Annotated in this window: 48 protein-coding genes and 2 pseudogenes (1 of these 50 running past the window's edge); 34 read left to right on the forward strand and 16 right to left on the reverse strand. The window is 66.0% G+C overall.

The features are described from left to right. Positions 1-354 (reverse strand): annotated as a pseudogene (locus ABU113_RS13400) (hypothetical protein); the annotation flags it as partial. On the opposite strand from ABU113_RS13400, the gene ABU113_RS13405 reads away from it, so the two are divergent. The 3 genes from ABU113_RS13405 (at position 286) to ABU113_RS13415 (ending at position 5,032) form a co-directional block, all read left to right on the forward strand. Then, positions 286-537 carry a hypothetical protein gene (locus tag ABU113_RS13405; protein WP_454560053.1) on the forward strand — a complete coding sequence of 84 codons (252 nt, stop codon included), beginning with the start codon at positions 286-288 and terminating at the stop codon, positions 535-537. The pseudogene ABU113_RS13400 and the gene ABU113_RS13405 sit on opposite strands and share 69 nt — an antisense overlap. Positions 538-801: 264 nt before the next feature. Continuing rightward, complete coding sequence (locus tag ABU113_RS13410) at positions 802-3,159, forward strand: TonB-dependent receptor (RefSeq protein ID WP_454560005.1); 2,358 nt, start codon at positions 802-804, stop codon at positions 3,157-3,159. Between the two features lie 73 nt (positions 3,160-3,232). Beyond that, positions 3,233-5,032: an alkaline phosphatase D family protein gene (locus ABU113_RS13415; protein WP_454560006.1), complete on the forward strand. Its 1,800-nt coding sequence runs from the start codon at positions 3,233-3,235 to the stop codon at positions 5,030-5,032. Between the two features lie 56 nt (positions 5,033-5,088). Here ABU113_RS13415 and ABU113_RS13420 read toward each other — a convergent pair whose 3' ends face one another. Then, on the reverse strand, positions 5,089-5,694 hold the full coding sequence (locus ABU113_RS13420; RefSeq protein WP_454560007.1) for a TetR/AcrR family transcriptional regulator: 606 nt from the start codon (positions 5,692-5,694) through the stop codon (positions 5,089-5,091). A 422-nt stretch (positions 5,695-6,116) separates the two neighbouring features. On the opposite strand from ABU113_RS13420, the gene phnX reads away from it, so the two are divergent. Genes phnX through ABU113_RS13435 form a run of 3 tightly spaced genes read left to right on the forward strand, consistent with a single transcriptional unit; the run spans position 6,117 to position 9,324 of the window. After that, a complete protein-coding gene (gene phnX, locus ABU113_RS13425) occupies positions 6,117-6,902 on the forward strand; it encodes a phosphonoacetaldehyde hydrolase (protein WP_454560008.1) in 786 nt (261 codons plus the stop codon). After that, positions 6,899-8,023 (forward strand): iron-containing alcohol dehydrogenase PsrA, encoded by a 1,125-nt coding sequence (gene psrA, locus ABU113_RS13430; protein ID WP_454560009.1) that lies wholly within the window; start codon positions 6,899-6,901, stop codon positions 8,021-8,023. Before phnX ends, psrA begins: the two co-directional genes overlap by 4 nt. A gap of 59 nt (positions 8,024-8,082) precedes the next feature. After that, positions 8,083-9,324 carry an MFS transporter gene (locus tag ABU113_RS13435; protein WP_454560010.1) on the forward strand — a complete coding sequence of 414 codons (1,242 nt, stop codon included), beginning with the start codon at positions 8,083-8,085 and terminating at the stop codon, positions 9,322-9,324. 24 nt (positions 9,325-9,348) lie between these two features. Here the strand turns inward: ABU113_RS13435 and ABU113_RS13440 are convergent, their stop codons facing one another. Further along, complete coding sequence (locus tag ABU113_RS13440; RefSeq protein ID WP_454560011.1) at positions 9,349-10,266, reverse strand: LysR substrate-binding domain-containing protein; 918 nt, start codon at positions 10,264-10,266, stop codon at positions 9,349-9,351. A gap of 208 nt (positions 10,267-10,474) precedes the next feature. Between ABU113_RS13440 and ABU113_RS13445 the strand changes: the two genes are divergently transcribed. From ABU113_RS13445 to ABU113_RS13460, 4 genes are all read left to right on the forward strand, one after another. Then, entirely contained in the window at positions 10,475-13,702 is a 3,228-nt protein-coding gene (locus ABU113_RS13445) for a TonB-dependent receptor domain-containing protein (RefSeq protein ID WP_454560012.1), read from the forward strand. Positions 13,703-13,765: 63 nt separating this feature from the next. After that, positions 13,766-15,091 (forward strand): alkaline phosphatase family protein, encoded by a 1,326-nt coding sequence (locus tag ABU113_RS13450; protein WP_454560013.1) that lies wholly within the window; start codon positions 13,766-13,768, stop codon positions 15,089-15,091. A gap of 477 nt (positions 15,092-15,568) precedes the next feature. Then, positions 15,569-16,405, forward strand: coding sequence for a universal stress protein (locus ABU113_RS13455; protein WP_454560014.1), 837 nt, complete (start codon positions 15,569-15,571; stop codon positions 16,403-16,405). A gap of 89 nt (positions 16,406-16,494) precedes the next feature. Continuing rightward, complete coding sequence (locus ABU113_RS13460) at positions 16,495-17,472, forward strand: TerC family protein (protein ID WP_454560015.1); 978 nt, start codon at positions 16,495-16,497, stop codon at positions 17,470-17,472. A 70-nt stretch (positions 17,473-17,542) separates the two neighbouring features. Here ABU113_RS13460 and ABU113_RS13465 read toward each other — a convergent pair whose 3' ends face one another. Continuing rightward, positions 17,543-18,502 (reverse strand): MipA/OmpV family protein, encoded by a 960-nt coding sequence (locus ABU113_RS13465; RefSeq protein ID WP_454560016.1) that lies wholly within the window; start codon positions 18,500-18,502, stop codon positions 17,543-17,545. Positions 18,503-18,893: 391 nt separating this feature from the next. Here ABU113_RS13465 and ABU113_RS13470 point away from each other — a divergent pair, with 391 nt between their 5' ends. From ABU113_RS13470 to ABU113_RS13485, 4 genes are all read left to right on the forward strand, one after another. After that, positions 18,894-19,847 carry an enoyl-CoA hydratase gene (locus ABU113_RS13470; protein WP_454560017.1) on the forward strand — a complete coding sequence of 318 codons (954 nt, stop codon included), beginning with the start codon at positions 18,894-18,896 and terminating at the stop codon, positions 19,845-19,847. Positions 19,848-19,957: 110 nt separating this feature from the next. Next, the gene (locus ABU113_RS13475; RefSeq protein WP_454560018.1) at positions 19,958-20,503 is read left to right on the forward strand and encodes an Lrp/AsnC family transcriptional regulator; all 546 of its coding nucleotides are present in this window, start codon (positions 19,958-19,960) and stop codon (positions 20,501-20,503) included. Continuing rightward, the gene (locus ABU113_RS13480; RefSeq protein ID WP_454560019.1) at positions 20,500-21,003 is read left to right on the forward strand and encodes an Lrp/AsnC family transcriptional regulator; all 504 of its coding nucleotides are present in this window, start codon (positions 20,500-20,502) and stop codon (positions 21,001-21,003) included. The genes ABU113_RS13475 and ABU113_RS13480 overlap by 4 nt, the downstream gene beginning before the upstream one ends. Before the next feature lie 215 nt (positions 21,004-21,218). Next, positions 21,219-22,757, forward strand: a complete 1,539-nt coding sequence (locus tag ABU113_RS13485) for a FadD3 family acyl-CoA ligase (RefSeq protein ID WP_454560020.1) — start codon at positions 21,219-21,221, stop codon at positions 22,755-22,757. A 93-nt stretch (positions 22,758-22,850) separates the two neighbouring features. Here ABU113_RS13485 and ABU113_RS13490 read toward each other — a convergent pair whose 3' ends face one another. From ABU113_RS13490 to ABU113_RS13500, 3 genes are all read right to left on the reverse strand, one after another. Continuing rightward, complete coding sequence (locus ABU113_RS13490; RefSeq protein WP_454560021.1) at positions 22,851-24,038, reverse strand: flavin-dependent monooxygenase; 1,188 nt, start codon at positions 24,036-24,038, stop codon at positions 22,851-22,853. A 48-nt stretch (positions 24,039-24,086) separates the two neighbouring features. After that, on the reverse strand, positions 24,087-24,968 hold the full coding sequence (locus ABU113_RS13495) for a VOC family protein (RefSeq protein ID WP_454560022.1): 882 nt from the start codon (positions 24,966-24,968) through the stop codon (positions 24,087-24,089). A 174-nt stretch (positions 24,969-25,142) separates the two neighbouring features. After that, entirely contained in the window at positions 25,143-26,321 is a 1,179-nt protein-coding gene (locus ABU113_RS13500) for an aromatic ring-hydroxylating oxygenase subunit alpha (RefSeq protein WP_454560023.1), read from the reverse strand. 160 nt (positions 26,322-26,481) lie between these two features. On the opposite strand from ABU113_RS13500, the gene ABU113_RS13505 reads away from it, so the two are divergent. Both ABU113_RS13505 and ABU113_RS13510 read left to right on the forward strand, forming a co-directional pair. Then, complete coding sequence (locus ABU113_RS13505) at positions 26,482-27,141, forward strand: TetR/AcrR family transcriptional regulator (RefSeq protein WP_454560024.1); 660 nt, start codon at positions 26,482-26,484, stop codon at positions 27,139-27,141. Positions 27,142-27,286: 145 nt separating this feature from the next. Beyond that, the gene (locus ABU113_RS13510) at positions 27,287-28,750 is read left to right on the forward strand and encodes an FAD-binding protein (protein ID WP_454560025.1); all 1,464 of its coding nucleotides are present in this window, start codon (positions 27,287-27,289) and stop codon (positions 28,748-28,750) included. A gap of 24 nt (positions 28,751-28,774) precedes the next feature. On the opposite strand, the gene ABU113_RS13515 is transcribed toward ABU113_RS13510, so the two are convergent. Beyond that, positions 28,775-29,578: an SDR family NAD(P)-dependent oxidoreductase gene (locus tag ABU113_RS13515; protein ID WP_454560026.1), complete on the reverse strand. Its 804-nt coding sequence runs from the start codon at positions 29,576-29,578 to the stop codon at positions 28,775-28,777. A 242-nt stretch (positions 29,579-29,820) separates the two neighbouring features. Here ABU113_RS13515 and ABU113_RS13520 point away from each other — a divergent pair, with 242 nt between their 5' ends. Both ABU113_RS13520 and ABU113_RS13525 read left to right on the forward strand, forming a co-directional pair. Next, a complete protein-coding gene (locus tag ABU113_RS13520) occupies positions 29,821-30,378 on the forward strand; it encodes a gluconate 2-dehydrogenase subunit 3 family protein (protein WP_454560027.1) in 558 nt (185 codons plus the stop codon). Next, entirely contained in the window at positions 30,375-31,958 is a 1,584-nt protein-coding gene (locus tag ABU113_RS13525; RefSeq protein WP_454560028.1) for a GMC oxidoreductase, read from the forward strand. The genes ABU113_RS13520 and ABU113_RS13525 overlap by 4 nt, the downstream gene beginning before the upstream one ends. 18 nt (positions 31,959-31,976) lie before the next feature. On the opposite strand, the gene ABU113_RS13530 is transcribed toward ABU113_RS13525, so the two are convergent. Then, positions 31,977-32,549 carry a winged helix DNA-binding protein gene (locus tag ABU113_RS13530; RefSeq protein ID WP_454560029.1) on the reverse strand — a complete coding sequence of 191 codons (573 nt, stop codon included), beginning with the start codon at positions 32,547-32,549 and terminating at the stop codon, positions 31,977-31,979. Positions 32,550-32,670: 121 nt separating this feature from the next. Between ABU113_RS13530 and ABU113_RS13535 the strand changes: the two genes are divergently transcribed. Further along, the gene (locus tag ABU113_RS13535) at positions 32,671-33,777 is read left to right on the forward strand and encodes an LLM class flavin-dependent oxidoreductase (RefSeq protein WP_454560030.1); all 1,107 of its coding nucleotides are present in this window, start codon (positions 32,671-32,673) and stop codon (positions 33,775-33,777) included. A 98-nt stretch (positions 33,778-33,875) separates the two neighbouring features. On the opposite strand, the gene ABU113_RS13540 is transcribed toward ABU113_RS13535, so the two are convergent. Beyond that, positions 33,876-34,397, reverse strand: a complete 522-nt coding sequence (locus tag ABU113_RS13540; protein ID WP_454560031.1) for a flavin reductase family protein — start codon at positions 34,395-34,397, stop codon at positions 33,876-33,878. A gap of 299 nt (positions 34,398-34,696) precedes the next feature. On the opposite strand from ABU113_RS13540, the gene ABU113_RS13545 reads away from it, so the two are divergent. The 5 genes from ABU113_RS13545 to ABU113_RS13565 all read left to right on the forward strand — a co-directional run bounded on the left by ABU113_RS13545 (position 34,697) and on the right by ABU113_RS13565 (position 42,083). Continuing rightward, positions 34,697-35,746, forward strand: a complete 1,050-nt coding sequence (locus ABU113_RS13545; RefSeq protein ID WP_454560032.1) for an AraC family transcriptional regulator — start codon at positions 34,697-34,699, stop codon at positions 35,744-35,746. Between the two features lie 144 nt (positions 35,747-35,890). Next, a complete protein-coding gene (locus tag ABU113_RS13550) occupies positions 35,891-37,123 on the forward strand; it encodes a styrene monooxygenase/indole monooxygenase family protein (protein WP_454560033.1) in 1,233 nt (410 codons plus the stop codon). A gap of 76 nt (positions 37,124-37,199) precedes the next feature. Continuing rightward, complete coding sequence (locus ABU113_RS13555) at positions 37,200-39,530, forward strand: TonB-dependent receptor (protein WP_454560034.1); 2,331 nt, start codon at positions 37,200-37,202, stop codon at positions 39,528-39,530. A 236-nt stretch (positions 39,531-39,766) separates the two neighbouring features. Then, positions 39,767-40,552, forward strand: a complete 786-nt coding sequence (locus ABU113_RS13560; RefSeq protein ID WP_454560035.1) for a 2-keto-4-pentenoate hydratase — start codon at positions 39,767-39,769, stop codon at positions 40,550-40,552. A gap of 10 nt (positions 40,553-40,562) precedes the next feature. Further along, positions 40,563-42,083, forward strand: coding sequence for an AMP-binding protein (locus tag ABU113_RS13565; protein WP_454560036.1), 1,521 nt, complete (start codon positions 40,563-40,565; stop codon positions 42,081-42,083). Between the two features lie 41 nt (positions 42,084-42,124). On the opposite strand, the gene ABU113_RS13570 is transcribed toward ABU113_RS13565, so the two are convergent. Both ABU113_RS13570 and ABU113_RS13575 read right to left on the reverse strand, forming a co-directional pair. Next, entirely contained in the window at positions 42,125-42,901 is a 777-nt protein-coding gene (locus ABU113_RS13570) for an aspartate/glutamate racemase family protein (protein WP_454560037.1), read from the reverse strand. Further along, the gene (locus ABU113_RS13575; RefSeq protein ID WP_454560038.1) at positions 42,831-43,700 is read right to left on the reverse strand and encodes an IclR family transcriptional regulator; all 870 of its coding nucleotides are present in this window, start codon (positions 43,698-43,700) and stop codon (positions 42,831-42,833) included. Before ABU113_RS13575 ends, ABU113_RS13570 begins: the two co-directional genes overlap by 71 nt. A gap of 85 nt (positions 43,701-43,785) precedes the next feature. Here ABU113_RS13575 and ABU113_RS13580 point away from each other — a divergent pair. From ABU113_RS13580 to ABU113_RS13605, 6 genes and pseudogenes are all read left to right on the forward strand, one after another. Beyond that, a pseudogene (locus ABU113_RS13580) lies at positions 43,786-44,688 on the forward strand (amidase family protein); the annotation flags it as partial. Positions 44,689-44,724: 36 nt separating this feature from the next. Beyond that, the gene (locus ABU113_RS13585) at positions 44,725-46,050 is read left to right on the forward strand and encodes an acetylornithine deacetylase (protein ID WP_454560039.1); all 1,326 of its coding nucleotides are present in this window, start codon (positions 44,725-44,727) and stop codon (positions 46,048-46,050) included. Positions 46,051-46,079: 29 nt separating this feature from the next. Next, positions 46,080-46,838: a maleate cis-trans isomerase family protein gene (locus ABU113_RS13590; RefSeq protein ID WP_454560040.1), complete on the forward strand. Its 759-nt coding sequence runs from the start codon at positions 46,080-46,082 to the stop codon at positions 46,836-46,838. 113 nt (positions 46,839-46,951) lie between these two features. Next, on the forward strand, positions 46,952-47,494 hold the full coding sequence (locus ABU113_RS13595; protein WP_454560041.1) for a winged helix DNA-binding protein: 543 nt from the start codon (positions 46,952-46,954) through the stop codon (positions 47,492-47,494). 29 nt (positions 47,495-47,523) lie between these two features. Then, positions 47,524-48,357: an alpha/beta fold hydrolase gene (locus ABU113_RS13600; RefSeq protein WP_454560042.1), complete on the forward strand. Its 834-nt coding sequence runs from the start codon at positions 47,524-47,526 to the stop codon at positions 48,355-48,357. Positions 48,358-48,361: 4 nt separating this feature from the next. Then, entirely contained in the window at positions 48,362-49,366 is a 1,005-nt protein-coding gene (locus ABU113_RS13605; protein ID WP_454560043.1) for a zinc-dependent alcohol dehydrogenase family protein, read from the forward strand. A 118-nt stretch (positions 49,367-49,484) separates the two neighbouring features. Here ABU113_RS13605 and gatB read toward each other — a convergent pair whose 3' ends face one another. From gatB to gatC, 3 genes are read right to left on the reverse strand one after another with little or no spacing between them, the layout of a single operon-like run. Next, complete coding sequence (gene gatB / locus ABU113_RS13610; protein WP_454560044.1) at positions 49,485-50,978, reverse strand: Asp-tRNA(Asn)/Glu-tRNA(Gln) amidotransferase subunit GatB; 1,494 nt, start codon at positions 50,976-50,978, stop codon at positions 49,485-49,487. After that, positions 50,975-52,456 carry an Asp-tRNA(Asn)/Glu-tRNA(Gln) amidotransferase subunit GatA gene (gatA, locus tag ABU113_RS13615; protein ID WP_454560045.1) on the reverse strand — a complete coding sequence of 494 codons (1,482 nt, stop codon included), beginning with the start codon at positions 52,454-52,456 and terminating at the stop codon, positions 50,975-50,977. Before gatA ends, gatB begins: the two co-directional genes overlap by 4 nt. Continuing rightward, a complete protein-coding gene (gene gatC / locus ABU113_RS13620; protein WP_454560046.1) occupies positions 52,456-52,743 on the reverse strand; it encodes an Asp-tRNA(Asn)/Glu-tRNA(Gln) amidotransferase subunit GatC in 288 nt (95 codons plus the stop codon). Before gatC ends, gatA begins: the two co-directional genes overlap by 1 nt. 142 nt (positions 52,744-52,885) lie before the next feature. Here gatC and ABU113_RS13625 point away from each other — a divergent pair, with 142 nt between their 5' ends. Together ABU113_RS13625 and ruvX are read left to right on the forward strand one after the other, a co-directional pair. Beyond that, positions 52,886-54,064 carry a DUF3089 domain-containing protein gene (locus ABU113_RS13625; RefSeq protein WP_454560047.1) on the forward strand — a complete coding sequence of 393 codons (1,179 nt, stop codon included), beginning with the start codon at positions 52,886-52,888 and terminating at the stop codon, positions 54,062-54,064. Further along, the gene (ruvX, locus tag ABU113_RS13630; RefSeq protein WP_454560048.1) at positions 54,061-54,531 is read left to right on the forward strand and encodes a Holliday junction resolvase RuvX; all 471 of its coding nucleotides are present in this window, start codon (positions 54,061-54,063) and stop codon (positions 54,529-54,531) included. The genes ABU113_RS13625 and ruvX overlap by 4 nt, the downstream gene beginning before the upstream one ends. A 32-nt stretch (positions 54,532-54,563) precedes the next feature. Here the strand turns inward: ruvX and ABU113_RS13635 are convergent, their stop codons facing one another. Further along, positions 54,564-55,751 carry an acyl-CoA dehydrogenase family protein gene (locus tag ABU113_RS13635; RefSeq protein WP_454560049.1) on the reverse strand — a complete coding sequence of 396 codons (1,188 nt, stop codon included), beginning with the start codon at positions 55,749-55,751 and terminating at the stop codon, positions 54,564-54,566. A 265-nt stretch (positions 55,752-56,016) separates the two neighbouring features. On the opposite strand from ABU113_RS13635, the gene ABU113_RS13640 reads away from it, so the two are divergent. Both ABU113_RS13640 and ABU113_RS13645 read left to right on the forward strand, forming a co-directional pair. Then, positions 56,017-56,934 carry a glycosyltransferase family 2 protein gene (locus ABU113_RS13640; protein ID WP_454560050.1) on the forward strand — a complete coding sequence of 306 codons (918 nt, stop codon included), beginning with the start codon at positions 56,017-56,019 and terminating at the stop codon, positions 56,932-56,934. 68 nt (positions 56,935-57,002) lie between these two features. Continuing rightward, positions 57,003-57,671: the 5' portion of a polysaccharide deacetylase family protein gene (locus ABU113_RS13645; protein WP_454560051.1), read on the forward strand. The gene runs 348 nt beyond the window's last position; only the first 669 of its 1,017 coding nucleotides appear in the window; the start codon lies at positions 57,003-57,005; its stop codon lies off the right edge, out of view.

The raw sequence follows: 57,671 nt of genomic DNA on the forward strand, positions 1-57,671 counted from the left end.
GCAAAACCTCAACCTGCCGAAGCTTCGTGACGATCTCGTCGGGCTTGTGTCGCTTGTTTGCCATTGTGGTCCTCCTTCATGGTCAAAACCATACTTCAAGGTGGACCCGTTCAATGGGGGTGGATCATACATGCCTTCCAGCTTCAGCCAGGCGTCATCGCCCCACTGCCGGTAGGCCGCCAGCAGCGTCTCGGTGTCGCTGTGGGTCGTGAAGCGATGCCCGGCCGCCTCCAGCGCCGGCCGCAGCGCCCGATGATTATAGATTTCTCCATTGAAAACAATGACATGACGACCATCCGGGCTCTGCATCGGCTGGTGACCACCGGCCAGGTCGACAATGCTGAGGCGACGCATCCCGATGCCCAGCCGGTCCTCGGCGAGGAACAGGCCGCCATCATCCGGCCCACGGTGAAAGATCGCGTCGCACTGATCGGCAACGGCGGCGCGCAGCCCCTCGCGACTCCGCCGTGGATACCAGCCCGCAATGCCACACATCCGCTCTGCCCCGATTATTTTCCGTCACCGGCGCCGCGCTGATCTGGTCAGGACACCGGCTGCGAGACGGGCTGTATCAGACAAATGGCCACCTCGCTAGGATAGGCGGTCACGCCCGATCTGCCGAGCGGCCAGCCCACCGTCGCCCTGTCACCACCGCCACCGGCGAACGCCTGCCCCATGCCCAGGCTCTGGCAACGTCTCCGCACGTGGTCACACGGACGCCATTGCGTCACCGCGCTGTCAGAAAAGTGTCACGCAATAACGGTACAGACTCGTTCCGTAATAGACACGGGACCAGAGATCATGACCAAAGCTGCATATGTTGCGTCTTCCCTGCTGTGCACGGTGGCGCTGCCAGTGCTTGCCCAGACGCAGGCCACCCCCACCGCCGCTCCTAATGCCGGCGCCCCTGCCGCCGCCGAGGCATCCGCCGAGACGTTCGAGTATGCCGGCGAGATCATCGTCACCGCCCAGAAGCGCGCCCAGCGCATCTCCGAGGTGCCGATGGCGATCAGCGCCTACGACGGCGCCTTCCTCGACCAGATCGGCGCCACCGAACTGGTGCGCATCGCGCAGATCACCCCCGGCGTGACGCTGCAGCTGCAGGACCGGCTGCTGCCGGGCATCTCGATGCGCGGCATCACCTCCGACGACACCTCGCCGGCCGCCGAGCCGCGCGCGGCGCTGTTCCAGGACGGCGTGCCGATCACCCAGATCGCCTCGGCCTACACCGAAATGTTCGACATCGACCGCGTGGAAGTGGAAAAAGGCCCGCAGTCGACGCTGCACGGCCGCTCGGCGCTCAACGGCGGCATTTCGGTGTTCCAGAAAATGCCCACCGACACGCTGGGCGCCGAGTTCAAGGGCGGCATCGGCGACCATGAGTACAAGCTGCTGCAGGGCGTGGTGAACCTGCCGCTGTCGGAGAGTTTCGGCGTCCGCGTCGGCGCGCTGATGCACAAGCAGGACGGCTTCCTGAAAGACAGCGAAAGCGACGCCACCTACAACAACGTCGACAGCAAGGCGCTGCGGCTGACCGCTCGCTACGCGCCGACCGAGGTGTTCTCGTTCCGCTTCGCCGGCAGCTACGACTATGACGACACCGACAGCGGCGGCGCCTTCAAGTCCGGCCTGTTCGTGCCGCTCGACCAGACCACCGGCGCGGTGGCCGGCGACACCCGCTTCTGGACGCCGACCCACATCGGCACCTTTGGCGAGATGCCGGACGCCTACAGCCGGCGCAAGGTGCTGGGCCTGAGCGGCACCACCGACATCCGCCTTGGCGACCACCTCGCCGTCACCGCCATCACCGGCTATCGCTGGTACACCGCCTGCCAGGCCGGCGACATCGACGGCACGCCGACCAACATCATCGCCTACGAGCAATGCAACGGCGGTCGCCAGGTATCGCAGGAAGTGCGGCTGAACATCACCGATCTCGGCCCGTTCGAGGGCTTTGTCGGCGCCAGCTACTTCCATGCCCGCAACACCTTGGCGGTCGACCTCGGCTCCGACGAGCGCGCGGTGGCGCTGCTGCTCAACGGCACGCTGCGGGCCCGCGCGCCGACCGGGCTGACCAACAGCCAGATCAACACCCTGCTGGGCGCGCGCGCCAGCGCGCTCAAGGCCTTCCACGTCGACCACAAGGAACAGACCGCCAGCATTGACACCTACGACCTGTTCGCCGATGGCACCGTGCACCTCACCGACCAGCTGGAGGCCTTCGCCGGCGGCCGCGTGACATGGGACAAGAAGGACGTGTCACTGCTGGCCAACACGCCGCTGGGCGTCTCCCGCCTCACCGGCCGGGGCCTGCTGATCACCTCGACCCCGGGTGGCGAGGCGATCAGCGGCGCGCACAGCTCGACCCTGCTCACCGGTCGCGCCGGTCTGCGCTTCGTGCTCGATCCGACGATCAATTTCTATGCCGTCTATGGCATCGGCAAGCGGCCGGAGGTGCTGGAACTGACCTCGGCCGGCACCAGCTCGGTGACGCCGGAGGAAACGCTGAAGTCGGCCGAGGCCGGCGTGAAGGTGCGGCTGTTCGACGGCCGGCTGATCGGCGACGCCTCGGTCTACCACTACAAATATTCCAACTTCCAGACCATGCAGCGCCTGAACGGCGTGCTGGTGTCGTTCAACGCCGGCGCCGCCAGCGCCACCGGCATCGAGGCGCAGGCCAACTGGCGGGCGACCGAGTGGCTGTCGCTGTTCGGCACCTTTGCCTACAACCACGCCCGCTTCGGCGCCGGCGCCTATGAGGGCAACCGCTTCCGCAACAGCCCGGACACCAAGTTCGCCCTCGGCTTTTCCGCCGAGGCGCCGCTGTCGGCCGGCACGCTGAGCCTGTCGCCGATGTACAGCTGGCAGTCGAAGATCTTCTTCTCCGACGACAACGACCGCGCCGACCTGCAGGTGCGTTCGCCGGCCGCCTTCTCCGATACCACGGTGGACGAATATCAGAAGAGCTACGGCCTGCTGAGCGCCAAGCTCGGCTTCGAACCCCGCGAGGGCAACTGGTCGGTGGCGGTGATCGGCGACAATCTGCTCGACACCAAGTACATCGTCGATGCCGGCAACACCGGCGACGTGTTCGGCATGCCGACGTTCGTCAGCGGCACGCGGCGCGCCGTGCGCTTCGAGCTGTCCATCAAGCTGTAACCGACAGGGTTCAGGGGAGACGGTGGCCGCCGTCTCCCGCCCCGCCGGTGGCGGGACACCAGGAGACAAGACAATGACCGTGACCGTCGATCGTCGCAAGGCGCTGGGAGGATTGGCCGGCATCGCCGCCTGCCTGACACTGAGCGGCACCGCCCGCGCCGCCAGCCGTGACGAGGGGCGGTTCCTGCACGGTGTCGCCTCGGGCGATCCGCTGCAGGACCGGGTGATCCTGTGGACCCGGGTGACGCCGGACCGGCCGGACGCCGCCCGCCTGACGGTCGAGTGGGAAATCGCCACCGACGCCGCGTTCCGCCACATCGTCGGCCGGGGCCAGGCGGAGACTGGCGCTGAACGCGACTTCACGGTCAAGGTCGATGCCGCCGGGCTGCGGCCGATGACGCGCTACCATTACCGTTTCCGCAGCGGCGAGCGCCTGTCGCCGGTCGGCCAGACCCAGACGCTGCCCGCCGGCCGGGTTGACCAGATGGTCATCGCCGTGGCCTCCTGCGCGCTGTATTCCTGCGGCTTCTTCAACGGCTACCGCGAAATCGCCAACCTCCCCCGGCTCGACCTGGTGCTGCATCTGGGCGACTACATCTACGAATATGGCGGCGCGCCGGACCAGCTCGGCATGACCATCGGCGAAAAAATCGGCCGGGTGCCGCTGCCACTCAACGAGGCGGTGACGCTGGCCGACTATCGCCAGCGCCACGCCTGCTATCGCGCCGACCCCGACCTGCAGGCCGCGCACGCGCGCGCGCCGTGGATCTGCGTGTGGGACGATCATGAAGCCGCCAACGACAGCTGGCCCGGCGGCGCGCAGAATCACGATGCCGGCGAAGGCGACTGGACCACGCGGCGGGACGCCTCGGTACAGGCCTATCTCGAATGGATTCCCCTCCGCGAGCCGGCGCCCGGTCAGCCGCGCACGGCGATCAACCGCACCTTCGAGCTGGGCGATCTCGCGACACTGGTGATGCTGGAAAATCGCTACATGGGGCGCAGCCGGCAGGTCGACCTGCGCAATCCGAAAGATGTCGCCTGGCAGGCGGTCGATCTCACCGATCCGGCCCGGCCGGCCGTGGTCACCGACCGGGCGCTGGCGGCACGCCTGCTGGGTGCCGCCGCCAAGGGCGAGCCGCTGCCGGCGCCCTATGACCTGCGCGTCGACGTCGAGTCACTGCGCCGGGCCATCGCCGACCCCAGCCGCTCGGTGCTGGGCGACGTGCAGGAAAACTGGCTGCGCGACCAGCTGCGCGCCTCCGCCAGCGCCGGCAAGCCGTGGCAGCTGATCGGCAACGAGGTGGTGATGGCGCGCACCACCGGCGCCGACATCATCGGCGCGTTCGGCCCGGAACGCTGGAGCCGGGCGATCCAGGCGGCGGCGCCCAAACTGCGCCCGTGGCTGAAGCAGATCGCCACCCTGCCCGCCGACATTCCCTTCGAATTCGACGGCTGGAACGCCTATCCCGGCGCGCGGGCACGGATGAACGCCATCCTGTCGGAAGCCGGCGTACGCCCCATCGTGCTGTCCGGCGACAGCCATGCCTTCTGGATCAACGAACTGTCGGATGCAGCGCATCCGCGCCTCGCCGCCGAAATCGGCACCACCGCCATCACCAGCAGCAGCCTCGGCAACATGCTGGGCAATGTCGAGCTTGGCCCGGCCTTCACCGAGGGCTGCCCGGAAGTGCTGTACTGCAACCAGCTGACCAAGGGCTTCGCCCTGCTGACGCTGCGTGCCGACGAGGCGCGGGTCGACCTCATCGGTCTGTCCACCGTGCTCAGCCGCTCCTACCAGGCCTTTACGCTGAAAAGCGCGCGCATACGCCCCGGCGCCACCGGCGGCATCGCCGCGATCGACTGGCTGTGAACCGGATTTCAGGGACGGGATGATCTGGTCGGCGGCAGGCCCGCCCGCCTGTGGCCTCACGCCGCCGGCGGGCGCGTCACCAGCGCGATCGCCTGATCGACCAGGCTGTCGATCTGCGCCTGCGTCAGCGACACGCGGCGGAACGTCAGATGATACATGAAGCTGCCAATCAGGGTGTGCATCACGAAATTGAGATGCGCTTCCGGCGCGTCGGGGGCGAGGCGGCGCAGTTGCGTGAAATAATAGGGCGTGATGCCGGCCAGATGGGCATCGAGCGCCTGGGCGATTTCCGGTGAGGTATGCGCCACCGAGGCAACGTTGAGCAGCGCGCTGCCGCGTTCGCCCGACAGATAGGTGACGCCGATTTTCACCAGATCGCGCAGGGCCTCGCGCGGCGTTATTTTCTGCTCGTCCGGCGGTGCCAGCGACAGCAGCGTATTGCGCAGCACCGAGGCGACCAGGTGAACCTTCGAGGTGTAACGGCGATAAATGGTCGGCCGGTTGCAGCCGACTTTCGCGGCAATCGCCTCGAACGTCAGGGCATGATAGCCCTCGTTCGCCAACAGCTGCCAGGTCGCGGCCTCGATCCGGCGGCTTTTTTCAAGGTCCATCGGCCTGCCCGGCCGGCGCTTGTCCATCGTCGTCGCCGAAATTCCATCCATGACATCACGGTATGGAAGACGTACGCCGCCAGCGCAACCCCCTCAACGAGGCCAGCCAGCAGGCCGCCCGTCATGCGCGCCCATCAGCGGTCGGGGGTCACATGCACACACAGCGGCATCGCAAGGTGCCGCGGCACGACCCAACCCGGATGGGGCTTCATGACACCGCCTCATGGCCCGGACGGGATCGCGACAAGACAACCCACCATCACGCGCGGGCGGGCGTTCAAAACCCGTGACGCCATCGATCCACCGAAATATTCGTCAGATCGATCGATAAACACCGGATTGATCATGAGCATAAATGTCATGCACGAAGCTTATGCGCTTCCAGCGAGGCTCACTGGTCAAGGACAACGGCAGGCATGGCAACATCAAAGGCAAACACACCCTCCGTGATAACACCCGACGCCGTTTCGACCGTGATCTTCGATTGGGCCGGTACGGTTCTTGACTTCGGTTGCGTGGCCCCGGTCGCCGCGTTTCGACAGGCTTTTTCCGAGCAGGGGCTGGACATCAGCGAGGCGGAAGCACGCGCCCCCATGGGCTCGGCGAAGCGCGAACACATCGAGCTCATTCTTGCCCAACCCGATGTGCAACAGCGGTGGCGGCGCACGCATGGCGGCCCATCGCTTGCCGTCGATGTCGACCGCCTCTACGACGCCTTTCTGCGCGTGGATGCCGAGATCTCTGCACAGTACAGCCGTTTGATTCCCGGCACGCTGGAGACCATTGGCGTGCTCCGCGATCAGGGGATCGCGGTTGGCAGCACGACCGGCTACCCGCGCAGCATCATGGCCACGCTCGCGCCACTTGCGCAAGCGCAGGGCTACAGTCCGGACTTCTGCGTGACCGCGGATGAAGTCGCACACGGACGACCCTGGCCGGACATGCTGCTCGCCAACGCCCTGGCGCTCAACGTTCGGGACGTCCGTACCTGTGTCGTTGTCGACGACAGCCCGAGCGGCCTGATCGCGGCGCGTGCCGCCGGCATGTGGGCGGTGGGTGTTTCGGTGAGCGGCAACGAGGTGGGGATGTCGCTTGAAGGCTGGTCGGCACTTGATGAGGCCGCACAAGCCCGACTGCGCCAAGCGGCGGAGGACAAACTGGAGAAGGCAGGTGCCCACTATGTGATCGACAGCATCACGGAACTCCTGCCGGTGATCCAGAATGTCAGCGAGCGACTGCAGGCCGGAGACAGGCCTTGAGTCAGTGGACATTTCACAATCCCGTCAAGATCCATTTCGGCAAGGACGCCTTCCGGGAAATCAGCGCCCTCACGAGAGCGCGGCCTTACGTGCTGGTCACACATCCGGATGCGGCGATGAAGCCCTGGATCGAGGCGCTCCGGGCGTCTTGCGGAGCCCCACTGCTGACAATCGACGGCATCGAACCGAACCCCACGTTGGACATGCTGGCCCGCATCACCGCGCAGTTGGCCGATTCAGGAGTCAGTCCGGAGATGTTCGTGGCACTCGGCGGAGGCTCGGTCATCGACTCCACCAAGTTCCTTGCCGCCAGTGGCGGTCGGTTTCATGACCTGCTCCAGGCAATCGAAACCGGCGCGCCCCTTTCCGAGCAGTCGTTGCCATTCGTCGCCATACCGACGACGGCGGGGACAGGCAGCGACCTCACCAAATGGGCGACGATCTGGGACACCGTCGGCGGGCGCAAGCTATCGCTCGAACGGGAGGACATCTACGCCGAGGCAACCATCATTGATCCGATGCTCACGACGAGCCTCCCCTGGCCGGTCACGCTGGCGAGCGGTCTTGACGCGCTCTCTCATGCACTGGAGAGCATCTGGAACATTCACGCCAGTCCTATTACCCGCGACTTCGCGATCAGGGCCACGACTGACATCATGAATGCCCTGCCCCGCCTGCGCGACAATCTCAGTGACATGGGAGCCCGTTCGCAGCTCGCCCGTGGCGCGCTTCGTGCTGGTCTTGCGTTTTCCAATACACGCACCGCAGTCGCCCACAACATATCCTACCCGATTACGTTGCATCACGGCGTCCCGCATGGAATCGCCTGTTCCTTCTGCCTGCCGGACGTGATGATAGCCGCCATCGGCGTTGATTCAGACTGCGATGCCGCGCTTGAAGAGATTTTCGGCGATCTTGGCGATGCGCCTTTCTGGCTTCGCGCCTTTCTCACCGGCCTGGGTGTTCCGGCAACGCCGCATGCATTGGACATTCCCCGCGATTCCTGGCGGCGCTATGTGGAGGCAGCCTTCGCAGGGCCGCGCGGGCGCAACTTCATCGGATCGGCGGATCGATTCCCCTACGCCGGCATCCAGCCGGTGTCCCAATGTGGCAGAGGATGACCAGGCATATGCATGGCACGGGCGCCGGCATCGCATTGGCGACAAACAGCGGGACACGAATGCGCAAGGCGCAGCAAAGGATGCTGCTCGCCGCGATGTTCTGCTACCTGTTCTTCTATACCGGGCGACAGACCTTCGGCTTCGCGATACCCGGCATAGAAGCCGAGTTCGGTGTTTCGAAGGAATCGCTCGGCTGGGCGAGTGCCGCGCTACTGTGGTGTTATGCCATCGGTCAGGCGATCAATGGCAATATCGCCGACAAATTCGGCGCCCGTCGGGTCATGAGTGCTGGCGCTGTGCTCTCGTGTGTGACGAACTGGGCGGTCAGCTTCTCCACAAGTCTCCTCAGCCTCGGCGCACTCTGGGGTCTCAACGGCTATTTCCAGGCGATGGGCTGGGCACCGGGTAGCAGGCTTCTCTCCAACTGGTTCGGGAAGCACGAAAGAGGAAGAGTCTTCGGGGCCTATGTATTCGCTGCCGGCATGGCCTCGGTGCTCTCCTTCGTCACGTCGATCCTGGTCGTCCATGTCCTGGAACTCGACTGGCGATGGATATTCAGGCTGCCGGTATTGCTCATGCTGGTTGGCGGCATTGTCTTCTATCTCGTCGCACGCGAACGTCCGGAGGACATGGGCCTGCCGTCACCGCACGACGATACCTGCACGGAAGGCACGAGTCCCGTGGTCGACGACGAGACGTCATGGTCACGCTACAAGGGCGTGCTGTCAAACTGGCGGCTGATTCTGGCCAGCCTCGCTATCGGCTTCCAGAACTCCGCACGATACGGTTTGCTTGTATGGGTCCCGGTTCATTTTCTGGGCACTGGCGCTGGCAGCGATGGTGCAAGCATCGCCCTGGCGCCGCAGTGGATCAGTGTAGCGCTGCCGGTCGGCATGGCGATCGGCGCCGCGACCAACGGCTGGGTATCCGACAATATTTTCGCATCAAGACGCTACATCGCCATTGTGCTGTACATGGCCCTGGCGACCGTTGCATCTCTGTGGATGTACGCCATTCCCGCGCACGAGGTCTATCTGGGACTCTGCATGCTCTTTCTGTGCGGATTCTTCGTGTACGGCCCGCAATCTTCCTTCTGGGCACTCTGCCCGGACCTTGTGGGGCACAAGCGTGCGGGAACCGCGATCGGCATCATGAATTTCTTCGCCTATCTCTTCGCGGGCCTCGGCGAGCCCCTGATCGGCAGTTTCCTTGATGCCCGGGACGATACGTCGCTGGTGTTTCTCATCGTTGCTGCGGCGAGCGCCGCCAGTGCGACGCTGGCCGCATTCATCCGACGATAGAGCCCGATCTATCAAAGACCACCATCAGCGCAGTTTCATCGCGGCGCCGACACCGCAGGCGGTCGGGGCCGATTTTGCGGCCTTGGCCTGACGCAGCGCCTCAAAAAAAGCACCTATCACCCGGCTGTGACGCCTTTCCCGCAGACAACAGACGTAAATGTGGGTCGTAACGGGTGAACCCGTTATTGGCAGCGGGTGCAACTGATCGTCTCCGACATACTCGGGTTCCGACACAGTGCCGATCCCGAGCCCCCGGATCACGGCCTCACGAATTGCCTCCCGGCTGCCGATTTCCATGGCAATCCGCGGGGTGCATCCGATCGCGGCAATGCCTTCCTCAAGCGCGCGACGGGTCGTCGATCCGCGTTCGCGCATCAGCAACCTCTCCTTTGCCAGATCCGCAAGTTCGATGGAATGGAGGGCCGCCAGCGGATGATCACGCCGGACGAAGGCGATAACCGGAAAACTGGCGTAATGCTGAACATGGTAGCGGTCGTCATCGGTGCTGCGCGCAAGGACACCGACGTCGCAGCTGTAGTCACTCAACTCCCTGAGAACAGTCTCGGAGTTGCCCAGCGCCATGGAGAGATAAATGCCGGGATAGCGGGCATTGAAGACCTCGATCATCTCGATGACATGGGAAGGACTGACCGCGCCGATTCTCAACTCGCCGCGCCGCAGATCGGCACTGTCCTTCAGCATCATGGCGGCATCATCTTCCAACCCGATCATCTGCCGGGCGACATGCAGAAGTTCATGCCCGATCTGCGTCAGTTCGATGCGGCGTCCACGGCGCTCGAACAGGAGAACGCCATGCTCTTCTTCAAGCGCCTGGATCTGGGAGGTTATCGTCGTCTGGCTCATTTTGAGCGCACGCGCCGCGGCGGTGAAACCGTTGTGGTGGGCAACAGCAACGAAGCTGCGCAACTGGCTTAACGTCACGACCGCGATCCATCGATATTATCGGTGGAAGTATCGATACCGCACGGCTCAATCGACAGCAATAGAGTCACGCACCCTTCCTAGATCGTGTCGGAAATGATCGCGATCTGCGGAAGCGCCACGCGCGCAGCAGGCGCGGTCCCGCTGAACACCAATAGGGGAATGAATGATGTCATCTCGCCACCCGGTCCTGTGCGGAACTGCTCTGGTGTCCATCCTGGCTGCACTTCCGCCTGCTCTAGCCCAGACCACCTCAGGAAACGCCGACGCTGCCGCGGTCAGCGTCATCAGCACCGACCAGGTTGCACTGCAAGCACCGGAGATCGTCGTGACCGGCACTCGGCTGCGTGGCGCTGAAGCCGGCGCCTTGCCAGTAACCGTGATCGACCGCTCGGACATTGAACTGCGCAACGGTTCCACCGGCGCCGACCTCTTCGCCACGCTGCCGTTCGCGGCACCCCCGCAGATCAACGAAGCGACCATCGCGTCGCAGGGCGCTCGCGGTGACGTTGCGTCCATCGACCTGCGTGGCATCGGTGCCGGGAATACACTGATGCTGATCAACGGCCGGCGAATTGCACCTCACCCGCTTTCGGGCACCGACCAGGGCGTGCCGGCGCTCTCACCCAATGCCAACGTGATTCCCACGGTGCTGCTTTCCCGCGTCGAAATACTTCGCGACGGCGCTTCGGCCATCTACGGCGCGGACGCCGCCGCGGGTGTCATCAATAACATCATCTCCGCGAACGCCTATGGCGGCCGCGTCAGTGGCAGCACCGCGCTCACCGAACATGGCGGCGCCGAAGAATATCGGCTGACTGGCGCGAATACGTTCAAGGTCGGCAAGACCTCGATCGGAATTGCCGTCGATCTCTTCAAGCGCAACGACCTGTTGTTCGCTGATCGCGAATGGGGACGCGACAGCGACCTTCGGCTCACACGTTCGCTGCCTGCCCCCTGGGATGGGCTGGCCGTAACCAATCCAGCCACCGGCACCCCCTTTTCTCTGGATAACGATCTCGACAACAGCAGCACGATCAACCACTACGGCCAGTATCGTCGCGGCTTCATCCAGTCCGATTACCTGACGTTCGTCAGCGGCCGGCCGGACGGCAACCGTGGCATCTCGACGGCCACAGCGCCGGCCGGGGGTGTCGCCACCATGGCCGCCAACGGGACGTTCTTCCTCTATCCCGACGCGACCGGCGCGGTGAATTTCAAGCAGACCACGCCATCGCGCAACCTGGGCAGCCCCGAGAACGAGTATTACGACAACCGCGTGAAAGAACGCGCGCTCATTCCAGGGCTCAAGCGCGTCAATGTTGCCTTGTTTGCCGAACATGAGCTGACCGATAGCATCACACTCTTCGGCGACGTCCTGTTCACGGCATCGCGCGCCAACAGCCAGCGCGAATCCGCGAACATGCAGAATGTCAACGAACCCGGCCTCTATGTTCCGGCGTCCAATCCCTACAATCCGTTTGGCGTTCGCTTCTACGATCCCGCCGGCCTGCCCAACGCGGATGGCACCCCCCGCATCCAGGGAACGCCCGCAGACGTCACCATCATTTCCGGTCTGATTCCGCAGGGCACGAAGAACCGCTACATTCAGGTCGACTCGACCTTCTATCGCGTGCTCGCCGGCATGCGCGGCAGTATCGGAAATGACTGGAACTGGGAAACCGGCCTGCTTGTCTCGGGCGCCTACAGTCATGAAACCGAGGAGAACATCTACCGCGAGTCGCTGCTGCGCCGGGCTCTCGATCGCACGGATGCAACCGCCTACAACCCGTTTCCTGTGACCTTCAAGGTCGAGGACGGGAAAGTCGTGGTCGACAAGGCCTATGTCAACCCGGACTCGGTCACCGAACCGATGTATGACACTGACAATCGCTACGGCAAGACGCGCGTCATCACCTGGGACGCGAAGGCGACCGGCGAACTCTGGCATCTGCCCGGCGGCGGCGGTCGAATGCAGCTGGCGGCCGGTACCGAGGTCCGCTGGGAGAGCTACGATTCATGGAAGGCGCCGTTCGCGGGACTGAACCCCGTCGGTTCCGGCAGTGACTTCCCCTACCTGCGCGAGGATGACAACGACTTCATCGCCATGAGTCCCAACGCGGACATTCATGCCGATCAGACCGTGAAATCCGCCTTCACCGAGGTCGGGCTGCCCCTCGTCACACGTGCCAACCGCTTCTTCATGGTCGAGCAACTGCACCTCACCGCGGCCGTGCGGCACGAGCGTTTCTCCATCCATGGCCAAAGCACGACACCCAAGTTCAGCGCCTTGTGGAGTCCGTTCCAGGCACTGAAACTCCGCGCATCCTACAGTGAGTCGTTCCGGGCGCCCAATCTTGCCCAGACAAACACCACGCCGCTCCTTCGCGTGAACTATACCGCAGATCCCTATCGCGCCGACGTCACCAACGCCGCCGTCGACAACAGCGGCCCCCGGCGCACCTACAGGCAGGGTAACGACCGCCTCGAAGCCGAGAAGTCCAAGAACTGGTCGGCAGGGTTCGTGCTCGATGTACGGGGCGATCACAGCCTGCTGCTGACGGCTGACTACTGGCAGATCAACCAGCGCGACGCCATCACCGCGCTCGGCAATGCCCAGGTACTCTCGCTCGACGAGCTGGCGCTGGACCTGGCCACCCAGGCCGCGCTCGCCAAGGGAACGCCAATCAATCAGATCGATCTGGGGTCCGGTACTTCCAGTTATGCCGGCAGCTCGCGCGTCACCCGCCTTGCCCCGACAGACGCCGACAGGGCGACCTTCGCGACCTACAACGCCGCGCAAACCAGCACCGCAACCCAGCGCGCGGTGGTCGGCGAGATTGCCAGCCTGATCAACGACTATATCAACCTGGGCTCGCGCCGCCTCGCCGGCATCGACCTAGGCCTTCAGTATGTTGCCCCCGATTTCGGGATCGGCCGCTTCACCCTGACCGCGCAGGCCACGCGCAAGCTCAAGCATGACGAGGAACTTGCCGACGATGGCATCGTGATCGACCAGCTCGGCAAGGACGGTCGCGCGAAGTGGATCGGCAATGTCGGTGTCAACTGGAAGCAGAACGGCTGGACCGCCGACTGGTTCACCACTTATTATGGCGCCAGCGCCGATACCTCCGCATCGACCACAGCGGAAATCTACGAAGCGCTCGGTCGCCCCAAGAGCATCAAGGTGTTCAACGACAACGGCGTCGCACGCTACTATATGCGCGTAAAGCCTGCGGTTCTGCACAACCTGCGCCTGGGCTACACCTTCGGCCGCGAGGACGATGCCGGTCGGCCGAGGAATTCCATCACCTTGAGCGTCAACAATGTCTTCGACAGCTGGCCGCCGGTGGCCGACGAGGACGAAGGCTTCCTGGTGGGCACGGTGAACCCGCGTGGCCGGCAGTTCCGGCTGCAGTTCGAACGCCGGTTCTAGGTTGACCAGGCGCGGCGGGCGAAAGGCCGCATGGCGTCCTTTCGCCCGCCGCGCCTCCCGGCCATGCTGGAGAACAAGATCATGAACTGGCTGTTTCGCCTCACGCTGCTTCCGCTTTGCCTGCTGGTCAGGCTTCTGGACTGGACGCCAGCCTACAGCCAGGCAGCAGCAGTCAAAGGGGACACAGAGGCCGTCGCGCGACAGGCGGTACTGATGATCTCGATCGATGGCCTGATGCCGGAGCTGGTCCTGCAAGCGGACAGGCACGCACTCGACTTACCGGTACTGCGACGCTTTCTCATCGACGGCAGCTTCGCCGAGAGAGTTGTCAACGTGAACCCCACGGTGACCAATCCCAACCACACCACGCTGGTAACCGGTGTGCTTCCCAGTGAGCACGGCATCCTCAACAACCGACCTTTCGCGGCGTCGGCCACGCTGCCTGGAACCTACCAGCAATACTCACAAATTCGCGTGCCCACGCTCTGGGGCGCGGCGAAGGCGGCCGGTTTGAAGACCGGCAGCATGTTCTGGCCGGTGACGACCGGCGCCGAAGACATCGATTTCAACCTGTCAGCTGGCTCGGATGAAGATGACGACCAGATCGTTCGCGATGCCATACGGCTTATAAAGGACGAACGCCCTGAGCTGCTGACGGTCCATCTTGTCTCGTTCGATCACAAGCAGCACGCATCGGGCCCCTTCACACCCAGGGCGTTCGCAGTCCTCGAACGGATAGACGGGGCGGTTGGCCGCATCATCGACGCGCAGCGAACAGTGTATCCAGAATCGGTCATCATGATCGTTTCGGATCATGGTTTCTTTGAGGTGAAGCACAAGATGAACCTGAATCGGGCGCTTGTGGATGCCGGCTTCATCTCACCGGACGCGAATGGCGATGTCGGCTCCTGGCGCGCCTTCGCATGGTACGTTGGCGGATCCGCGATGGTCGTGCTCGAGGACGACGCGGTGCGATCAAGCGTGGGGGCTTTCCTGCGCGGGCTTGCTCATGAGCCCGAGAACGGAATCGAGCGCGTCTACTCCCGCGACGAGATTGCCAGCGCCGGCCTGGCGTCCAACGTCGAGTTCGTCGTCAGCTTCCGCCCCGGATACCGAATGGGGACGTCGCTCACCGGCCCGCTGCTGGAGCCGTTTTCCGGCGGCGCGCACGGTGCGTATACAACGAGGGATGATCGCCCGGACATGCACGCGTCCCTTTTCGTCAGTGGCCCGGGAATTGCCTCCGGACGGAACCTCGGCATTGTCGACATGCGCCAGATTGCACCAACCATTGCGGGCATCCTTGGCATTGCATTTCCGTCTGCCAAAAGCCCCCCGCTGCCGGTGAACGAACGTCCGAAGTCGTCCGTGGCTGAAGGACAACCATGAAATGCGGGCGGCCGCACCCGGACGGCGACGAGCCCCCTCTCCGCCATCGTGGATGATGCGGTTCGCCTGCTCGACCGGGCCGTGGGCCCCAGGATGGCTCGACCTGGTAAGGCCGTGCTCGATCCCGCCTGCCCCTTGACAGTCGCACCGGCAATTCCCACTAATGGTCGCGCGGGCCGGGCCCCTCTGACGAGACGCGTCTCGTGATGTCGGACCGCATCGGATGATCCGATGCTCATGAGGTCCGGCACTGCCCTTCCCAAGGCATGGATCCTCCGGTGACCCCCCGGTCCTGTGGAGGAGATGTTGATTGCACCCCCGACGTTGTAGCCTGATCGCACCGTATCGGCGCCTCGACCGCAGTCGCCGTTGCCCGGCACCGTCGGCGCGCGTCGGGCGGCCCCGCGACAGTCGCGCGGACACAACCGGGCTCACTCAGCCACGAACAGACAACCACGAAGCAACAATGAGGACATGATGACCATCAGGACGGTGCTCTTGCATGCCGCGGCCGAGACCCTTGATCCCGGCCGCAGTGCCGCGCTCTACGCGCTCGGCCTTGCCCGCGCCTTCGAGGCCCATCTCGAAGCGCTGGTGCTGGAGCTGGATGTCGTGACGCCCAAAAGCCCGCCTGGCGCGCAGGGTGTGGCTGCCGTGTCTCCGCAGGTCCGGCAACGCAACGCGGACGTCGCCGCCGCCGCCCAGGCGTTGCGCGTGGCGGCGCATGAACGAGGCGTCGAGGCGTCAGTTATCACCGAACGCTCCCACATCCACAGCACGCCCGAGATCGCCACCGATCATGCGCGGCTGGCCGACATCGCGGTCGCCGGAACCTGCAATGAAGGGCTGCTGAGCGAGCGCATCGTGGCGGAGGCCCTGGTATTCCAGTCCGGCAGACCGGTGATCGTGGTGCCGGACGACCATGAGGCCGGCTTCAGCGCCGGGCGGATCGTGGTGGCCTGGGACTACAGCAGGGTGGCCGCCCGCGCCCTGTCGGACGCCTTGCCGCTGCTTCGCCGCGCGTCGGCGGTAACTTTGGTCTCGTTCGGCGATGACAAGAAGTTCAACGCCAGCCTCGGGCCCGATGACGTGCTGGCGGCACTGCGCCGTCGTGGCGTCGATGCCGGGTTTCACCAGGCCGAGCGTGGCAACCAGGACATCGGCGAGGCGATCAACGCCGCCGCCGCCGACTGTCGCGCCGACCTCCTGGTGATGGGCGGCTTCGGCCACTCCCGGCTGCGTGATTTCGTCCTTGGCGGCGCCACCCGCGGCATTCTCGCGGCGCCCCGGCTGCCGACCCTGATCTCGCACTAGAATGACACCGGGAACCGTCCACGAACCGCGGAGGCCCGCCGGCGACCCGATCGTGACCGGACACCCTGCTATGATGAACGAGAGACCCTATGGAATTTCTATTCGCTGACTGGCTGGGAACGCCTGCCTGGTTCTGGCTGGCCTTCCTCTTTCTTGTCATCGCGCTCACCGCGTTCGACCTCGGCGTCCTCCACAAGGAGGACCGGGAGATGGGGATCGGGGAAAGCCTCAAGCTATCCGTGTTCTACATCGGCATCGCACTGCTGTTCGGCGCGTGGATATGGTACGCGCGGGGGTCCGGACCCGGCATGCAGTATTATACCGGCTTCTTCATCGAGAAGGCGCTGTCGATCGACAACGTGTTCGTGATCAGCCTCATCTTCACCTATTTCGCCATTCCGGCGAAGTATCAGTACCGGGCGCTACTTTGGGGCATTATCGCGGTGATCGTGCTGCGCGGCCTGATGATCGCCGGCGGTGCCGCGCTGGTGAACGAGGCCTACTGGGTGCTGTACCTGTTCGCCGGCTTCCTGATTGTCACCGGCATCAAGATGTTCTTTGCCGGCGACCAGCCGATGGACGTGGCGAACAACCCGGCGGTACGGTTCATCTCCAGGCACATGCCGGTCACGCGGGAACTGCACGGCCAGCACTTCTTCGTGCGGACGGCGGACCCGAAGTCCGGCAAACGCGTGATCGCGGCAACGCCGCTGTTCCTGGCTCTGGTGGTGATCAACCTCGCCGACCTCGTTTTCGCCGTCGATAGTGTGCCAGCGATCTTCGCGATCACGACCGACACCTTCATCGTCTACACATCCAACATCATGGCGATCCTCGGCCTGCGCGCGCTTTATTTCGCGCTCGCGGCAATGGTGCACCGTTTTCATTATCTGAAATATGCGCTGGCGGCGGTGCTGATCTTCATCGGCGCGAAGATCTTCGTCTCCGACTTCCTGCTCGGCGGCGCGAAGTTTCCGCCGGTCCTGAGCCTCGGCGTCACCTTCGGGCTTATCGCGGCCGGGGTGCTCTACTCGCTGTGGAAAACCCGCGCGCAGCCAGAAGGCTGACTGACAGGCGGCCCGTTCCCGGCCATCCGCACGGCCCTTGCCGGCGCGGGTGACCGGGGCGGGCGCCGGCCTAAAAAGTGTATCCAATCCCGAACGACACGAACACCTGGTTAGGCGAGCCGATGTCGCGCACCAAGGGACTGTCGGCGATATCGCCCTGCAGCCGCTTGTAGCTTGCGATCCCGAACAGCGACCAGCCCTTGCGTCCGTCACCGAGGGCGTAATTGCCCAGGATGCTGCCGCCGACACTGGCGAAACCACCGTCGGGAGCGTGAGCGGGCAGCCCGGCGGCAATCGCGCCCGCCGGGGACACTCCAAAATAATAGTCTGCATAGTCCCCGCCGACGAACTCGGTGGTGACAGCCAGCTTCAGGAACATCCGCCGTCCCGCCAGGGTTGTGTACTCCAGCGCCGGGGTGATGACATGGCTGCGATGGGCACCCGCCACGTCCCACACCCCCGTAACCGCCAGCGCCAGCTTGTCGGTCCGGTTGAACACGCGACGGACGCCAACCGCACCGCGCGCACCCAGTTCAACCGCCACATCCAGCTCTCCCAGGGCCTCCACCCGCGCGTCATCGACATCACCCGTGCGGTTGAGGCGAACGCCTGCGGCAGGACCGAACTCGACATCAATCAACCGACTGGAATCATTGGGAATGGCGTCGACAAACAGCTGCAACCCGTTCAGCTGAAAATCATGTCCGCGCACGGTCCCCCGCAGCGCGCCGCCAGGGATGATCCGGTAATCGCGCCCACCGTCATAGTCCGTGGTCATCGCGACGCCGACACCCACCGTCACTGTATCAACCGGACGGCCAGCGCCTGACGCCGGCGGCGGCGGTGCATCCTGCGCATGGCCCGGCGTCGCCAGGGCCGACACAGCCAGCGCCGGGACTCCCAGGATCGCAAGGTTGAGAAGCGCACGCTGCATCACGATATTCCCTCGCAAAGATCCCGCCCGGCCGTCGTAAGGATCGTGGCCGGCCTGCACAAAAAACCTGGCCGGCGCGCCGGCCGATCCGAACACTGGCGACTACGATACGGTGACGACGTTGGCGCCAGACGGGACATGGCCGCTGCCATCGGCCAAATCAAGCTGGCACGGTCTGTCACCCGTTAGGTCGACAGCCAAATGCGACAGGCTGTTGCCGATGCCCCGCCCCCGCCGCCAAGCGTTACGACCACGATACAAATAGCCTCGCCCACGCCGGCACCCCGGCCCGCCACCTGTTGTCATCGGGTCACCCGGAGCAGGCCGCCAACCATCCTTCAGGCAACCATGTGCACAAAACAGTGTTTTGCGGAAATTTTACCTTGATAATCACCGCAAATGATATCTAATCGCCGCCAGCGCTGCCATTCCCGCCTTGCCCGCCCTCGGACAACGGGAACCACCGAATACCGAAAAGGCCCTGCCCATGGACGACCTCGTCACCCCCAAGACCGTCGACATCACCTACGAAACCGACACTCCCGTGCTCTACGAGGTCGACGGCGCCGTCGCCTGGGTGACCATGAACCGGCCGACCTACAACAACGCGCAGAACAGCCAGATGACCTATGCGCTCGATGCCGCCTTCCGACGGGCGGTCGATGATGACGCGGTCAAGGTCATCGTCCTGCGCGGTGCCGGCAAACACTTCTCCGCCGGCCACGACATCGGCACGCCGGGGCGTGATGTCCACAAAACGTGGCCGCGCCAGTACCTGTGGTATGACCACACCAACAAGCCCGGCGCCGAGTTCGCCTATGCCCGCGAGCAGGAAGTCTACCTCGGCATGTGCCGCCGCTGGCGCGATATCCCCAAGCCGACCATCGCCATGGTCCAGGGCGCTTGCATCGCCGGCGGCCTGATGCTGGCCTGGGTCTGCGACCTCATCATCGCCTCTGACGACGCCTTCTTCCAGGACCCGGTGGTGCGCATGGGCATCCCCGGCGTGGAGTATTTCGCCCACGCCTTCGAGTTGCCGACCCGCGTCGCCAAGGAACTGCTCCTGCTAGGCGACCGCATGCCCGCCCAGCGAGCCTATGACCTTGGCATGGTCAACAAGCTGGTCAGCCGGGAGGCCCTGCTGGCAACGACGCAGGAGGCCGCCGAACGTCTGGCGCAGATGCCGCGCCTCGGGCTGGCCCTCACCAAGCAGGCCGTCAACCATGTCGAGGATCTGCGCGGCAAGCGCACGGCGATGGATGCCGTGTTCCACATGCACCACTTTGCCCATGCCCAGAACGACCTGGTGTCCGGTGACCTTCTCGGCGGTATGCGCGGCAAGGATATGGCCGCGGCCAACAAGGCACGGGCGAAAGCAGTCACGACCGAGGACGACACAACCGGCCCGGCGTCAACCGGGGTCACCCCCGGCAAGGCCTGACCCCTGCCAGTCCCCCCGCCACCGCCGCTGCCCTTGCCATCACCGGAAACCGGGGCGGCGGCCGATGGTGGTCTATTGTCTTCGCGAAATCCATCCGTTAGTGCGTCGGAATGGACCTTGCCGACGCCAGCCTGGACTGGAACGGCGCGATGACGAGGCACAGAATGGACGGCAGCCCGCACGGCGGTTACGAATTCGATGATGTCGATCGCAGGATCGTCGAGATCCTCAAACGCAACGGGCGCGCGACCAACCAGCAGATCGCCCGCCGCCTGAGCCTGGCACCGGCCACCGTGAGCGCCCGCATCCGCCGCATGGAACAGGCCAACGCCCTGCGGGTGGTGGCGGTGTCCGACTTCAACGCCTACGGCTACGAAGCGCTGATGGCGATCGCCGTCGAAGTGCAGGGCCGACCGGCCGAGGACGTGGCGGCGGATCTCTCCGCCCTGCCCGAGGTCTTCGGCGCCCACCTCGTTACTGGTCGCTACGAGATCGAGCTGTTGGTCGCCCTCCAGAGCATGGACGACCTGCCCCGTTTCCTGCTGGAGGCCGTGTCCGCCATTCCGGGCATCCGCAACCTCTCCCCCGCGATCGCCGTCGACGTTGTCAAATACAAGTTCGACATCGCCCCGATCACCGAGCGAGGTGGCCAGTGAAAAAGCCCGACCTTGACGACCTCGACCGTCGCCTGATCGACCTGCTGTCCACCGACGCGCGGGTCAGCAACCGCAAGATCGCCGCCGAACTCGGCGTGACCGAAGGCACGATCCGCGGCCGTATCAAGCGGCTGCAACAGGACAACCTCATCCGCTTCACGGCGATCACCAACGCAAGCTATGTCGGCACGCCCCGACTGGTGCTGATCGGCATCGAGACCGACCAGGACAAGGTGCGCGAGGTCGCCCGCAAAATCGCCGACCTGCCGCAGATCAACGCCGTGCTCATCACGCTGGGTCGCTTCCACATTCTCGCTATCGGCCTGTTCGACGATCTCGACCAGATCTGGAACGTGGCCAACAACGAGCTGCTCGCCCTGCCCGGCGTCCGGCGGGTCGAGACCACCATCACCGTGCGGACGCTGAAGTACAACTACCGTACCGCCAAGATCACGCAGGCCCTCGAACTCGACGATGAGGAAGAGGACGACGAGGACTGAACGCCCCGTGACGGCCCGCCCGCCGCCTGCAAGGCCCGCCCCCGACAGGAGCGGGCCTTATCGTTTCCCGGCACGACCGGGGCGGCGACCCTTCCGGGGCACCGCCCGGCCGACGCACACCGACAGCCTGGCGTCGCGACATTGACAAGACGCCGAAAATAAGAGAACCGTCACCACGTGATGGCGCATTTGCGTAATATGGTGACAGATTATTTATGCATACAGACGGTATCGATACGCTGCCAGCGGCATTGGCCGCGGCTGCGGCGCGGTTCGGCGACGCCTGCGCCGTCGTCGACGGCGAACAGCGGCTGAGTTTCCTCGCGCTGGAGGAGGCGGTGCGCGCCGCGGCCGGCGCGCTCGCGCGCCACGGCATCGCCAAGGGGGACCGCATCGCGCTGTGGGCACCCAACCGCCTGGAGTGGATCATCGCCTGCCTTGCCGCCCAGTGCCTGGGCGCCATTGCGGTGCCGCTCAACACCCGGCTCAAGGGCACCGAGGCACAGTTCATCCTCAACAAGACCCGCGCCCGCCTGCTGTTCACGGTGCGCGGCTTCCTTGGCATCGACTACCCGGCGCTGCTTGATGGTCTGAACCTGCCGCACCTGGAGCGCATCGTCACCTTCGACGGTGACTGGGCGGCCTTCGTCGCCAGCGCCACGCCGGCAGACATCGCCCTGGCCACCGAACGGCGGGCGGCACTCACCGGGAACGACGCCGCCGACATCATCTTCACCTCCGGCACCACCGGCCTGCCCAAGGGCGTGCTGTGCGACCACGAACAGAACGTGCGCGCCTTCACCATCTGGGCCGACACCGTCGGTCTGCGCGCGGGCGACCGCTATCTGATCGTCAATCCGTTCTTCCACACCTTCGGCTACAAGGCCGGCTGGCTGGCCTGCCTGATCAAGGGCGCGACGATCTACCCGATGGCGACACTCGACGTGCCGGCGATGGCCGGGCTGATCGCCCGCGAGCAGATCACCGTGCTGCCCGGCCCGCCCACCATCTACCAGACCCTTCTGCAACAGGGCGTGACCGCCAATGACATCCCCTCGCTGCGGCTGGCCGTCACCGGCGCCGCCGCCATCGCGCCCGCGCTGATCGAGCGGATGCACGACGAGCTGGGCATCGATGTCATCTTGAGCGCCTATGGCCTCACCGAGTCCACCGGGCTCGTCACCGCGACACGGCCGGGTGACCCGCCGGTGCGCATTGCCACCACCAGCGGCAAGGCCATTCCCGGCGTCGAGGTCATATGCGTCGATGGCAACGGTCAGCCGGTCGGCGTTGGCGCGGAGGGCGAAATCTGGGTGCGCGGGTTCAACGTCATGCGCGGCTATTTCGAGGACCCGGCGGCGACGGCGGAGGCGATCGACGCCAACGGCTGGCTGCATACCGGCGACGTCGGCCGGCTGGACGCCGACGGCTATCTGCAGATCACCGACCGGCTGAAGGACATGTACATCTCCGGCGGCTTCAACTGCTATCCCGCGGAAATCGAGCGGCTGATGGCGGTCCATCCGGCCGTCGCCCAGGTGGCGATCATCGGTGTGCCGTGCGAGCGCATGGGCGAGGTCGGCAAGGCCTTCGTCGTCCGGCGTCCGGGCATGCAGCTCGATGCCGATACGCTGATCACCTGGTGCCGGGCGCAGATGGCCAACTACAAGGTACCGCGCCACATCGCCTTCATGGACAGCCTGCCGCTCAACGCCGCCGGCAAGGTGCAGAAGTTCTCCCTGAAGGATCGCTAAGGCCTGAAGGATCACCAAGGATCGCTGACGCCGGAGACGACAATGGCGGCAGAGGTATCCCCTGCCGCCATTGGCGGTCCTGCTGCTCGACGATCAGAGGAAGGTGTCGCCATTCTCCCGGCCGAGCAGGACGCCGCCGTAATTGCGGCCGACCTTCTCGAAATTATTGGCGACATGGGTGCGGCCGGTATGAATATCGCTGAAGATCCGCACCAGCGGGCTGTCGCGATAAATGCCATGCGCGCCGCAGGAATAGAACAGCCGGGAAATCAGCTGCGCGCAGCGCTCGACCACCGCCGCCGACTGATAGCGGTAATGCACCCGGTCCTCCATCTCCAGCGCCTGACCGGCCTTCAGCCGGGCCATCATCGCGTCAAAATTGCGGAACAGCGTCAGCTTCATCTCGTCGATGGCAACCGCGACGTCGGCGGCCACCAGCTGCGCTGTAGGGTCCATTGCCGTGGCCGAGAAATCGTTGACACTGACTTTCTTGGAGGCATAGGCGCGGAAGTGCTCCAGGCCCCCCGCCAGCGCGCCGATCGACGACGATGACACCGCCCGCACGAAAATCTGCCCGAACGGCAGGCGATAAAGCGGCGCGTCGTTAACCTTCAGTCCCGGGCTGGTGGTGTCGAAGCCGTCCTTCGAGCGATGGCTGCGGTAGGCCGGCACGAAGGCATCCTCCACCACCACGTCCTGGCTGCCGGTGCCGCGCAGGCCCAGCGTGTCCCACACCCGGACGATGGTGAAATCCGACCGCGGCACCAGGAAAGTGCGATAGTCGCCGCCCTTGCCGTCCGGCGACGGCACGATGCCGCCGAGGAACACCCAGTCGCAGTGATCGACACCGCTGGAGAAGCCCCAGCGCCCCGAAATGCGATAGCCGCCCTCCACCGGCGTCACCTGCGCCTTGGGCATGTAGGACGAGGCGATGCGGACAGCACTGTCCTTGCCCCAGACATCCTCCTGCGCCTGCGGGTCGAACAGCGCCAGCTGCCAGTTGTGCACGGCGATGACGCCATAGATCCAGGCGGTCGACATGCAGCCTTCGGCCAGCGTCATCTGGATCGAATAAAACACCTCCGGGTCCATTTCGTAGCCCCCATAGCGGCGCGGCTGCAGCACCCGGAAGAAACCGGCCTCGGCCATTTCGGCAACCGTCTCGTCGGGCACCTTGCAGTCCTGTTCCGCCTGCGCCGCGCGGGCCCGCAGGGCGGGCACCATCCGGCGGGCGGCCGCGATCAGATCGTCGCGGCGGGTCGTCTTTAGCAATGCATCCATGGTCGTTCTCCCCTTGTCGCCACCCCGTTTCGATGGGCGTGTGGCGTGTCAGAAACCCAGACTGAAATCATGGCCCCACAGGCTGACGGCCGTGCTCTCGAACACCGTGTGCGTTGCCCAGTCGATCACCCGGCCGCCATAGCCGAACTCGATGGCGAAGCCGGCCGGCGAGCGGAAATAGAAGGAGGTCACCGCGTCGTTCACATGCCGGCCCAGCGTCGCCATCAGCGGCACCTCGGCCTGGCGCACCCGGTCCATCGCCCGCCCCACCTCGTCCATCGACTCCACCTCCACCATCAGGTGGACGCAGCCGGCCGGCACCGAACCCTCGAACAGCGCCAGGCTGTGATGGCGGCCGTTGTTGCAGTGGAGGAAGTGGATACGCTGGGCGCCTTCGTCCGGCCCGTGGTGGGTCAGAATGTCGGCGGAGGCAAAGCCCATGACCTCGGTCATGAAGGCCAGCGTCCGGTCGAACGCCGGCGCCGGCAGCACGGTGTGCCCAAGCCCCAACGCGCCGGTGACGAAACGCGGCACGCCGGCGGGCGACGCAAAGCGGGCAAAGTCGCTGCGATGCCCCCAGATCAGCTCGTGGCGATTGCCGGCGGGATCGGCGAACCAGGCCATCTCGGTGGCGAACCGCGCCCGGGCTTGCGCCGGCGTGGCGACCGTCACGTCGACGCCGGCCTGCGCCAGCGCCCGCAACGCCGCCGCGAAGGCGGCCTTGTCCGCCACTTCCCAGCCACTGGCGGCGTAGCGGTCGGCTTCGGCCGGCTGGACGAACAGCCGGCAGGCCCGTTCGTCCATGCGCAGGCCGACACCGCCATCGGGCAGCGCCACCGGCTGCAGGCCGACGACATCGCCCCCGAACGACCGCCATTGGGCCGGATCGACGGCATCAATCACCACATAGGCCAGCGCGCGAATGTCCAAAACAACCTCCCCGGGACTCGGTAGATACCTTATTGCGTTTTTTATTGCACGTTTTTTTACGCATTTGTAATTGATATAGCTCAATATGAACTCATTCGCGCATCATGAGCCGCAGAATAAAAACGCCCCGCACGAGGCGGGGCGCTGCCGGCAGTCGGGATGAGCGGTGGCGGATCAGCCGAAGCGGGGCGGCATCAGGGCCGGATCGTCGCTGAGATAATAGTCGATCCAGCGGTGGAAATACTGGTTGCCCGGCTCGTTGCGGCCGAACACCACATGCTTGAGCGCGCCCGACTCCAGCCCGCGCTGCACCGACAGGCCGAGCAGATAATCCTCGTCGTTGACCACATCGCGGAAAAACTGGGTGATGGTGTCGAGGTCCACCTGCTCCTGGTCCGTCGCCGGCGGTTTGCGGGACAGGTAGTTCAGGATGGTCCGGTTCTTGTCCGGCGTCGGCCCCGGCAGCAGCTGGGCGATCTGGCACATCTCCGGCGCCACGAAGATTGACACGTTGGGAAACAGCGTGCGCACGAAATCATAGCCGTCATTCTCGTGCGCCGCCCAGTCATCGCGCGGCACCTGCCGCAGCTGGGGCAGCTTGTGCTGCGGGAAGCCGATGCGCAGATGCGGCCCGAACGCCTCGAACGTCATGACGTTGGACGGACTGCGCGTCGCCACCGTGTTGGCGTGCGCCGCCGCGAAGTGATAGCCCTCAAGATAGCCATCGTAGGCAACCTTCCAGTTGGCGCCGAAAATCTCCTTGGCGCCGTGGAAATGCCAGTTGGCGAAGTCGCAGTGCTCCAACTCCGCCACCATGCCGCCGAGGAAACCGCGCACATCGATGGGATGCCCCGGCGTCAGCACGACAAAGATCATGCCCGCCACTTCCTCGCACGGCAGCTTCGTCAGTCCGTGAGCCACCTTGTCGATGTCGCCGAACTTGGCGCGATCGGCGACGCCCAGCAGGCTGCCATCGTTGTTAAAGGTCCAACCATGGTAGATGCAGCTGAACCGGCTGCAATGACCCTTGCCATCGTTCACCACATGGGCGCCGCGATGGGTGCAGACGTTGAGCATGGCATGGGCCTTGCCGTCCTTGGTGCGGGTGATCAGCACCGGCTTGCCCATCACGTCCATCGCCTTGTAGTCGCCAGGGTTGGGCAGCTCGATGCTGAGCGCCAGCATCAGCGGCAGGCGCATGAAGATGCGGTCCATCTCCCGCGACCACTGGTCGGGGTCGGTGTAGCTGCGCGCTGGCACCCGCATTACGTCCGGCGCCTGATCGGTGGTGCCGTGTTCCAGATGGTCGAGCATCGTCTCGACCGCGTCCGCATAGTCCTGAACCAGATCCATCCTGTCCTCCACCCAAGGTCGGCGCCTTCAAGGTCGGCGCCTTGCCGCGCCCTCAGAAAAATCATTACGCGTTATCGATTGTGAGCATTGATTTCCCTCAAATGCCCATCCTATGAGAAGCGATAGGGCGACCGTTGGCGCCCGAGGGAGAGAGCACATCTTGGCGGCACGCAAGCGATACAACAGCCCGCTGATGGCGGAACGGCGCCAGCATATGCTGGCGCTCACCCGGCAGATGCTGGCGGAAAGTGGCTATGCCGGGCTGTCGATGCGGGCGCTGGCGGCGCGCGCCAATGTCGCCGTCTCCACCATCTATGCCGCGTTCGGCTCCAAGGACGATCTGATTTACGAGGCCAGTTCAGAGCTTTACCAGCAGTCTTTCGACCTCGCCTCGGCCAGTCCGCACCGTCCGTCGCTGGAGATCATCGCCCTGGTCTGCGACGGGCTGGGCCGCAACACCCGCCCCTCCGTCGCCTATGCCCAGGCCTGCTGCCGCATCTATTTCCTGGCGGAGCGTGACTCCACCCTCGGCCGGAAGCTGTCCAGCCTGCTGCACGACTGGATTCTCGATCTGCTGGGCACGCTGCGGGCGCGGGATGAGTTGCAGCCATGGACGCCGCTGGCCACGCTGGCCCAGGACATCAGCTCGCACTTGTGGGCGATGGTGTACGACTGGACGCTCGGCCGGTACCCGGACGCCACGCTGGGCACCCGCTACGAGCTGATCCTGACCACGGCCCTGCTGCCCTATGCCACCCCCGCCTTCCAGCCGGCCCTGACGGCGCGCGTCGACGCCCTGGCCCGGCTGCTCGCCGGCTGAAGCCCCGATGCACTGCAACATCGAAACACGTTAGTCTTTTTGACAGGCCGCGCCACCGGCCGCCTCGGCTAGACTGCCCCGATGGCCGGCACCGCATCGCCGGCCACTGCTATGGGCCACACCACCTGCCGGGGAGACCGCCACCATGACCGCCTTCCAGCCGATTGCCGCCGACCGGATTTCCCGCTGGGACCGCAGCGTCGATGTCCTCATCATCGGTTACGGCATCGCCGGCGCCTGCGCGGCCCTGGAGGCGCACCGGGCCGGCGCCGAGGTGCTGGTGGTCGAACGCGCCAGCGGTGGCGGCGGTGCCAGCGCGCTGTCGTCGGGCATCTTCTACCTCGGCGGCGGCACCGCCGTGCAGCAGGCCTGCGGCTACGAGGATGACGCCGAGGAAATGTACAAGTTCCTCATGGCCAGCACCCAGGCGCCCGACGCGCAGCTGGTGCGCCGCTACTGCGACGACAATGTCGAGCATTTCAACTGGCTGGAGGCCCAGGGCGTGCCGTTCGAGCGCACCAGCTTCAAGGGCAAGGCGGTGTTTCTCAACACCACCGAATGCCTGTTCAGCACCGGCAGCGAAAAGGTCTGGCCGTTCCGCGAGGTCGCCAAACCCGCCCCGCGCGGCCACAAGGTGGCGGGTCAGGGCGAAAATGCCGGTGCGGTGGGCATGGCGGCGATCCTGCAGCGCTGCACGGACGAAGGCGTGCCGGCGCTCTACGATGCCCAGGCCACCGGTCTCGTCGTCGACGCCTCGGGGCGCGTCGTCGGCGTGCAGGCGAAACAGCTGGGCACGACGCTGCACCTTCAGGCCCGGCGCGGCGTCATCCTCGCCACCGGCGGCTTCAACATGAACAAGACGATGCTGGCCGAACACGCGCCGCGCATGCTGGGCAACGCCGAGCCGCTCGGCATCCCCTACAACGATGGCGCCGGCATCACCATGGGCCACGCCGCCGGGGCCGACACCCAGGCAATGGGCGGCGTCATCGCCACGGCGTCCTTCTATCCGCCGGCCCAGCTGATCAAGGGTATCCTGGTCAACCGTCGCGGCGAGCGTTTCGTCGCCGAGGATGCCTATCACGGCCGCACCGCCGACTTCATCATCGAGCAGCCCGGCCACACCGCCTATCTCATCGTCGACGCCGACATTTTCGCCTACCCGGAAATCACCTCGGCCGGCCACACGCTGGTGGACGGCTGGGAGACGGTGGCCGAGATGGAAGCCGGGCTCAACATGCCGGCCGGCGCCCTGCAGCGCACCATCGCCGACTACAACCGGCACGCCGTCCACGGCGAGGACCCGCTGCTGCACAAGCACCCCGACTGGGTGAAGCCGCTGGACAAGGGGCCGTATGCCGCCTTCGACGTGTCGTTCAACAAGTCGGTCTATCTGTTTCTGACGCTGGGCGGGCTCAAGACCACCGCGCGGACGGAAGTCCTGCGGGCCGACGGCACCATCATTCCCGGCCTCTACGCCGTGGGCGCCTGCGCCTCGTCCATCCCGCAGGACGGCAAGGGTTACGCCAGCGGCCTGAGCCTGGGGCCGGGCTCCTACTTCGGCCGTGTCGCCGGCCGCCAGGCCGCCGCCGCCAACGCGACGGCCTGAACCGGCATCACCGAGCCCGCAGCCTTACAGGCCGAAACCGCCGGAGACGTTGATCTGCTGCCCCGTCACGTAGGCGGCACGGCTGGAGGCGAGAAACACCGCCGCATGACCGATGTCCTCCGGCCGGCCCCACCGCTTGAGCGCCAGCATCTTCTGGGTCTCGTCGACCCAGGCCTGCGGGAAGGCACCCTGCCTGGTCAGTTCGAGGAACATCCCGGCCTCGATCACGCCCACCAGCACGCTGTTGGCGCGCACGCCGTATTTGCCTTCCTCGCGGGCAATGCCGCGCACCAGCGACTCGTTGCTGGCCTTGGGCGCCACCGACAGGCCGTCCTTTTCCGGCCAGCGCATGTGCCCGGCCGAGCCCAGCGTGACGTAGGAGCCGCCACCTTGGGCGCGCAGATGCGGCAAGGTCGCCTTGAACGCGGTGAAGAAGCCGTTGACCTCGATATCGATCGCCCGCCGCCACTGTTCCTGCGTCGTCTCGGCGAGATAGACCTGATCCACCAGCGGACCCGCCGCCCACACCACCGTATGGATACGCCCGTGGGCGGCAATCGCCGCCTCGACGGTGGCGCGCACCTGGGCAGGATCGAGCACGTCGACGGCATGCGTCGTCGCCTTGCGTCCGAGCCCGGCGATCGATGTCGCCAGCCCATCGGCCACCGCCTGCTTCGAGCGGTAGGTGATCGCCACGTCGGAGCCTGCCTCGGCAAACGCCTGCACCACCCCCTGGCCAATGCCGCCGCTGCCGCCGAACACCAGCGCCGCGCCGGCCGGGAACATCGGTTCGCCACTCGCGGCCGCGTGTGTCAGGACGTCACTCATCGCCTCTCCCCCTTCGGATCTGATGGCCTGCGACATGGCGCGGCCTGATTGATTATGTTTTTCGTAGTACATGAATTATTTTTCTACGCAATACGCCATCGCGAACGCGCGCGATGCCCCGTTTCGACGAGCGCTGCCCATCCACCCGCGACGCTGCCCGCACGCCCGGTCATGCGGCCAATTACTTTGGGCTTGAAATATATCGGCGACGCCATAGCCTGACGACGGATCGGGAGACCCACATGACACTCGACAGACGCGACCTGCTGAAGCGCGCCGCCGGCGGGCTGGTGCTGGCCCAGATGGCCTCCGGCCTCAGCTGGACAACCCCGGCCCGCGCCGCCGCCGCGCAGGCGCCGTTGCGCACCCTCAGCGCCACCGAGGGCAGGATCATCGCCGGCCTGGGTGACGTGCTGGCACCGGGTGCGGCGACTCTCGGGCTGGCGCATTATCTCGACCACCATCTCAGCGTGGCGCCGGCCGAGAGCCTGCTGATGCTGCGCTATCTCGACGTCCTGCCGCCCTACATCGGTTTCTACCGCGCGGGCCTCGCCGCCACCGAAGCGCTGCGGGCCCGCCTGCTGGGTGTGCCGCTGGAGGCCATGACCGCCGCCGACTGGCAGCGCCTGCTGCAGGCCATGCTGGCGCCGGACCTCGCTGGCTGGCAGGGCCCGCCCGCCGGCCTGTTCTATTTCGCCCTGCGCGGTGATGCGGTGGACGTCGTCTATGGCACGCGCGCCGGCTTCGAGCGCCTGGGCGTTGACTATCTGGCCCACATCGAACCGGAGACCGACTGGTGAGCCCGCCCTCTGCTGCCCCGACCGACACGGTTGACGTCCTCATCGTCGGCGCCGGCGCCGCCGGTTCGCTGCTCGCCGCCCGGCTGGCCCAGGCCGGCAAGTCGGTCCTGGTGCTGGAGGCCGGCCCGCCGTGGAATGGCGGCGATCTGGTCAGCTCGCACATCTGGAGCCGGCGCCTGCGCTGGGGCGGCCCCGGCGTCGCCACCACCGGCGCCCAACCGATCGGCTTTGGCTACAATGCCGGCTGGGGCGTCGGCGGTGCGGCGCTGCACCACTACGGCACCTGGCCGCGCCTGAAACCCGCCGACTTCACCATGCACAGCCGCTACGGTCGCGGGCTGGACTGGCCGATCGGCTACGACGATCTGCGCCCCTATTACGACACGATCCAGGAGGAAGTCGGCGTGTCCGGCGACGCCGAGGCCGAAGTCTGGCGACCGGCCGGCGCCCCCTACCCGATGCCGCCGCTGCAGTCGTTCAAACAGTCCGCCGTGCTGGCGCGCGGCTTCAAGGCGATGGGCAAGCGCGTGGCGCCGGCGCCGATGGCCATCACCTCGACCGAATACAAGGGTCGACCGGCCTGCATGTACGACGGCTGGTGCGATGCCGGCTGCCCGATCATGGCGCTGGCCAATCCGCAGGTGCTCTACCTGCCGCAGGCGGAAGAGGCCGGTGCGCGGATCGTCGCCAACGCCGCCGTCACCCGCCTGCTCGCCAGCCGCAAGGACCGGGTGGATGGCGTCGAATATCGACTGGCCGACGGCACCCTGGTGCGCCAGTCGGCCCGCCTGGTCATTCTGGCCGCCTCGGTGGTCGGCAACCCCGCCCTGCTGCTCAATTCCGCCTCCGACCTGCACCCGCGTGGCATCGGCAACGCCACCGGCCTGGTCGGCCGCTACGTCATGACCCATGCCCTGGTGCAGATCGCCGGCCTGTTCACGGAGGAGACCGAGCCGCATCTGGGCGTGATTGGCGCTCACCAGATCTGCCACGACGACTATGACAAGCAGGCAACGCCGGGCGCCTTCGGCAGCCGGCAATGGCTGATCGCCCCGGCAATCAAGCCCAACGACCTAGCGGGCCTGGCCAATGTCCGCGCCGACCTGGTCGGCCCGGCGCTGGATGCCTTCATGCGCCGCGCCGTGCGCCACGCCGCCAACATGATCGGCATGAACGAGGAAGAGCCCCACCGCGACAACCGGGTCGAGCTGACCACCGACACCAACGCCTGGGGCGTCAAGGGCGCCCGGCTGGTGCACGGCTTCTCGGAGGATGCCCGCAAGCTCTGGCAGGCGATGGCCGACGAAGGCATGGCGATCTTCAAGGCCGCCGGCGCGACGGACGCCTGGCACAGCCCGATGAACTCCGCCCACCTGATGGGCGGCACCGTCATGGGCACCGCACGCGACAACTCGGTCACCGATTCCCATGGCCGGGTGCACGACCTGCAGAACCTGTTCATTGCCGGCGCCGGCCTGTTCCCGACCTCCGGCGCCGCCAACCCGACCTTCACGCTGCACGCGCTGGCGGCCCGCAGCGCCGAGCGAATCATCGCGCACTGGGGCCAGTACGCCGTCTAACACGGTGGCGCCCGCCGCTCAGTCCTCGTGGGCCGGCCGGTGGGTCGCCGCGACCCGGGCGGCCTGTTCGTAGATGCCCGACAGCAGGTCGAGCGTCTGGGTTGCCTGGCGCATCCGCTCATCCAGCCCCGGCACCGCCTGGGCATAGTCGCCCAGCAGATTGGCGCGCAGCGCCGCATAGGCGTCGGTCAGCTGCATGCCGGCGTCGGTCACCACATAGACGCTGTTCGCCCGGCCGCTACCGCCCAGCTTGACCAGCCCCAGCTTGACCAGCTTGCGCAATGCATATTGCAGGTTGGGCACGTCGTCGCGGTTGGTCAGGCGAGCGATTTCCTTCAGACTCTTGGGCCGGTCGTTGAGGCGGATGACATGCAGCATCGCGTTCTCGCCGCCGCTGAGCGCCAGGCCGCTGACGGCGGCGAAACACTCCGCCTGCCAGCGCGAAAAGGCCTCCTGGGCCCGCATCAGCGCGTATTCCAGCTCGGTCAGCGGCACCTCGGCCTCCGTGCGTGCCAGATGCCAGCGGCGGTCGAGCGTGCCGTCCGCCCCGGGCCGGGCGACATGAGACGGTGCGGTTGGGCGACGGGCCACGAACATTCTCCCCTGCTGAGACTGCGCCATCATAGCGCGTTTTTAAGGATAGACTCCAATGTAATTCACATTTAAATTTAAAGTATAAAACATATCAACAGCAGCAGAGGGAATTGGGACAATGAGTGAACCGCGCAATCGCATGTTCCGGCGCAACCATTTCAAACTGGGTACGTTTTCCGCCAACTGCTCCAGCGGCATGGCGGTCACCAAGGTGCCCGAACGCTGGGTCAACAGCTGGGAGAACAACCTGCGCATGGCGCAGATCTGCGATGCCAACGGCATCGACTTCCTGCTCCCCATCGCCCGCTGGATCGGCTACGGCGGCGAGACTGATTTCCACGGCTCGGTGCTCGAAACCATGACCTGGGCGGCCGGCCTGCTGGCCTCGACGCAGCGGATTTCCGCCATCGCCACCATCCACACCGCCTGCAACCATCCGGTGGTGATCGCCAAGCAGATCGCCACCATCGACCAGATCGGCCAGGGCCGCGCCGGTCTCAACATCGTCGCCGGCTGGAACCAGCCCGAATATGAAGCGATGGGCCAGACCCTGCCCGACGATCACGAGACCCGCTACGGCTATGCCCAGGAGTGGTTCGACATCATCAAGAAGCTGTGGCGCGAGCCCAAGGCGTTTGACTGGGAAGGCACCTACTTCAAGCTCAAGGGCGTGTATGGCAACCCCAAGCCGATCTCCGGCACGCCGCCGATCGTCAACGCCGCCGGCTCGCCGCAGGGCCGCGAGTTCGCCATGCGCAACGCCAACTTCCTGTTCACGCCGGCGATCGACCTGGAGCGCTCGAAGGACGAGATCGCCGAGCTGAAGGAACAGTCGACCCATGTCGGCCGCGAGGTCGACGTGCTGACCTTCTCCACCGTGGTCTGCCGGGCGACGGAAAAGGAAGCCAAGGATTATCTCGAATACTATGCCCGCCAGAACGCCGACTGGGAGGCGGTCGACAATCTGGTCAAGCTCCAGTTTGCCCACGCCCACAGCTTCCCGCATGACCTGCTGGCGCTGATCCGCGATCGCATGGCCGCCGGCCACGGCGGCTTCCCGCTGGTCGGCACGCCTGAACAGGTGGCTGACGGCATCACCGCCCTGCACAATGCCGGTTTCGGCGGCACCACGCTGGCCTTCGTCAACTACGCCGAGGAACTGCCCTACTTCTGCGACACCGTGCTGCCGATCCTGGAAGAGCGCGGCATCCGTCGCGGCGGCTGATCGCCTGCAACGGCGTGCAAGAAAAAGGGGAGCATGGCGTGCCATGCTCCCCTTCAGTTTCAAGGCTCAGGAAAAAAGGTTCAGGACGAAGTCCGCACTCAGCCGGCCAGCGGCATCAGACTGCCGAACTGCCCGTTCATGTAGAGCAGCGGGCCAATCGCCTCGTTGGTCCGCACCGCCACCACGTCGCCAATCACCATGCCGTGGGTGCCAACCTCAACGATGTCATGCACCCGGCACTCAAAGGCCGCCAGCGCGCCCGGCAGCACCGGGCTGCCCGTCACACCCGCCTCCCAGCCGCCAGTGGCGAACCTCTCGTCGAGTCCCTCGACGGGCATGGCGAAGCGCTGGGCCAGCGCCAGCCCATCCTCCGCCAGCACATTGACGCAAAATGCCCCCGCGTCCCGCACCAGGGCGTAGCTGCGCCCGGCCCGGTTGATGCCGACCAGCAGACGCGGCGGTTCGGCACAGACGGAGCAGACCGCCGTCGCCGTCAGACCCGCCCTCGCCCCCGCGTGGTCGGCGGTGATGATGCAGACCGCACCGGTGAGTTGCCGCATCCCGCGCTTGAAAGCCTGCGTATCCGTATAGTTGATCTCGGCGGCGTGATCTTGCGACATCGTCTATCCTCCGATGGGCTGCGACTGACAGCGCCACCCCTATCCCGACGACCGGGCGGCTTGCTATCCGCGATCGACCCGCCGCTATCCAGCCCGTGCAAGAAACGCAGATGCCAGATCATCATGCTCCCATGTCTCAATATATGAGATTGTCTGGCTAACACTCCTGATTGGCCGCGCGGGAGACCAGCAGCAGCCATTTTCATCAAGCCGTCACAGTATTAGCCTCGGCGCAATAAATGGCGGCGGGAGGCGCGCCTCAGGCAGCACGACAAGCCTGGCATGGGAAGCGAAGTGACATGACCGCGATGCGCGACATGGACATGCACGGGGGTATTTCGCGCTTCGAGGCTCACTCGATGCTCGCCCCCCTGCTGAGCCGCACGTTCCGACCGGAACATCTGCTGTTCGAATCCGACGATCTCGATGAGACGCGAACGCTGGTCGCCGATGTTTTCTGCCCGCACACCCTGATCCAGAAGGACCCACGCGGCCGCCTGAACGCCTTTCAGTACCTCGCCACCGCCAACGCGGTCTCGCTGAGCTACATGGGCTATGGCGCCGACGTGCTGGTCGACCCTGGCTGTCTGGAGAGATTCTTCCTGGTCCAGATGCCGCTGGAGGGGCAGGCCGAGATCAGCATCGGCAGCCGGTCGTTCATGACCGGCACCCGCACGGCGTCCATTCAGGCGCCAACCGAATCCCTGAAGATGCGCTGGTCGGAGGACTGCCGGAAACTGGTGGTGCGTATCGACCGCAAGGCGCTGGAACTGCAACTGAGCCATCTGCTGGGTCGCAGCCTCAGCGAACCACTGGTGTTCGATCCAGTGCTCGACATGACCTCGGCCAACGGCCGTGTCTGGTGGCAACAGGTAATGGCGGCGCTAGAGGCCATGCCGCACACCGCGGGGCTGCCTTGCGGTGGCCTGCTGGGTGCCCAGCTCGACCACGGCCTGATGACCAGCCTGCTGTTCCTCCAGCCCAACAATTACTGGCCGCAATTGCGCGCGCGCATGGCGCCCGCCGTCCCCCGTCATGTTCGCCTGGCCGAAGAGCATATCCGCACCCACCCGGATGAGGATATCAGCATGGAGCAGCTCGCCGTGCTTTGCGGCACATCCGCCCGCACGCTCTATGCCGCCTTCAAGCTGCATCGCGGCGTGTCACCGATGCAGATGCTGCGCGACATCCGGCTCGAACGCGCGCGCGACGACCTGTTGCATCAGACCGAACAGACCACCAGCGTCACCGACACCGCGCTGCGCTGGGGTTTCTCCCACCTCGGCCGCTTCGCCGTCTCGTACAAGAAGCGTTTTGGCGAATCTCCCTACCAGACACTGCGCCGCTGACCCCGTCGGATTTCTCATTTCCGGGGCATGCTCCCGACCTCCTGCAAAGAGCGGATAACGCCTGCACACATCGGATTGCGAGCCTGGGCGAGCCGTTGCTCATATCCGACGATCGGATTTGTCGAGCAAGGAACGGAGAGATCCATGCGGCGCATTACCATCGTGGGAGCTGGCCAGGCAGGCCTGCACCTTGGCATCGGCCTGGTGCAACAGGGCTACGAGGTCACCATTCTGTCCAACCGCACGCCCGAACAGCTGCGGGATGGCACCGTGCTGTCGAGCCAGTCGATGTACGACATGGCGCTGTCGCTGGAACGTGAACTCGGCATCGATTTCTGGGAAGACAACAGCCCGAAGTATCGCGCCGCCGCCATGAGCATCGCCAACAGCGCCGGCGAGGTGATGTGCGAATGGGAAGGCCTGATGGACAAGCCGGGCCAGTCCATCGACCAGCGCGTCAAGATGCCGGTGTGGATGGCGCATTTCGAGAAGCTGGGCGGCAAGCTGGTCTATGTCGACGCTGACATCGACACACTGGAGGATTATGCCACCAGTTCCGATCTCCTGCTCGTGGCTTCCGGCAAGGGCGCTATCGGCCAGATGTTCGAGCGCGACCCTTCCAAGTGCGTGTTCGACAAGCCGATGCGTATTCTCGCCCTGACCTATGTGGAGCCGATGAAGCCGCGCAATGGTCCGCCCGCCATCAGCATCAACATCAACCCTGGCATCGGCGAGCTCGTCACTTTCCCCGGCCTGACGCTCAGCGGCGAATGCGACATCTTCACCATCGAGTGTGTGCCGGGTGGTCCGATGGACTGCTGGGACGACGTCAAGACGCCACAGCAGCATCTGGAAACCAGCGAGCGTTTGCTGCGCGAGTTCTTCCCGCGCGAAGCGGAACGCATCGACGGCAACCTGAAGCTGACCGATGATCGCGGCATCCTGCGCGGGCGGATCACGCCCACCATCCGCAAGCCGATCGGCAAGCTGCCATCGGGTGCGCTGGTGTTCGGGCTTGCCGACGCCATCGCGCTCAACGATCCGCTCACGGGTCAGGGTTCGAACAACGCCTCGAAATGCGCGAAAATCTACCTGGACAGCATTCTTGAACGCGGCGGCAAGCCGTTCGATGCCGAGTGGATGCAGCAGACTTTCGATGTGTTCTGGGATTACGCGCGCTGGCCGACCCAGTACACCAACCAGGTGCTGGTGCCGCCGCAACCGCATATCCTCGATATTTTCAAGGCGGCGGGCCGCAATCCGCAGATCGGCTACCTGATGGCCAACAGCTTCAACGACCCCAAGAGCATCGCGCCCTGGTACTACGACGCCACCGCCGCGCAGGACTTTCTCGCATCGATGGCTGCAGCCGCCTGACCAACGTCTGATGGCGGGAATGGCGCGCCATCGTCACAATCACCCAAACAGAACCAAAACGTACAGGGAGACCAGAATGATCGACGTCACCAAATGGACGGCCCGTGCCGTCCTTGCAACAGGCTGTGCCGCGGGCGCTCTGGCCGCAGTGAGTCCGGCGACGGCCTGGGCCAACGCGGCGGCGGATGAAACCGCCGTGAGCCTTGAGGAAATCACTGTCACCGCCCGCAAGCGCGAGGAGAACCTTCAGGCCTCACCGGTCTCGATCGCCGCCTTTTCCGCCGCCAATCTGGAAGCGCGCCAGGTTAACAACATCGCCGACATCGGCAAGTTCACGCCCAACATGAGCTTCGAGAACGGCGCGAACATCGGCGGCAGCTCGGCGTCCGTCACCATGTTCATCCGCGGCATCGGCCAGACCGATTTCAACCTGACCATCGACCCCGGCGTCGGCCTTTACGTCGACGGTGTCTATGTCAGCCGCTCGGTTGGTGCGTTGCTCGACACCGCCGATGTCGAGAGCGTCCAGGTGCTGCGCGGCCCGCAGGGCACGCTGTTCGGCAAGAACACCATCGGCGGCGCCGTCGTCATCACCTCGAAGCGCCCCTCCGACGAGCTGGAATTCAGCGTCGAGGCAACCACCGGGCGCTACGACCGTTTCGATGCCAAGACCACGATTAACGTACCGATCACCGACCGTTTCAAGATCCGCGCCTCCGGCTCGGTGCAGACCCGCGACGGCTATGTCGAGCGGCTCACCGACGGCGAAATGATGGGCAACCAGAAGTCGCTGTCCGGCCGGCTGGTCGCCGAGTTCAACGCCACCGACAACTTCACCGTCACGCTGGCTGTCGACGGCAACAAGCGTCGCGAACAGGCGGCGCCGCCGATCCTGCTCGACACCAATGAATTCGGCCAGTTCGCCGGCTTCAACAACTTTGCCCTCAACAGCTGCACGCCGGGCTCCACCAGCAGCGTCTGCTACAACGACCACTGGATCACCGGCGACAAGTACAAGACCTGGGCCGGCGACGACAACGAGTCCAACATGGACCTGTGGGGCGTCTCGATGACCCTCGACTGGGACCTCGACCTGCTGGCGGTCAAGTCGATCACCGCCTACCGCAAGCTCGACAGCGACTTCGTGCTCGACATCGACGCCTCGCCGCTGACCATCTCGTCCTCGGCCAACGAATACAGCCAGAAGCAGTTCAGCCAGGAGTTCCAGTTCTCCGGCCGCGCCCTCGACGACAAGCTGAAGTGGCTGCTGGGCCTCTATTACCTCAAGGAAAAGGGCACCGACCGCAACTACCTGTCCTTCTCGATCGCCGACTTCCTCAGCGGCGGCAAGGTCGACAACGACAGCTATGCCGCCTTCTCGCAGGTCAGCTACGATCTCACCGACAAGCTGTCGGTGACGCTGGGCGCCCGCTACACCTACGAGAAGAAGCGCTTCCTGCCCAACCAGTACATCATCAACGACTTCACCGGCGGCGACCTGCTGATGCTCAGCCGCTGCTACATCGCCACGACGCCGACCCTGCCGCCCAATCCGCTGTGCGCCGCCGACCCGACGCTCAACCCGGACGGCAACCGCATCCTGCCCTACGTCCAGGTCAGCACCACCGCCAAGGAGTTCACCCCGGCGATCACCGTCGACTACAAGGTCACCGACGAGGTGCTGGCCTATGCCAGCTACTCCAAGGGCTTCAAGTCCGGCGGCTTCACCCAGCGCGTGTTCCCGCCGGAAAGCGAGACGCCGAGCTTCACGCCGGAGTTCGTCAACAGCTACGAGGTCGGCCTGAAGACCGAGTGGTTCGACCGCCGCCTGCGCCTCAACGGCGCGGCCTTCTACACCGACTATTCGGACCTGCAGATCGTCGTCAACGAAGGCATCGCGCCGAAGGTGCGCAACGCCGGCAAGGCGCGCATCAAGGGCTTCGAGCTGGAGTATGAAGTGGCGGTGGCCGAGGGCATCCGCTGGTCGGGCGGCGCCGGCTACACCGACGCCTATTACCTGGAAGTGCCGGCGATCGCCTCGCCGGTGACGGTGGCCTCCAAGCTGCCGAACGCACCGAAATGGACCGCGACCTCCGGCCTGTCGGCCGACGTCTGGACCACCGAGGCCGGCACGCTGAGCCTGCGCGGCGACTGGTCCTACAAGGGCGGTCACTACAAGGACGCGGTGAACTCCGCCGCGCTCTACCAGAAGGGCGTCAGCCTGTTCAACGCCTCGGCCACCTTCACCGCGGCGGACGAACACTGGAGCGCAACCTTCGGCGCCACCAACCTGACCAACAAGAAATACCTGCTCAGCGGCTACCAGGACCTCGCCGCCGCGTCCGCCGTCGAGGGCACCTTCTCCCGTCCCCGCGAGTGGTACCTCAAGCTCAAGTATCAGTACTGATACCAGAGGCTTTGAAGTCCCTGCCGGACACACTGGCGGCGCGGGGTCAAACCCGCGCCGTCCTTGTGTCTGCGCGCCGCGAACAGGCACATCGGCGCGCCCCACCCTATCCCGCCTTGTGAGAATCCGGACATCCCGGCATATGGCGGGCACGGGCAAACAGGGCTAACCGTCAGCGGACAGATTTCCTTTACGTCTGCCCGATGCCAACAGATCAGCAAGCAGGAGAACCGCCGATGTCCGCTGATGCCGTGACCCAAGCCGCCGCCCGCCTGCGCGTTGCCAGCGAGACCCGTCAGCCCTGTGCGCCGGTGATCGACCTGATCCCCCCCGGTGACGTCGCCGCCGCTTATGCGGTGCAGGACATCAACACCGATCTCGGCCTCCAGGCCGGCCGTCGTCTGGTCGGCCGCAAGATCGGCCTCACCTCCAGGGCCGTGCAGACCCAGCTGGGTGTCGACCAGCCGGATTTCGGCATGCTGTTCGCCGACATGGACGTCGCCGACGGCGAGACCGTCGCCATGAGCCGGCTGCTGCAGCCCAAGGTCGAGGCGGAGATCGCCTTCGTGCTCGGCCGCGACCTGTCCAACACCGACATCACCACGGCCGAACTGATCAACGCCGTCGACTATGCGGTCGCGGCTATCGAGATCGTCGACTCCCGCATCGCCAACTGGAAGATCAGCATCGCCGACACCATCGCCGACAACGCCTCCTCCGGCCTGTTCGTGCTGGGCACCCAGCCCCGGCGGCTGTCGAAGCTGGACCTGCCGGCCTGCGCCATGAGCATGACCGCCAACGACACGGAAGTCTCAAAGGGCAACGGAGCGGCCTGCCTGGGTCACCCGCTCTATGCCACCCGCTGGCTGGCCATCAAGCTCGCCGAAATGGGCCGCCCGCTCAAAGCCGGCGACGTCGTGCTCTCCGGCGCGCTCGGACCGATGGTTGCGGTCGAGCCCGGACAGGCCTATGTCGCCCGCATCAGCGATCTCGGCACCGTGCGTGTGCAGTTCGAAGCATAAGGTCAATTCGATGAGCGCCAACCTCTACGCCGCTTTTCTGGAACGCCAGACCCCCTACGCCGACAAGGTGTTCCTGAACTGGTCCGACCGCCTGAGCCTGACCTACGGCGACCTGCCGGCCGCCGTCGGCCGCTACCAGGCGGCCCTGGTGGCGCTGGGCTGCCGCCCGGGCGACCGGCTGATCGTCCAGGCCGAGCGCTCACCGGCGTTCATCATGCTCTACCTCGCCTGTCTCGCCGCCGGCGTGATCTTCATTCCGCTCAACACCGCCTACACGCCGGACGAACTGGCCTATTTCATCGGTGACGCCGAGCCACGGGTGGTGGTTGGCCAGGCGGCGACGCGGGCGATCCTTGAGACCGCGGCCGCCGGCGTCGAGGGCGCGCGGATCGTCACCATCGAGGGCGACGGCACCGGCACGCTGGAGCAGCAGGCCGCCGCCGCGACGCCGCTGACAAGCGTGCATCCGTCCGCCGTCGACGACGTCGCCTGCATTCTCTATACCTCCGGCACCACCGGCCGCCCCAAGGGCGCCATGCTGAGCCACGGCAACCTGTCGAGCAACGTCGCGGCCCTGACCGAGGCCTGGCGGTTCAGCGCCGATGATGTGTTGCTGCACACCCTGCCGCTGTTCCATGCCCACGGCCTGTTCGTTGCCCTGCAGCTGTGCCTGTGGAACGGCTGCACCGTGCTGGCGCTCGACAAGTTCGAGCCCAACGCCGTGATCGACGCGCTGCCGCGCGCCAGCGTGTTCATGGGCGTGCCGACCTTCTACACCCGCCTGCTCGCCAGCGGCCGTCTCACCCGCGAGGCCTGCCGCACCATGCGGCTGTTCGTCAGCGGTTCCGCCCCGTTGCTGCCGCAAACCTTCGACGAATTCGAGGCCGCCACCGGCCACCGCATTCTTGAACGCTACGGCATGACCGAGACCATCATGATCACCTCCAACCCCTACGAGATGAGCGGCCGCAAGGCCGGCACCGTGGGCTATGCCCTGCCCGGCATCGAGGTGCGGATCGTCGATGGTGACGGCAAGGTGGTTGGCGACGGCGTCGTCGGCGACCTGGAAGTGCGCGGCCCCAACGTGCTCAAGGGCTACTGGCGCAAGCCGGAGGCAACGGCGCAGAGCTTCCGCCCCGGTGACTGGTTCATCACCGGCGACGTCGCGGTCGCCGAGGCCGATGGCCGGGTGACGCTGGTCGGCCGCTCGAAGGACCTGATCATTTCCGGCGGCTACAACGTCTATCCGGCGGAAGTCGAGAGCGTGCTCAACGACCTGCCGGGCATCAAGGAGAGCGCCGTCATCGGCGTGCCGCATCCCGATTTCGGCGAAGGCGTGGTCGCGGTGCTGGTGGCCGAGGATGGCGCCACCCTCGACACCGCCGCCATTGACGCGGCGATCGCCGACAAGCTGGCCAAGTTCAAGCGGCCGAAACTCTACGAAGTACGGGCGGAATTGCCGCGCAACACCATGGGCAAGGTGCTCAAGGCCCAGCTGCGCCAGGATCTCGGCAAGACCTTCACCGCCTGAGGCTCACACGCTTCCAACGGGCGAAACGGCGACGCCGGCGATCAGAAGATCGCCGGCACGCTCTGTAGCAGATCGTCGACCGGCCGCGCCGGGGCCGGATAGGCCTTCCTGCTGTGGCTGAGGCCGAGGTCGAGCAGCATTTCGCACTGTTTGAAGGCCACCAGACCGGGGTTGAGGATCGGCACCGGCAGCCGCTCGCGCAGCCAGGCGTGCGACTGGTGCATGGTGGTCGAGCCGAGGATCAGCACGTCCGCGCCGTCCTGCTCGATGGCCTGGTGGCAGGCGGCCTCCAGCTTCTCGAACACGATATCTTCCTTGCCGGCCAGCAGTTCCTGGGTGTCCGGGCGCACGCCGATATCGCGGATCGAGGCCAGACGCGATTCCAGGCCGGTGTCGCGCGCCAGCTTGTCGTAGATCCAGTGCCACTGCGGCCACATGGTGACGACCGAGAAGCGCTTGCCCAGCGATGCCGCCAGATGGAACGACGACTGGCCGGGACCGACGACCGGGATGCTGAGCCGCGACCGCAGCGCCGCCAGACCGGAATCGCTCATGCTGTTGAGGCAGACGGCGGCATAGCCCTCCTCTTCCGCCGTGGCGCCGGCATCGAGACAGAAGACGTCGGCCAGGCTGGCCTCGTAAGCGGAATCCAGGATCGAGGCGCCATTGCGCGTGCCGACAAAAGTCACCGCGATATCCGGCCGCAGCAGCGCGGGCGGGATCTGGGCGGAAAAGGCAGCCAGCGCCTCAGCCGGCACCGGCACCGGGACGATCATCTTGATCCGCTTGACGGCGGGCGGCACGGGGTTGGTCATCATCAGCCTCGTCAGTGTCGGCGGCGGTTGGCGCGCCGGCCAGTTGGGGGAAAAGCTTGCGGGAAATGCGCGCCGCGTGCTCGCTGAGCACCGGCTGCGCCCCGGCAATGAATGCATCGGTCATCGTTTCGCGATCGCCCGACATCGACAGCGCCGCCACCACCCGGCCGGCCGGCCCGTGGATGGGAACGGCGACGCAGCGCAGCGTTTCGAGAATCTCGCAGTTGTCGAGCGCATAGCCCTGGGCGCGCACGCGGTCGAGCTCGGCGGAAATCGAGTCGGGATCGGTCAGCGTGTTGGGCGTCAGCGCGACAAAGGGCGAGTCGGCGAGATAGGACCGCTGGCGCTCCGCCGGCTCGGCCGCCAGCAGCACCTTGCCCAGGCCGGAGCAATAGGCCTCCAGCTGGGCGTTCAGGCGCGTCATCACCTGGAAGCCGCGCTTGGGCGTCTCCTTGGCGACATAGGTGACCATCAGCTCCTCGTCGAGCACCCCCACATGCACGGTCTGTCCGAACAGCTTGACCAGCGATTTCAGATGCGGTGTCGCGGCCATGCGGATCAGCTCGTCGGTGCCGGTATGGGCGGCGAGGTCGCGGATGGTCATGCCGATGCAATAGCCGGCCGAACCTTCGCGCATCACCATGCCGAGCGACTCCAGCGTCGACAGCAACCGGTGCGCCGTCGCCACGCTCAGGCCGGCGCGCATGGCCAACACCTTGATGCCGGTGCCGCGCGGCGCGGACGCCACCTGCTCCAGCAGCGTCAGGGCACGGCCAAGGGACTGATTTTTCGGTGTCGACATCGTTTTTTCCTCCCGGCACGGCGACGCCGCGCCTGAGCGTTGCGGTAAAACCTAATCCTCGCCCCGTTACCCCGCCAACCCGCTCAACCCCGCCCATACGCCGGGCGGCTCGTCCAGCGGATCGGCCGCAGCCGTCGCCGACTTCCACGTGCCGCTGACGCTGGGCACCCAGACCGCCGGCTCGGTGATCCGTCCGGCGTCGTTCTGCGGCGTCTATGGCTTCAAGCCGACGCACAACCGTTACCCCACCGCCGGCGTGCTCGACACCGCCGCCCACCTTGACACCATCGGCACCTTTGCCCGCGCACTTGACGATCTGGCGTTGCTTGACGCCGCGCTGGCGGTGCCGACGGCGGCGGGCCCCTCGTCGATGCTGCGCAGTATCGGTGTCTGCCGCTCACCCCAGTGGTCGGAAGCCTCCGGTGCCATGCAGGCAGCCCTTGAAACGGCGGCCGAGCGCCTGCGCGCCGCCGGCCACAAGGTGGTCGATGTCATCCTGCCGGCGATCTTCGACGGCCTCGCCGAGGCTCAGGCCGTCATCCACAAGCACGAAGCCTGGCAGCACATGGGCACGATCCGCCGTGACCATGACGCTCAGGTGAGCGAGGCCTTCAAGACGTTCATCGACGCCGGCGCCGCCGTGTCGCCCGCCGACTATGCCGCCGCCCGCAACGTGCAGGATGGCTGCAAGGCCGCCCTGGCGCAGGTGTTCGCCGAGGCCGACGTGCTGCTGACGCCGGGCGCGCCCGGCATCGCGCCGGAGGGTCTCGGCGCCACCGGCAATCCGACCTTCAACCGCATGTGGACCGCCGTCGGCACGCCGTGCGTCGGCATCCCCGCCGCCATCGATGCCAGCGGCCTGCCGCTGGGTCTGCAATTCGTCGGCCCGCTGCAGTCGGACCGCGCCTTGCTGGCGTTTGCCAAGGCCGTGGCGCCGGCCATCGACGTTCGCGCCGTCCTCGAACAACAGAGCCTACAGGCCGCCTGATCCGCAACCGGATCATCAACGCACAGGGAGATGACCATGGAGCCCACGACGCAATTACCGTTCTCCGCCGACCAGCAGCGCTGGTACGAGGCGGCCTGTGCGCGCCTTGACGCCAATCGCCTGAAACAGCTGCTGTTCGATGTCACCAACATCCACAGCCCGACGGGTGCGGCCGCCGAGGCCAGCCACTTCATGGTCGAGCGCATGAACGCCGCCGGCCTCAAGGCCTCCTACCGGCCGATGACCGAGCGCTCCGGCAATGCGTTTGGCGAGCTGCGCGGTGCCGGCCGTGGCGCCACCCTGCTGCTCTACGCGCCGATCGACACCCACCTGGAGGGCAACGACACCGACCTGCCGTGGGCCGGCCCCAAGCTCTATGCCGACATGCAGCCGCGAGCCAAGATGGTCGGTGACTGGGTCTATGGCCTTGGCTCGTCGAACCCCAAGGCGATGGTCTCGACGCTGACCGAAGTGGCGACGGCGCTGATCGAGGCCGATGTGCCGCTGATCGGTGATCTCAACCTCGGCTTCGCCGACGGCGGCATGCCGGTCAACATCCCCGAGCGCGACAACGCCGGCATGTCGCATGGCGTGTTCCATCTGCTCAATCGCGGCATGGCGCCGGATTTCGCCATCATCATGAAGCCGTGGAACTGGGTCTATCACGAGGAACCGGGCATGGCCTGGTTCAAGATCCAGGTGAAGGGCACGCTGGGCTATGCCGGCGTGCCGCGCGGCCTGCCGAGCTTCCGCTCGTCGGTGGTGCCGGCGGCGACGGTGATCCAGGAGCTGGAAGCCTGGATCGTCGACTATGCCGAGCGCAACACCTCGGGCGTCATCAAGCCCTATGGCTGGATCGCCGGCGTGCGCTCGGGCTGGCCAGAGCGTCCGGCCTTCCCGTCGGCGACCACCGAGATCTTCTTCGACGTGCGCATCAACCCGCGCACCACGCCGGGCGAGGTGAAGGCGCAGTTCAAGGCCTTCATGGCCGAGCTCAAGCAGCGCCACCCCGACTTCGACCTCGACTGGGAGATGTACGGCTCGACGCCGGGCGGCACCACCGACGAGCGCAACTGGATCATCCAGTCCACCCGGCGCGGCTGGGAGACCATCGAGGGCCGCCCCTACACCACGCCGGATTATCTCGGCGGCCAGACCGACGGCGCGGCACTGCGCCGCCTCGGCGTGCCGACGGCGCGCATCGGCTGGCCGTGGCCGGCGGAAGGCTCGCCGGAGGAAATCGGCGAGGGCCTGGGCGGCATGGGCGCGACCTACGTGCCCGACCTGATGCCGTGCGCGAAAAAGATCCTCTACGCCGTCATCGACACGCTGACCCGCGAGCGGTCCGAACTCGGCCTGTAAGGCCGGACAACAGGAAGCACGACCCCGGCATGACCAAGACCACCTACCGTATCGGCCAGATCGTCCCCTCCTCCAACACCACCATGGAGACGGAGATTCCCGCCATGCTGCGGGCGCGCGAGGCGATCCGCCCCGAGCGCTTCACCTTCCACTCCAGTCGCATGCGCATGATGCACGTGACCAAGGAGGAGCTGGCGGCGATGGACGCCCAGAGCCTGCGCTGCGCGGCCGAACTGACCGACGCGCGCGTCGACGTGATGGGCTATGCCTGTCTCGTCGCCATCATGGCGACCGGGCTTGGCTACCACTGCCAGAGCGAGACCCGCTTGGCGGCGGTCGCCCGCCAGGAAGGTGCCGACATCCCCATCGTCACCAGCGCCGGCGCGCTGGTGCAGGTGATCAAGGCCATGGGCTACGGCAAGGTCGCGGTGATGACCCCCTATATGCGGCCGCTGACCGATCTCGTCGTCCAGTACATCGAGAACGAGGGCATCGGCGTCACCCACAGCGTGGCGCTGGAAATCCCCGACAATCTCGCCGTCGGCGCCCGCGATCCGCTGACCCTGCTGCAGGACATCGACCGGCTGGAGACATCGGGCGCCGATGCGGTGGTGCTGTCTGCCTGCGTGCAGATGCCGTCGCTGGCCGCCATCCCGATCGTCGAGCAGCGCCTCGGCCTGCCGGTGCTGTCCGCCGCCACCTGCACCACCCGCCGGATGCTGGAGACACTGGGTCTGGAGCCTGTCGCCCCCAACGCCGGCGCGGCGCTGGCCGGCGCCACCGTGTGAAGGGAGATTTTGCCATGTCCAAACCGTCCTCCCGCGCCCGGTCCCCTCAGGCGTTGAATGTAACGCCTATCTCGGGCACCAACTTGGGCCTTGCCGAGGAGAAAGGACGGTCCATGACGATGGAGCCCAAATACTACAAGAACTGGCATCTGGCGAAGAACCCCAGCGAATACCGGGTCACCGAGTTCGAATATACGGTCGTGCGCTTCTATGAAGCCTTCCAGCGCTGGGTCACCACCGTCGGTGACATGCTGGTGAACAGCGACATCAAGTTCTCCGAACACCTGATTTTGCATGTGATCCGCATGCAGAACCGGCCCAAGACCGGCGTCACCATCGCGCGCATGATCAACCGCGACGACCTGCCGAACATCCAGTATTCGCTGCGCAAGCTGGAGGCCGCCAAGCTGATCCAGAAAACCAAGGACAGCGGTTCCAAGACCTTCGCCTATGAGGTCACCGATCTCGGCCGGCGGATGACCGACGAGTATTCCTCCATCCGGTCCGACCTGCTGATGGCCAATCTGCGCGCCATCGCCGACTTCGAGGAACGCATCGCCGACGCCACCCAGCTGCTTTCGGTGCTCACCGGCATCTACGAGGAAACCAGCCGGAATTCCGCCACCTACGACCAGGAAAGCCTGTCGCCCAAGTAACCGCGGCAGCCAACACGGAAAGGGAAGCCATGTCCGACAATCCCGAACTCGGCAAGTTCATCGATACCTGCGGCTATCGCACCAACTGCCATGACCTCGGCAGCGGCGAGGCCGTGATGCTGATTCACGGCTCCGGCGCCGGTGTGTCCGGCTGGGCCAACTGGCGGGGCATCATGCCGCGCCTGGCCAACAACTTCCGGGTGATCGTGCCGGACATGGTGGGCTTCGGCTACACCGAAACCCCCGCCGACTACCAGTTCCGCTTCATGGACAGCTGGGTCGAGCAGATGCTCGCGGTGCTGGATGCCCTGAAGATCGAGAAGACCCACATCGTCGGCAACTCGTTCGGCGGCGCGCTGGCCATGTGGATCGCCTACAAGGCGCCGGAGCGCACCGACCGCCTGGTGCTGATGGGCGCCGGCGGCTGGCCGTCCAAGGTCGGCCCGGAGCTGGAAAAGCTGTGGGGCTACACCCCCTCCTTCGAGAACATGAAGGAGATCATGGACATCATGGCCTATGACCGCTCGCTGGTAACCGACGAGCTGGCCGAGCTGCGCTACAAGGCGACCCTGCGTCCCGGCGCCCAGGAAACCTTCGAGCGGGTGTTCCCGGCGCCGCGCCAGCGCTGGCTGGATTCCGAGGCGCTGGCCATCCACCAGCTGGAAGCGCTGACCAACGAGACGCTGATCATCCATGGCCGCGACGACCGCGTGGTCGATCCGGACATCTCGCTGAACCTGCACAAGTACATCAAGAACTCGCAGCTCCACATGTTCGGCAAGTGCGGCCACTGGACGATGATCGAGCACGCCGCCCGCTTCCAGCAGCTGGTGGAGAACTTCCTGATGGAAGGCCGCGGGTAACCCCGTGCAGGCCTATCGGCTCACCGGTGCCGGCCTCGACGCGCTAACGCGCGTCGAGGTGGCCACCCCCGCGCCTGGCCCCGGTGAGGTGCTGGTGCGGATGCGGGCGATGTCGCTCAACTCCCGCGACCTGTCGATTCTCGCCGGCCACTACCCCAACAAGCCCGACCTGCAGCCGCTGTCCGACGGCGCGGGGCTCGTCGAGGCGGTGGGTGCGGGCGTGACCGACGTGGGGGTTGGCGATGCCGTCACCTCCTGCTTCTACGCCGACTGGCAGAGCGGACCGGCAACCGCCGCCAATCACCGCCTGTCGCTGGGCTGCGAGCGCGATGGCGTGCTGGCACACTATGCGGTACTGCCCGCCACCGCCGTACTGCCGATGCCCGCGCACCTGAGCTTCGCCGAGGCCGCCACGCTGCCGTGCGCGGCGCTGACCGCCTGGAGCGCACTGTTCACCGAGGGTAAACTGCTGCCGGGCGAGCAGGTGCTGATCATCGGCACCGGCGGCGTCGCCCTGTTCGCGCTGCAGTTCGCCCGGCTGATCGGCGCCCGCGCCATCATGCTCTCGGGCGATGACGCACGTCTGGAGCGGGCGCGGAGCCTGGGCGCCGACCATGGCATCAACTACCGCACCACGCCGGACTGGGCGACGGCCGTACAGGCCGCGACCGACGGCGCCGGCGTCGACCTGGTGGTCGAGCTGGGCGGTGGCGGCACGCTGGCCCAGTCGCTCAAATGCGTGCGGGTGGGCGGGCGCATCAGCCTGATTGGCGCCATCGGCGGGCTGGAAGCCTCGGTGTTCGTGCCGGATTTCCTGTTCCGTCATATCCATCTCACCGGCATCACGGTGGGCCACCGCGACGACTTCCGGGCGATGAACGCCGCCATTGCGCGCCATGGCCTGCGCCCGTTGATCCACGCCCGCTACGATTTCGACGCCGCGCCGGCGGCGTACGCCGACATGATGCGCGGCGGCCATTTCGGGAAACTGGTCATCGAAACGCCCTGAACAGGGGCCACGATCAGCCGTCGCCATCGGCCTTCCCCCGGTCTGATGGCGATGCGGAAAGGGCGACACAGCGTGTCGCCCTTTTCCTTGAGTCAGTCACCGGACAACCAAAACTGCCTCAGGACAGCGCCTTCTTCAGCAGCTCGTTGACCACCGCCGGATTGGCCTTGCCGGCCATCGCCTTCATGGTCTGGCCGACGAAGAAGCCGAACAGCTTGTCCTTGCCGCCCTTGTAGGCTTCCACCTCGGAAGGATTATCGGCAAGGATCTTGGCGATCACCGCCTCGATGGCGCCGGTATCGGAGACCTGCTTCAGCCCCCGCTCCTCGACCACCGCGGCCGCGCCCTTGCCGGTTTCCAGCATGATCTCGAACACGTCCTTGGCCAGACGGCCCGACAGCGTGCCGTCGGCGATCAGCGCCAGCAGTTCCGCGCCCTGGGCTGCCGAAATCGGGCTCTCGACGATCGACTTGCCGGCCCGGTTCAGCGCGCCGAACAGGTCGGAGATCACCCAGTTGGACGCCGCCCGCGCGACCTCCGGCAGGCTCTTCTTCTGCAGCTCGGCGGACGCCGCCAGCAGCGCCTCGAAATAATCGGCGGTCTCCTTCTCCGCCGTCAGCACCGCGGCGTTGTAGTCGGAGAGCCCGAGATGGGTGACGAAGCGGGCCTTCTTTTCGTCCGGCAGTTCCGGCAGGCTGGCGCGGCAGCGATCGATGAACGCGTCGTCGAACTCCAGCGGCAGCAGGTCGGGATCGGGGAAATAGCGATAGTCGTGCGCTTCTTCCTTCGAACGCAGCGACCGCGTCTCGCCCTTCACGTTGTCGAACAGGCGGGTTTCCTGCACGATCGTGCCACCCTCTTCGAGGATGTCGACCTGGCGGCGGGCTTCATACTCGATCGCCTGCATGACGAAGCGCACCGAGTTGACGTTCTTGATCTCGCAGCGGGTGCCCAGCGGATCGCCAGGCTTGCGCACCGAAACGTTGACGTCGGCGCGCATGGAGCCTTCCTCCATGTTGCCGTCGCAAGTGCCGATGTAGCGCAAGATGGTGCGCAGCTTGCGCAGATAGGCGCCCGCCTCTTCCGGCGAGCGCATGTCCGGCTTGGAGACGATCTCCATCAAGGCCACGCCCGAGCGGTTGAGATCGACGTAGGAACGGGTCGGATGCTGGTCGTGCAGCGACTTGCCGGCGTCCTGCTCCAGATGGATGCGCTCGATGCCCACCGTCTTGGTGGCGCCGCTGTCGAGATCGAGCACGATCTCGCCCTCGCCCACAACCGGGTGCTTGAACTGGCTGATCTGGTAGCCCTGCGGCAGATCGGCGTAGAAGTAGTTCTTGCGGTCGAAGCGCGAGAACTTGTTGATCTGCGCGCCCAGCGCCAGGCCGGTGCGCACCGCCTGTTCGACACACATGCCGTTGATCACCGGCAGCATGCCGGGCATCGCCGCGTCCACCAGGCTGACCTGGCTGTTGGGCTCGGCGCCGAACGCCGTCGAGGCGCCGGAGAACAGCTTGGCGTTGGAGATGACCTGGGCGTGTACCTCAAGACCCAGCACGACTTCCCAGTCGCCGGTCATGCCACGGATACGATAGGGCTTGGTCTCGCTCATTTCACCCACCACTTCTCCGGCCGGGCGCTGAACGCCGCCGCCTGTTCAATCACGTGGCCGACCTTCAGCACGGTGGCCTCGTCCAGCGCCTTGCCGATCAGGTGCAGGCCCAGCGGCAGCCCGTCGGCCGACAGGCCCGCCGGTACCGACATCGCCGGCAGTCCGGCGAGGCTTGCCGGCACCGTGAACACGTCGTTGAGGTACATCTCGATCGGATCGGCCGACTTGGCGCCGAACGCGAAGGCCGCCGACGGCGCGGTCGGCGTCAGGATAACGTCGCACTGCGCGTAGGCGCGGGCGAAATCCTGGGCGATCAGCGTGCGCAGCTGCTGCGCCTTCAGGTAATAGGCGTCGTAATAGCCGGCCGACAGCACGTAGGTGCCGATCATGATGCGCCGCTTCACTTCCTGCCCGAAGCCCGCCGCGCGGGTCTCCTCGTACATGTCGATCAGCGAGCCGTTGTCGGGGGCCACCCGCAGGCCATAGCGCACGCCGTCATAGCGGGCGAGGTTGGAGGAGGCCTCCGCCGGCGCCACGATGTAATAGGTCGGCAGCGCGTATTTGGTGTGCGGCAGCGACACCTCGACGATCTCGGCACCGGCGGCCTTCAGCCAGTCGGCGCCGCGCGTCCACAGGGCGTCGATCTCCGCCGACATGCCGTCGACGCGATATTCCCTGGGAATGCCGATCCTCAGACCCCGGATGTCACCGGTGAGCGCCGCCTCGAAATCAGGCACGGCGACATCGAGCGACGTCGAGTCCCTGGGGTCGAAGCCACACATCGACTTCAGCAGGATCGCGCAGTCGCGCACGTCGCGCGCCATCGGGCCGGCCTGGTCGAGCGACGAGGCGAAGGCGACGATGCCCCAGCGCGAACAGCGGCCGTAGGTCGGCTTGATGCCGGCAATGCCGGTGAACGACGCCGGCTGGCGGATCGACCCGCCGGTATCGGTGCCGGTGGCGCCGGGCACGATGCGCGCGGCGACCGCCGCCGACGAACCGCCCGACGAGCCACCGGGCACCAGCGCCTCGCCGTTGGCGCCACGCCACGGGTTGATGACATTACCGAACGCGCTGGTCTCGTTGGAGGACCCCATGGCGAACTGGTCGAGGTTGAGCTTGCCCAGCATCACCGCGCCGTCGCGGAACAGGTTTGCGGTCACCGTCGACTCATAGGGCGGCACGAAGCCTTCGAGTATCTTCGAGGCCGCGGTGGTCTGCACCCCCCTGGTGCAGAACAGGTCCTTGATGCCCAGCGGGACGCCGGCCAGCGGCCCGGCGGTGCCGGCGGCGAGGGCTGCGTCGGCGGCTTTCGCCTGCTCAAGCGCCAGCTCCGGCGTCTCGACGATGAAGGCGTTGAGGTCGCGCGCGGCCGCCACGGCGGCGATGTGCGCCTCGGCCACCTCGACCGCCGAGAAGGACTTGGCAGCCAGGCCGTCGCGCAGGGCGGCGACCGTCAGTTCAGTCAGATCCGTCATTATTCGATCACCTTCGGCACGGCATAGAAGCCAAACTGGGCTTCCGGCGCATTCCGCAGCACCGCGTCCTGGATGCCGCCATCGTTCACCACGTCATCGCGCCAGCGCAGTCGCTGGGCGACAGCGGACGTCATCGGCTCCACACCGGTGGTATCCACTTCACTCAATTGCTCGACAAACGCCAGTATCCCATTGAGTTCATTCTTCATTGGCTCGACCGCCGCCTCGTCGAGGCGGAGCCGCGCCAGATGGGCGATACGTTTGACGGTATTGGCGTCAATGGACATGGACGATCCTCGCAACCGAAGCCTGAATGAGGCAAAAGCGAATGTGTGCGGCGAGCCTTAGCAATCGCACGCGGGGGCTTCAAGGGAGCCGCGTGGAAGGCTATGCCTTTAACGGCTGCTACTGACGAGGAAATCGCCCGCCATGACCGCCACTGCACCGTCGCCACGCCGTATCGCGCCATCCGTCAAGTTCCTGTGGCTGGTCGCCGGCCTGATCCTGCTCGCCGTGCTGGGCTGGGTCGCCTACCACGCCTTCGCGCCGCAGCTGATGCGCATGGCCTTCGTCCCCAAGGTCAGCTTCGCCGAGAGCGAGCTGGCGCCGGCACCCGATTACGCCGATCCGGCCGTCTGGGTGGCGATGCCCGGCCATCCGGGGCCGTCGCAGGACGTGCCGGCCGGCTACAGGGCCGCGCCCAGGCCGCAGATCGACGTGTTCTACGTGCCGCCGACCACCTTCCTCAAGAACAGCCGCTGGAACGCGCCGCTCGATGACGCAGAGACCAACGAACGCACCGACATGATGGTCCGCCACCAGGCCAGTGTCTTCAACGGGGTCGGTCAGATCTGGGCGCCGCGCTACCGGCACGCCGCCTTCGGCGCGTTCCTGTCCGACCAGCCGGCCGATGTCGGCCAGGCGCTGGCTGTTGCCTACACCGACGTGCAGGCGGCGTTCGATGCCTATCTGGCGGCCAGCGGCAGCCGCCCCTTCATCCTCGCCGGCCACAGCCAGGGCAGCCTGCACGCGCTGGCACTGCTGAAGGATCGCATCGCCAGCCAGCCGCTGGTCAAACCGCGGCTGGTGGCGGCCTATCTGGTCGGCTGGCCGATCTCGTCGAAAGCCGACCTCGAACCGCTGGGGCTGGAGGCCTGCGCCACCCCGGCCGCCACCGGCTGCGTGCTGTCGTGGCAGAGCTTCGGGGAACCGGCCGACGTCAGCGGCATCGCCGCCGTCTACAACGCCACGCGCGGCGCCAGCGGCATCGCCCGCGCCGGCACCCCGATGGTGTGCGTCAATCCGCTGTCCGGCTGGGCGGACAGCCGCCGGGTAGACGCCAACGCCAACCTTGGGGCACTTGCCTTCTCCAAGCCCGATGAGCCGCTCGGCCCGCTGGAGGCGGAAGTGACCGGCGCCACCTGCCAGAGCGACGGTTTCCTGCACCTGACCCACAACCCGGACGCGCCCTACGACAAGTTCCTGCTGCCGGGCGAGAACTACCACGTCTATGACTACGCGCTGTTCTGGGCCAACATCCGCGCCAACGCGCAGATGCGGGTCGAGGCCTATTTCGGCCCGCGCCGCCCGCTGGCCACCCGGCCGTGATCACCAGCGATCTGAGGGCCTTCACCGCCGCCCTGCCCGCCGGCGGCCGGCTGGCAGGGCTCGACGTTGGCGACAAGCGGGTCGGCCTCGCCTTCTGCGATGCCGGCTGGACCATCGCCACCCCGGCGGAAACGCTGCAACGCCGGCGCTTCACCCAGGACGTGGCGACCTTGAAGCCGCTGTTCGAGAAGCAGCGCATCGCCGGTCTGGTGATCGGTCTGCCGCTCAACATGGACGGCAGCCAGTCACCGCAGACCCAGTCGGTGCGCACCTACGCCTACAACCTCGACAACGCGCTCGGGCTTCCGATCCTGCTGTGGGACGAACGCTGGTCCACTGCCGCCGTTACCCGGGCGATGATCGAGGCCGACCTGTCGCGGGCCAAGCGGGCCGACCGGGTCGACAGGGCCGCGGCCGGTTTCATCCTCCAGGGCGCCATCGACGCCCTGGCTCACCAGCTGCCCTGAAAGCGCGCCGTATCGCGCCGTCCCTGCGGCGCTCAGCCGCCCTGACGGTGGCGCCAGTCCCGCTTGACCTTCTTGGCCAGCGACCAGCGATGCACCTCCGACGGACCGTCGTAGATGCGGAAAGCGCGGATCTCGCGGAAGATCTGCTCGACCGGGGTGTCGCGGGTGACGCCCTTGCCGCCGAGAATCTGCACGCAGCGGTCGGCGACGCGGTACAGCGCCTCCGACACCGCCACCTTGGCCATGCTGGACTCGGTGGTGCCGGTGGCGCCGTCGTGGCGGTTGTCCAGCACCCAGGCGCACCAGTCGATCATCAGTTCCGCCTGTTTCAGGTCGAGCAGGTTGTCCGCCAGCATGTAGCCGACGCCCTCATGATCGACCAGCGGCTTGCCGAACGCCTGGCGGGTGCAGGCATAATCCGCCGCGATGTCGTGGGCCCGCTGGGCCGCGCCCCACCAGCGCATGCAGTGGGTGAGCCGGGCCGGCGCCAGCCGCACCTGGGCATAGCGGAAGCCTTCATCGACCTCGCCGAGAATCTGGTCGGCCGGCACCCGCACGTCGTCGAGCGACAGCACGGCATGACCGCCGGGCATGGAGTTGTCGATGGTGTCGAGAATGCGGTCGAGCTTGATGCCCGGCGTGTTCATGTCGGCCAGGAACATGGTGGCGGACTGGCCGGTGCGGGCCATGATGATGCCGAAGCCGGCGCCCTCGCCGCCGGTGATCAGCCACTTGCGACCGTTGATGACCCAGTGGTTGCCGTCCTGGCGGGCGGTGGTCGACAGCATCGACGGGTCGGAGCCGACGCCGCCGTCGGGCTCGGTCATCAGGAAGGCCGAGCGGCAGTCGCCGGCCGCCAGCGGTTTCAGGAAGCGCTGCTTCTGCTCTTCCGTCGCCACCTTCTCCAGCAGATGCATGTTGCCCTCGTCCGGCGCCATGCAGTTGAGCGCCACCGGCCCCAGCGTCGAATAGCCGGCGGCACGGAACACGGTGGCGATCTCGCGGTGGTTCAGCCCCTGGCCGCCCCATTCGGTGCCCACATGCGGCGCCAGCAGGCCGGCGGCGCGGGCCTTGGCCTGCATCTCGCGCACCAGGTCGGCCGCCGGGCCATGGCCGAAGGCGCGCGGGTCACGTTCAAAGGGGATGATCTCCTCACGGATGAACGCCGATACGCGCTCCGCCAGTTCCCGCTCGCGCGGCCCACGCTCGAACTCCACCATCGATACTCTCCCGTCTGCGCCGGGGCAGTCTTGCCCGCCGGCCTTGTCTCATCCCGAACAACGCCCCTGCGGATGGTGCCAAAGACCGCCGGCGCGCAACTAGCGAGTTCATCAGTGCCGTCGGATGGAGCCCACTGCAACATCGCCGCCGGGGGGTATCGCCTGGCCACCGAAACCGATTCCGCTTCCGGCACCCGGATTAGTAGATTATTGAAAATGCAGTCGTAACGTCTGCGCCGACATGATCCGGGGCCCGACAATCGCCATGCCAGATGACACTACCTCCGTGGTGCTGACCCTACGCGACCAACCGGACGCGGCCGTGGCGGCCCTGCGCATGCTGGCCGGCCAGACCCACCAGGCCCTTGACGTGGTGGTGGTGACAGGCGGCGACAACGCCACTACCGAAGCCGCCGGGCGGACCCTGGCCGAACTGGCACTGAACAGCCGGATCATCGTGTCGACCACCAATGATGATGCCCTGTTTCTGTCGCGGTCCCGCAATGCCGGCGTGGCGGCGAGCCGGGGTGCCTATGTCACCTTTCTTGAGCCTGGCATCCACTGGAAGCCGGACAAGCTGGCAGCCCAGGTGGCACGACTGCAATCCGATGGCGACGCGACTTTGTGCCTGGTTCAGGGACGGTGGCATGACCGCGCCGGCCAGCCCGAGGGGCTGATCTGCCGGAACATGTCGACTCCGGACACCGAGGGCTGGCGTGCCCTGCTGTGGGCGGAAACCGTGCCCGCGACCTGCGTCATGGCGCGGCGTATCGACCTCGGCACGCACCCTTTCGACACCACGCTTGCCTTCGGCGCCGAGCAGGACTTGTGGATCAAGCTTGCCACCAACGGACATACCGCGTTCATCACCACGCCGCTGGTCGACTGCCCGCGCCCCTCGGCCCGCACATTCGACTGGCACGCCGCCCTGCAGGCTGGCCACATGATGATCGACGGCCACCTTGCGGATTTCGCCGATCAGCTCAGTCCGTTCGAGCGATACCGCGCCCGTGCCCGCGTGCTCGCGGAAGTTGGGCTGTTGCTCGCGGCCGATCCACGCCAGCGCTCCCGTGCCACCGGCCTGCTCGCCCGGGCCGCGCTCGCGGGCGTCATGTCCCCCCGCCAGGCCTGGCGGGCGTTACACCCCGGTTCCGCCGGCGACCCGCTTCCGCCCGCGCGCTGAACTGGCCGCTTGTCGCCGCCGCTGCTTCCGTGTTGACTGTCACCCCGACCACTCCGGACCCTCCAGGCATGATCGATCACGCTGCCCGCCACCTCTGCCCCCCCGCCAGGCCCAGCCTGTGCGTGGTGGTCGACGTCGAGGAGGAATTCGACTGGCGCCGCCCGTTCCGGGCAAGCAATACCGGTTGCGAGGCAATCGGTCGCCTCGCCCAGGCGCAGGCGATCTTCGCCCGCCATGGCGTGACACCGTGCTATCTCGTTGATCATCCGGTGGCTGCGGACGAACAGGCGCGCAAGCTGATCGGCCCCTGGCTGGCCGCCGGTGCCTGCGACATTGGCGCCCAGCTCCACCCGTGGGTGACGCCACCGCACGAGGAAGTGGTCTGCACCCGCAACTCCTTCCCTCACAATCTCGATCCCGACCTCGAAAAGCGCAAGCTCGCCACGCTGATGGAGGTGATCCGCGAGGGCTTTGGCGCCTACCCGCGCGCATACAAGGCCGGACGCTATGGCCTTGGCGACCACAGCGTCGATACCCTCACCGGCTTCGGCTTCGAGATCGACACCAGCGTCGTGCCGCACTGGACCTATCGCGGCGCCGGCGGCGGCCGCGACTTCATCGGCCTGCCGAATCAGCCATTCTGGCTGTCACCCCGACAACACCTGCTTGAACTCCCCTTCTCGGTTGTCCTGACCGGCCCATTGGGTCGCCGGATGCCGCTGGCGCTGGAGCGGCTG

It is taken from the genome of Parapedomonas caeni (genome assembly GCF_041060555.1).
Taxonomy (GTDB): Bacteria; Pseudomonadota; Alphaproteobacteria; order Sphingomonadales; family Sphingomonadaceae; genus CAUJIW01.

Coding starts and splice junctions, on each gene's coding strand:
- ABU113_RS13405 (WP_454560053.1), top strand. CDS start 286: ATGACGACCATCCGGGCTCTGCATCGGCTGGTGACCACCGGCCAGGTC.
- ABU113_RS13410 (WP_454560005.1), top strand. CDS start 802: ATGACCAAAGCTGCATATGTTGCGTCTTCCCTGCTGTGCACGGTGGCG.
- ABU113_RS13415 (WP_454560006.1), top strand. CDS start 3,233: ATGACCGTGACCGTCGATCGTCGCAAGGCGCTGGGAGGATTGGCCGGC.
- ABU113_RS13420 (WP_454560007.1), bottom strand. CDS start 5,694: ATGGATGGAATTTCGGCGACGACGATGGACAAGCGCCGGCCGGGCAGG.
- ABU113_RS13435 (WP_454560010.1), top strand. CDS start 8,083: ATGCGCAAGGCGCAGCAAAGGATGCTGCTCGCCGCGATGTTCTGCTAC.
- ABU113_RS13450 (WP_454560013.1), top strand. CDS start 13,766: ATGCTGGAGAACAAGATCATGAACTGGCTGTTTCGCCTCACGCTGCTT.
- ABU113_RS13455 (WP_454560014.1), top strand. CDS start 15,569: ATGACCATCAGGACGGTGCTCTTGCATGCCGCGGCCGAGACCCTTGAT.
- ABU113_RS13460 (WP_454560015.1), top strand. CDS start 16,495: ATGGAATTTCTATTCGCTGACTGGCTGGGAACGCCTGCCTGGTTCTGG.
- ABU113_RS13470 (WP_454560017.1), top strand. CDS start 18,894: ATGGACGACCTCGTCACCCCCAAGACCGTCGACATCACCTACGAAACC.
- ABU113_RS13475 (WP_454560018.1), top strand. CDS start 19,958: ATGGACCTTGCCGACGCCAGCCTGGACTGGAACGGCGCGATGACGAGG.
- ABU113_RS13485 (WP_454560020.1), top strand. CDS start 21,219: ATGCATACAGACGGTATCGATACGCTGCCAGCGGCATTGGCCGCGGCT.
- ABU113_RS13490 (WP_454560021.1), bottom strand. CDS start 24,038: ATGGATGCATTGCTAAAGACGACCCGCCGCGACGATCTGATCGCGGCC.
- ABU113_RS13500 (WP_454560023.1), bottom strand. CDS start 26,321: ATGGATCTGGTTCAGGACTATGCGGACGCGGTCGAGACGATGCTCGAC.
- ABU113_RS13510 (WP_454560025.1), top strand. CDS start 27,287: ATGACCGCCTTCCAGCCGATTGCCGCCGACCGGATTTCCCGCTGGGAC.
- ABU113_RS13515 (WP_454560026.1), bottom strand. CDS start 29,578: ATGAGTGACGTCCTGACACACGCGGCCGCGAGTGGCGAACCGATGTTC.
- ABU113_RS13520 (WP_454560027.1), top strand. CDS start 29,821: ATGACACTCGACAGACGCGACCTGCTGAAGCGCGCCGCCGGCGGGCTG.
- ABU113_RS13535 (WP_454560030.1), top strand. CDS start 32,671: ATGAGTGAACCGCGCAATCGCATGTTCCGGCGCAACCATTTCAAACTG.
- ABU113_RS13540 (WP_454560031.1), bottom strand. CDS start 34,397: ATGTCGCAAGATCACGCCGCCGAGATCAACTATACGGATACGCAGGCT.
- ABU113_RS13545 (WP_454560032.1), top strand. CDS start 34,697: ATGACCGCGATGCGCGACATGGACATGCACGGGGGTATTTCGCGCTTC.
- ABU113_RS13550 (WP_454560033.1), top strand. CDS start 35,891: ATGCGGCGCATTACCATCGTGGGAGCTGGCCAGGCAGGCCTGCACCTT.
- ABU113_RS13555 (WP_454560034.1), top strand. CDS start 37,200: ATGATCGACGTCACCAAATGGACGGCCCGTGCCGTCCTTGCAACAGGC.
- ABU113_RS13560 (WP_454560035.1), top strand. CDS start 39,767: ATGTCCGCTGATGCCGTGACCCAAGCCGCCGCCCGCCTGCGCGTTGCC.
- ABU113_RS13565 (WP_454560036.1), top strand. CDS start 40,563: ATGAGCGCCAACCTCTACGCCGCTTTTCTGGAACGCCAGACCCCCTAC.
- ABU113_RS13570 (WP_454560037.1), bottom strand. CDS start 42,901: ATGATGACCAACCCCGTGCCGCCCGCCGTCAAGCGGATCAAGATGATC.
- ABU113_RS13575 (WP_454560038.1), bottom strand. CDS start 43,700: ATGTCGACACCGAAAAATCAGTCCCTTGGCCGTGCCCTGACGCTGCTG.
- ABU113_RS13585 (WP_454560039.1), top strand. CDS start 44,725: ATGGAGCCCACGACGCAATTACCGTTCTCCGCCGACCAGCAGCGCTGG.
- ABU113_RS13590 (WP_454560040.1), top strand. CDS start 46,080: ATGACCAAGACCACCTACCGTATCGGCCAGATCGTCCCCTCCTCCAAC.
- ABU113_RS13595 (WP_454560041.1), top strand. CDS start 46,952: ATGACGATGGAGCCCAAATACTACAAGAACTGGCATCTGGCGAAGAAC.
- ABU113_RS13600 (WP_454560042.1), top strand. CDS start 47,524: ATGTCCGACAATCCCGAACTCGGCAAGTTCATCGATACCTGCGGCTAT.
- gatB (WP_454560044.1), bottom strand. CDS start 50,978: ATGAGCGAGACCAAGCCCTATCGTATCCGTGGCATGACCGGCGACTGG.
- gatA (WP_454560045.1), bottom strand. CDS start 52,456: ATGACGGATCTGACTGAACTGACGGTCGCCGCCCTGCGCGACGGCCTG.
- gatC (WP_454560046.1), bottom strand. CDS start 52,743: ATGTCCATTGACGCCAATACCGTCAAACGTATCGCCCATCTGGCGCGG.
- ABU113_RS13625 (WP_454560047.1), top strand. CDS start 52,886: ATGACCGCCACTGCACCGTCGCCACGCCGTATCGCGCCATCCGTCAAG.
- ABU113_RS13635 (WP_454560049.1), bottom strand. CDS start 55,751: ATGGTGGAGTTCGAGCGTGGGCCGCGCGAGCGGGAACTGGCGGAGCGC.
- ABU113_RS13640 (WP_454560050.1), top strand. CDS start 56,017: ATGCCAGATGACACTACCTCCGTGGTGCTGACCCTACGCGACCAACCG.